At 62.2% G+C, this 54,966-nt stretch carries 56 protein-coding genes and 2 pseudogenes (1 of these 58 only partly in view); 34 read left to right on the forward strand and 24 right to left on the reverse strand.

Annotation, left to right across the window (positions count from 1 at the left end):
- The 3 genes and pseudogenes from ASD02_RS19370 to recQ form a co-directional block, all read right to left on the reverse strand.
- A partial coding sequence (locus ASD02_RS19370; RefSeq protein WP_244494243.1) for a glycine C-acetyltransferase occupies positions 1–1,012 on the reverse strand: 1,012 nt, incomplete at its 3' end.
- A 411-nt stretch (positions 1,013–1,423) separates the two neighbouring features.
- Positions 1,424–1,710 (reverse strand): annotated as a pseudogene (locus tag ASD02_RS19375) (GIY-YIG nuclease family protein).
- Positions 1,711–1,948: 238 nt separating this feature from the next.
- Entirely contained in the window at positions 1,949–3,826 is a 1,878-nt protein-coding gene (gene recQ, locus ASD02_RS19380) for a DNA helicase RecQ (RefSeq protein WP_025427887.1), read from the reverse strand.
- Positions 3,827–4,024: 198 nt separating this feature from the next.
- Here recQ and ASD02_RS19385 point away from each other — a divergent pair, with 198 nt between their 5' ends.
- Positions 4,025–4,864 (forward strand): hypothetical protein, encoded by an 840-nt coding sequence (locus tag ASD02_RS19385; RefSeq protein WP_025427888.1) that lies wholly within the window; start codon positions 4,025–4,027, stop codon positions 4,862–4,864.
- A 57-nt stretch (positions 4,865–4,921) separates the two neighbouring features.
- On the opposite strand, the gene dnaG is transcribed toward ASD02_RS19385, so the two are convergent.
- The gene (dnaG, locus tag ASD02_RS19390) at positions 4,922–6,940 is read right to left on the reverse strand and encodes a DNA primase (protein ID WP_025427889.1); all 2,019 of its coding nucleotides are present in this window, start codon (positions 6,938–6,940) and stop codon (positions 4,922–4,924) included.
- Between the two features lie 236 nt (positions 6,941–7,176).
- On the opposite strand from dnaG, the gene ASD02_RS19395 reads away from it, so the two are divergent.
- The gene (locus tag ASD02_RS19395; protein ID WP_025427890.1) at positions 7,177–7,434 is read left to right on the forward strand and encodes a hypothetical protein; all 258 of its coding nucleotides are present in this window, start codon (positions 7,177–7,179) and stop codon (positions 7,432–7,434) included.
- Here ASD02_RS19395 and ASD02_RS19400 read toward each other — a convergent pair.
- Entirely contained in the window at positions 7,415–7,864 is a 450-nt protein-coding gene (locus ASD02_RS19400) for a GatB/YqeY domain-containing protein (RefSeq protein WP_025427891.1), read from the reverse strand. The two genes, ASD02_RS19395 and ASD02_RS19400, sit on opposite strands and share 20 nt — an antisense overlap.
- 324 nt (positions 7,865–8,188) lie before the next feature.
- On the opposite strand from ASD02_RS19400, the gene carA reads away from it, so the two are divergent.
- Positions 8,189–9,394: a glutamine-hydrolyzing carbamoyl-phosphate synthase small subunit gene (gene carA, locus ASD02_RS19405; protein WP_025427892.1), complete on the forward strand. Its 1,206-nt coding sequence runs from the start codon at positions 8,189–8,191 to the stop codon at positions 9,392–9,394.
- Between the two features lie 74 nt (positions 9,395–9,468).
- Here the strand turns inward: carA and ASD02_RS19410 are convergent, their stop codons facing one another.
- The 3 genes from ASD02_RS19410 to ASD02_RS19420 form a co-directional block, all read right to left on the reverse strand.
- Entirely contained in the window at positions 9,469–10,230 is a 762-nt protein-coding gene (locus tag ASD02_RS19410) for a sulfite exporter TauE/SafE family protein (protein ID WP_025427893.1), read from the reverse strand.
- A 30-nt stretch (positions 10,231–10,260) separates the two neighbouring features.
- The gene (locus ASD02_RS19415) at positions 10,261–11,019 is read right to left on the reverse strand and encodes an AraC family transcriptional regulator (protein ID WP_025427894.1); all 759 of its coding nucleotides are present in this window, start codon (positions 11,017–11,019) and stop codon (positions 10,261–10,263) included.
- A gap of 93 nt (positions 11,020–11,112) precedes the next feature.
- Positions 11,113–12,018: a LysR substrate-binding domain-containing protein gene (locus ASD02_RS19420; RefSeq protein WP_057221058.1), complete on the reverse strand. Its 906-nt coding sequence runs from the start codon at positions 12,016–12,018 to the stop codon at positions 11,113–11,115.
- Between the two features lie 114 nt (positions 12,019–12,132).
- On the opposite strand from ASD02_RS19420, the gene ASD02_RS19425 reads away from it, so the two are divergent.
- The 3 genes from ASD02_RS19425 to ASD02_RS19435 all read left to right on the forward strand — a co-directional run bounded on the left by ASD02_RS19425 (position 12,133) and on the right by ASD02_RS19435 (position 14,266).
- The gene (locus tag ASD02_RS19425) at positions 12,133–12,894 is read left to right on the forward strand and encodes an SDR family oxidoreductase (RefSeq protein ID WP_025427896.1); all 762 of its coding nucleotides are present in this window, start codon (positions 12,133–12,135) and stop codon (positions 12,892–12,894) included.
- 23 nt (positions 12,895–12,917) lie between these two features.
- Entirely contained in the window at positions 12,918–13,784 is an 867-nt protein-coding gene (locus ASD02_RS19430) for an NAD(P)-binding domain-containing protein (RefSeq protein WP_057221059.1), read from the forward strand.
- A gap of 176 nt (positions 13,785–13,960) precedes the next feature.
- A complete protein-coding gene (locus tag ASD02_RS19435; protein ID WP_025427898.1) occupies positions 13,961–14,266 on the forward strand; it encodes a hypothetical protein in 306 nt (101 codons plus the stop codon).
- 135 nt (positions 14,267–14,401) lie between these two features.
- Here the strand turns inward: ASD02_RS19435 and ASD02_RS19440 are convergent, their stop codons facing one another.
- Positions 14,402–15,604: a pyridoxal phosphate-dependent aminotransferase gene (locus ASD02_RS19440; protein WP_025427899.1), complete on the reverse strand. Its 1,203-nt coding sequence runs from the start codon at positions 15,602–15,604 to the stop codon at positions 14,402–14,404.
- A 518-nt stretch (positions 15,605–16,122) separates the two neighbouring features.
- Between ASD02_RS19440 and ASD02_RS19445 the strand changes: the two genes are divergently transcribed.
- The 3 genes from ASD02_RS19445 to ASD02_RS19455 all read left to right on the forward strand — a co-directional run bounded on the left by ASD02_RS19445 (position 16,123) and on the right by ASD02_RS19455 (position 20,340).
- A complete protein-coding gene (locus tag ASD02_RS19445) occupies positions 16,123–18,408 on the forward strand; it encodes a marine proteobacterial sortase target protein (RefSeq protein ID WP_244494244.1) in 2,286 nt (761 codons plus the stop codon).
- Entirely contained in the window at positions 18,398–19,066 is a 669-nt protein-coding gene (locus ASD02_RS19450; protein WP_025427901.1) for a class GN sortase, read from the forward strand. Before ASD02_RS19445 ends, ASD02_RS19450 begins: the two co-directional genes overlap by 11 nt.
- Before the next feature lie 125 nt (positions 19,067–19,191).
- Positions 19,192–20,340, forward strand: a complete 1,149-nt coding sequence (locus ASD02_RS19455; RefSeq protein WP_051509213.1) for a PQQ-dependent sugar dehydrogenase — start codon at positions 19,192–19,194, stop codon at positions 20,338–20,340.
- A gap of 35 nt (positions 20,341–20,375) precedes the next feature.
- On the opposite strand, the gene ASD02_RS19460 is transcribed toward ASD02_RS19455, so the two are convergent.
- The gene (locus tag ASD02_RS19460; RefSeq protein WP_057221061.1) at positions 20,376–20,828 is read right to left on the reverse strand and encodes a hypothetical protein; all 453 of its coding nucleotides are present in this window, start codon (positions 20,826–20,828) and stop codon (positions 20,376–20,378) included.
- Positions 20,829–20,932: 104 nt separating this feature from the next.
- On the opposite strand from ASD02_RS19460, the gene ASD02_RS19465 reads away from it, so the two are divergent.
- Positions 20,933–21,829 (forward strand): DMT family transporter, encoded by an 897-nt coding sequence (locus ASD02_RS19465; protein WP_025427904.1) that lies wholly within the window; start codon positions 20,933–20,935, stop codon positions 21,827–21,829.
- A gap of 77 nt (positions 21,830–21,906) precedes the next feature.
- On the opposite strand, the gene ASD02_RS38330 is transcribed toward ASD02_RS19465, so the two are convergent.
- A complete protein-coding gene (locus ASD02_RS38330) occupies positions 21,907–22,314 on the reverse strand; it encodes a hypothetical protein (protein ID WP_156408422.1) in 408 nt (135 codons plus the stop codon).
- A gap of 219 nt (positions 22,315–22,533) precedes the next feature.
- Here ASD02_RS38330 and ASD02_RS19475 point away from each other — a divergent pair, with 219 nt between their 5' ends.
- Positions 22,534–22,749, forward strand: a complete 216-nt coding sequence (locus ASD02_RS19475; protein ID WP_025427905.1) for a cold-shock protein — start codon at positions 22,534–22,536, stop codon at positions 22,747–22,749.
- A 142-nt stretch (positions 22,750–22,891) separates the two neighbouring features.
- A complete protein-coding gene (locus tag ASD02_RS19480; RefSeq protein ID WP_025427906.1) occupies positions 22,892–23,344 on the forward strand; it encodes a BA14K family protein in 453 nt (150 codons plus the stop codon).
- Between the two features lie 106 nt (positions 23,345–23,450).
- Here ASD02_RS19480 and ASD02_RS19485 read toward each other — a convergent pair whose 3' ends face one another.
- Together ASD02_RS19485 and ASD02_RS39230 are read right to left on the reverse strand one after the other, a co-directional pair.
- The gene (locus ASD02_RS19485) at positions 23,451–24,092 is read right to left on the reverse strand and encodes an MBL fold metallo-hydrolase (RefSeq protein WP_025427907.1); all 642 of its coding nucleotides are present in this window, start codon (positions 24,090–24,092) and stop codon (positions 23,451–23,453) included.
- Between the two features lie 271 nt (positions 24,093–24,363).
- A complete protein-coding gene (locus tag ASD02_RS39230) occupies positions 24,364–24,528 on the reverse strand; it encodes a hypothetical protein (RefSeq protein ID WP_164474916.1) in 165 nt (54 codons plus the stop codon).
- 243 nt (positions 24,529–24,771) lie between these two features.
- Here ASD02_RS39230 and ASD02_RS19490 point away from each other — a divergent pair, with 243 nt between their 5' ends.
- Together ASD02_RS19490 and ASD02_RS19495 are read left to right on the forward strand one after the other, a co-directional pair.
- Positions 24,772–25,395: a DUF1236 domain-containing protein gene (locus ASD02_RS19490; RefSeq protein ID WP_025427908.1), complete on the forward strand. Its 624-nt coding sequence runs from the start codon at positions 24,772–24,774 to the stop codon at positions 25,393–25,395.
- Positions 25,396–25,733: 338 nt separating this feature from the next.
- Entirely contained in the window at positions 25,734–26,000 is a 267-nt protein-coding gene (locus tag ASD02_RS19495) for a hypothetical protein (protein WP_025427909.1), read from the forward strand.
- A gap of 75 nt (positions 26,001–26,075) precedes the next feature.
- Here the strand turns inward: ASD02_RS19495 and ASD02_RS19500 are convergent, their stop codons facing one another.
- On the reverse strand, positions 26,076–26,966 hold the full coding sequence (locus tag ASD02_RS19500) for a branched-chain amino acid aminotransferase (protein WP_025427910.1): 891 nt from the start codon (positions 26,964–26,966) through the stop codon (positions 26,076–26,078).
- Positions 26,967–27,237: 271 nt separating this feature from the next.
- Between ASD02_RS19500 and ASD02_RS19505 the strand changes: the two genes are divergently transcribed.
- From ASD02_RS19505 to ASD02_RS19520, 4 genes are all read left to right on the forward strand, one after another.
- Positions 27,238–27,720 (forward strand): MarR family transcriptional regulator, encoded by a 483-nt coding sequence (locus ASD02_RS19505; RefSeq protein WP_025427911.1) that lies wholly within the window; start codon positions 27,238–27,240, stop codon positions 27,718–27,720.
- 45 nt (positions 27,721–27,765) lie between these two features.
- Positions 27,766–28,467 carry a response regulator transcription factor gene (locus tag ASD02_RS19510; RefSeq protein WP_025427912.1) on the forward strand — a complete coding sequence of 234 codons (702 nt, stop codon included), beginning with the start codon at positions 27,766–27,768 and terminating at the stop codon, positions 28,465–28,467.
- Positions 28,468–28,599: 132 nt separating this feature from the next.
- Positions 28,600–29,982, forward strand: coding sequence for an ATP-binding protein (locus tag ASD02_RS19515; RefSeq protein ID WP_025427913.1), 1,383 nt, complete (start codon positions 28,600–28,602; stop codon positions 29,980–29,982).
- 43 nt (positions 29,983–30,025) lie between these two features.
- Entirely contained in the window at positions 30,026–30,529 is a 504-nt protein-coding gene (locus ASD02_RS19520; RefSeq protein WP_198956839.1) for a tetratricopeptide repeat protein, read from the forward strand.
- A gap of 158 nt (positions 30,530–30,687) precedes the next feature.
- Here the strand turns inward: ASD02_RS19520 and ASD02_RS19525 are convergent, their stop codons facing one another.
- From ASD02_RS19525 to ASD02_RS19545, 5 genes are all read right to left on the reverse strand, one after another.
- The gene (locus ASD02_RS19525) at positions 30,688–31,251 is read right to left on the reverse strand and encodes a protein-tyrosine phosphatase family protein (protein WP_025427915.1); all 564 of its coding nucleotides are present in this window, start codon (positions 31,249–31,251) and stop codon (positions 30,688–30,690) included.
- A 4-nt stretch (positions 31,252–31,255) separates the two neighbouring features.
- The gene (locus ASD02_RS19530; RefSeq protein WP_025427916.1) at positions 31,256–31,597 is read right to left on the reverse strand and encodes a tRNA-binding protein; all 342 of its coding nucleotides are present in this window, start codon (positions 31,595–31,597) and stop codon (positions 31,256–31,258) included.
- A 15-nt stretch (positions 31,598–31,612) separates the two neighbouring features.
- Positions 31,613–32,431, reverse strand: coding sequence for a pyrroline-5-carboxylate reductase (proC, locus tag ASD02_RS19535; RefSeq protein WP_025427917.1), 819 nt, complete (start codon positions 32,429–32,431; stop codon positions 31,613–31,615).
- Position 32,432: 1 nt separating this feature from the next.
- Positions 32,433–32,933, reverse strand: a complete 501-nt coding sequence (locus tag ASD02_RS19540; protein WP_025427918.1) for a YbjN domain-containing protein — start codon at positions 32,931–32,933, stop codon at positions 32,433–32,435.
- 447 nt (positions 32,934–33,380) lie between these two features.
- Positions 33,381–33,641 (reverse strand): accessory factor UbiK family protein, encoded by a 261-nt coding sequence (locus ASD02_RS19545; RefSeq protein ID WP_025427919.1) that lies wholly within the window; start codon positions 33,639–33,641, stop codon positions 33,381–33,383.
- 191 nt (positions 33,642–33,832) lie between these two features.
- Between ASD02_RS19545 and lgt the strand changes: the two genes are divergently transcribed.
- From lgt to ASD02_RS19585, 8 genes are all read left to right on the forward strand, one after another.
- Entirely contained in the window at positions 33,833–34,678 is an 846-nt protein-coding gene (lgt, locus tag ASD02_RS19550) for a prolipoprotein diacylglyceryl transferase (RefSeq protein ID WP_025427920.1), read from the forward strand.
- Positions 34,679–34,690: 12 nt separating this feature from the next.
- On the forward strand, positions 34,691–35,794 hold the full coding sequence (locus ASD02_RS19555; RefSeq protein ID WP_025427921.1) for a class I SAM-dependent methyltransferase: 1,104 nt from the start codon (positions 34,691–34,693) through the stop codon (positions 35,792–35,794).
- Between the two features lie 255 nt (positions 35,795–36,049).
- A complete protein-coding gene (pgeF, locus tag ASD02_RS19560) occupies positions 36,050–36,844 on the forward strand; it encodes a peptidoglycan editing factor PgeF (protein WP_025427922.1) in 795 nt (264 codons plus the stop codon).
- A 1-nt stretch (position 36,845) separates the two neighbouring features.
- Positions 36,846–37,997 (forward strand): Xaa-Pro peptidase family protein, encoded by a 1,152-nt coding sequence (locus ASD02_RS19565; protein WP_025427923.1) that lies wholly within the window; start codon positions 36,846–36,848, stop codon positions 37,995–37,997.
- An 89-nt stretch (positions 37,998–38,086) separates the two neighbouring features.
- Positions 38,087–38,902: a hypothetical protein gene (locus tag ASD02_RS19570; protein WP_057221063.1), complete on the forward strand. Its 816-nt coding sequence runs from the start codon at positions 38,087–38,089 to the stop codon at positions 38,900–38,902.
- A 208-nt stretch (positions 38,903–39,110) separates the two neighbouring features.
- Positions 39,111–40,043, forward strand: a complete 933-nt coding sequence (locus ASD02_RS19575) for a ribose-phosphate pyrophosphokinase (RefSeq protein ID WP_025427925.1) — start codon at positions 39,111–39,113, stop codon at positions 40,041–40,043.
- 516 nt (positions 40,044–40,559) lie between these two features.
- Positions 40,560–40,799 (forward strand): membrane protein, encoded by a 240-nt coding sequence (locus ASD02_RS19580; protein ID WP_025427926.1) that lies wholly within the window; start codon positions 40,560–40,562, stop codon positions 40,797–40,799.
- A 17-nt stretch (positions 40,800–40,816) separates the two neighbouring features.
- Positions 40,817–41,170: an EF-hand domain-containing protein gene (locus tag ASD02_RS19585; RefSeq protein WP_025427927.1), complete on the forward strand. Its 354-nt coding sequence runs from the start codon at positions 40,817–40,819 to the stop codon at positions 41,168–41,170.
- Positions 41,171–41,255: 85 nt separating this feature from the next.
- On the opposite strand, the gene ASD02_RS19590 is transcribed toward ASD02_RS19585, so the two are convergent.
- The 3 genes from ASD02_RS19590 to ASD02_RS19600 form a co-directional block, all read right to left on the reverse strand.
- Entirely contained in the window at positions 41,256–41,648 is a 393-nt protein-coding gene (locus tag ASD02_RS19590; RefSeq protein WP_025427928.1) for a DUF779 domain-containing protein, read from the reverse strand.
- Between the two features lie 199 nt (positions 41,649–41,847).
- Positions 41,848–43,356 carry an aldehyde dehydrogenase gene (gene adh, locus ASD02_RS19595; RefSeq protein ID WP_025427929.1) on the reverse strand — a complete coding sequence of 503 codons (1,509 nt, stop codon included), beginning with the start codon at positions 43,354–43,356 and terminating at the stop codon, positions 41,848–41,850.
- A 267-nt stretch (positions 43,357–43,623) separates the two neighbouring features.
- Positions 43,624–44,580, reverse strand: a complete 957-nt coding sequence (locus ASD02_RS19600; RefSeq protein ID WP_025427930.1) for a helix-turn-helix domain-containing protein — start codon at positions 44,578–44,580, stop codon at positions 43,624–43,626.
- A gap of 248 nt (positions 44,581–44,828) precedes the next feature.
- Between ASD02_RS19600 and ASD02_RS19605 the strand changes: the two genes are divergently transcribed.
- From ASD02_RS19605 to ASD02_RS19630, 6 genes and pseudogenes are all read left to right on the forward strand, one after another.
- The gene (locus tag ASD02_RS19605; RefSeq protein ID WP_025427931.1) at positions 44,829–46,010 is read left to right on the forward strand and encodes a benzoate/H(+) symporter BenE family transporter; all 1,182 of its coding nucleotides are present in this window, start codon (positions 44,829–44,831) and stop codon (positions 46,008–46,010) included.
- A gap of 233 nt (positions 46,011–46,243) precedes the next feature.
- On the forward strand, positions 46,244–46,852 hold the full coding sequence (locus ASD02_RS19610; protein WP_025427932.1) for a 50S ribosomal protein L25/general stress protein Ctc: 609 nt from the start codon (positions 46,244–46,246) through the stop codon (positions 46,850–46,852).
- 283 nt (positions 46,853–47,135) lie between these two features.
- Positions 47,136–49,508, forward strand: coding sequence for an EAL domain-containing protein (locus ASD02_RS19615; RefSeq protein WP_025427933.1), 2,373 nt, complete (start codon positions 47,136–47,138; stop codon positions 49,506–49,508).
- Positions 49,509–49,538: 30 nt separating this feature from the next.
- A complete protein-coding gene (locus ASD02_RS19620) occupies positions 49,539–50,273 on the forward strand; it encodes a transporter substrate-binding domain-containing protein (RefSeq protein ID WP_025427934.1) in 735 nt (244 codons plus the stop codon).
- Between the two features lie 62 nt (positions 50,274–50,335).
- A complete protein-coding gene (pth, locus tag ASD02_RS19625; RefSeq protein WP_025427935.1) occupies positions 50,336–51,055 on the forward strand; it encodes an aminoacyl-tRNA hydrolase in 720 nt (239 codons plus the stop codon).
- A 3-nt stretch (positions 51,056–51,058) separates the two neighbouring features.
- Positions 51,059–51,510: pseudogene (locus tag ASD02_RS19630) on the forward strand (GNAT family N-acetyltransferase).
- 3 nt (positions 51,511–51,513) lie between these two features.
- Here ASD02_RS19630 and clpS read toward each other — a convergent pair.
- Entirely contained in the window at positions 51,514–51,825 is a 312-nt protein-coding gene (clpS, locus tag ASD02_RS19635; protein ID WP_025427937.1) for an ATP-dependent Clp protease adapter ClpS, read from the reverse strand.
- A gap of 204 nt (positions 51,826–52,029) precedes the next feature.
- Between clpS and ychF the strand changes: the two genes are divergently transcribed.
- On the forward strand, positions 52,030–53,133 hold the full coding sequence (gene ychF, locus ASD02_RS19640; RefSeq protein ID WP_057208775.1) for a redox-regulated ATPase YchF: 1,104 nt from the start codon (positions 52,030–52,032) through the stop codon (positions 53,131–53,133).
- Between the two features lie 150 nt (positions 53,134–53,283).
- On the opposite strand, the gene ASD02_RS19645 is transcribed toward ychF, so the two are convergent.
- On the reverse strand, positions 53,284–54,390 hold the full coding sequence (locus ASD02_RS19645) for a hypothetical protein (RefSeq protein ID WP_063978380.1): 1,107 nt from the start codon (positions 54,388–54,390) through the stop codon (positions 53,284–53,286).
- Between the two features lie 252 nt (positions 54,391–54,642).
- Between ASD02_RS19645 and ASD02_RS19650 the strand changes: the two genes are divergently transcribed.
- A protein-coding gene (locus ASD02_RS19650) for a MaoC family dehydratase (RefSeq protein ID WP_025427940.1) crosses the window boundary here: on the forward strand, positions 54,643–54,966 show its 5' portion. It continues 129 nt past the right edge of the window; the window shows 324 of its 453 coding nt (coding positions 1–324); the start codon lies at positions 54,643–54,645; its stop codon lies beyond the right edge, outside the window.

The raw sequence follows: 54,966 nt of genomic DNA on the forward strand, positions 1-54,966 counted from the left end.
AACTGCAGGCCATTTCCTCCACCGAAACACTATTCGCGGCCCGACCATGAGCGAGGCGGCGGCAATCACCGGCGCCAGCGTGTTGGAAAACAGATAGGGCCGCGAGCGCTGGCGCAGCCAGTCGACAACCTCGGCCTTGGCCGACGTGTAACCGCCCGATGAGCGAGGCGGCGGCAATCACCGGCGCCAGCGTGTTGGAAAACAGATAGGGCCGCGAGCGCTGGCGCAGCCAGTCGACAACCTCGGCCTTGGCCGACGTGTAACCGCCCGAGGCGCCGCCGAGCGCCTTGCCGAGCGTGCCGGTGATGATGTCGACGCGGCCCTCGACACCGCAATGTTCGGCCGAGCCGCGACCGTTCCTGCCGACGAAGCCGACCGCATGGCTGTCATCGACCATGACCATGGCGCCATACTTCTCGGCGAGGTCACAGACGCCCCCGAGATTGGCGATGATGCCGTCCATCGAGAACACGCCGTCGGTGGCGATCAGCTTGAAGCGACTGCCTTCGGCCTTCTTCAGCTCTTCCTCCAGCGCCGCCATGTCGTTGTTGGCATAGCGGAAGCGCTTGGCCTTGGAGAGGCGCACGCCGTCGATGATCGAGGCGTGGTTCAAGGCGTCGGAGATGATCGCGTCCTCTTCGCCCAGCAGCGTCTCGAACAGGCCGCCATTGGCGTCGAAACAGGAGGAATAAAGGATCGTGTCTTCCAGGCCGAGGAAGGCGGAGATGCGCGCCTCCAACTGCTTGTGCTCTTCCTGCGTGCCGCAGATAAAGCGCACCGAGGCCATGCCGTAGCCGTAACGGTCGAGCGCCTTTTTGCCGGCCTCAGTCAGTTCCGCATTGTCGGCCAGGCCGAGATAGTTGTTGGCACAGAAGTTCAGCACCCGCTCGCCCGAGGCAACCTCGATCTCGCCCGCCTGTTTCGAGACGATCACCCGCTCCGACTTGTAGAGACCGGATGATTTCAAGCCATCGAGTTCGGAGCGGAGGTGGGAAAGAAAAGCATTGGTCATGGCGGGCCGCTTTCACTGTGAAAAGGACGTTTCGTGCCAGACGAGTACCACGACAGCTTTCCCGTTGCAGCAAATTCCAGCGGCCAGGCCATGCGCAGAGGCAGTAGTGAGGGAAAACGACAGGGCCTTTCGCAACAGACCCGCTGGTCTGAAATTTTATGTCGCGCCCTTGGCGGTGCGAGACATATTGCTTCGGCCACTCCAGCTTTTGAGCGGTCGAAGATCGAAGCTGGCACCCTTTGTCCCATCAAGCACCATCCATTCGCGCCGCCGACGCAGCGCGGCTGGATTCCTGTGACAAGCACAGGAATGAGGGAGGGGACGTAGTTGCAGCCAGCGTATTCAGAATCTGGTCCCCAACAATCGCGGCAATATTATCCCAAGCTCAGGACAATGAGACGGGATCATTGGTCAGAGGGCATGCAGATAGGGCGAGATATCCTCCCAATCCGGGTTCATGCGTTCGATCAGGTTCAACTTTCACTTTCGAGGCCATTTCTTGATCGTTTTCTCCCGAGTTATCGCCGCGGTCAGCAAATCAAACTCCTCAAACCAGACCAGCGTCTTGACGTATCTCGATGTGAAGCCGGGCGTCAGGTCGTTCTGATGTTCGTAAAGCCGGGTGGCGAGATCCTTCGTCACGCCAACATAAAGCGTGCCTTTCGCTTGGACGCGAGGATGTAGACATAGCCCCTCATGAAAGGGAAATTGGCGATATCGCGCTTATTGCACAAGTAAAAATTGTAGTTGGGTGAAAGAATTTCGACCGCCCGCCACGCCCTCATTCCTGTGCTTGTCACAGGAATCCAGCCGCGCCGCGTCGGCGGCGCGACTTAGCTGGTCTGAGGGCGGAACTCCCCCAACTTCGTACTGCACCAGTGCCGAAAAGATACGAGAATCGGGACAAACCCAACCGCGAGAGCTAATCGTCGGGCCTCACCCCTCCAAATACCCGTCGATCACGGCCAGAAATGCCTCGCCGTACCGCTCGCGTTTGCTTTCGCCGATGCCGGGGATGTCGAGCAGCTCGTCGAAGCCGCGCGGGCGCTCCTTGGCGAGCGCGATCAGCGTTGCATCCGGGAAGACGACGTAGGGCGGCACGTTCAGGTCCTTGGCGATGGTGAAGCGCTCGGCGCGCAGCAGTTCGAACAGTTCGAGGTCGGAACCGGCAAGGTCGGCGCGCTCGCGCTGGCTGCCCGATTTCGCCTGCCGCGCCGCCTTGCCCGTCTGCGGGCGGTCCTTGCGAAACAGCACCTGGCGCTCGCGCTTGAACACGGCGCGGGCCTCCGCTTCGAGCTTGACTGCGCCGAAGGCCGTGTGATCGACGCTGACGAGACCGGCGGCCAGCAATTGCCGAAACACCGATTGCCAGGTACGCGCCGGCAGATCCTTGCCGGCGCCGAAGACCGGGATGTCGACATGGCCGAAACGCTCGGTCTTTTCGTTGACGGTCCCCATCAGCACGTCGACGACATGGCCGGTGCCGAAGCGCTCGCCGGTGCGGTAGACGGCGGCGAGCGCCTTGATCGCGGCCTCGGTGCCGTCCCAGGTTTCCACGGGCTTCAGGCAGGTATCGCAATGACCGCAACGACCGGGATGCGCCTCGCCGAAATGCGCGAGGATCGCCTGTCGGCGGCAGCCAGCCGTCTCACAGATCGCCAAAAGCGCATTGAGCTTGCCGCGCTCGATGCGCTTGATTTCGTCCGCCACTGCGCCCTCGTCGATCATCCGGCGGCGCTGCAAGACGTCGGCCATGCCATAGGCCATCCAGACCTCGGACGGTTGGCCGTCACGTCCGGCGCGGCCGGTCTCCTGGTAATAGGCCTCGACCGAGCCCGGCAGATCGAGATGGGCGACATAGCGCACATCCGGCTTGTCGATGCCCATGCCGAAGGCGACGGTTGCGACCAGGCAGAGGCTCTCCTCCTTGAGGAACGCGTCCTGATGGGTGTCGCGCAGCGTCCGGTCCATGCCGGCGTGATAGGGCAGCGCTCGAATGCCCTGCCCGTTCAACCATTCCGCAGTGTCCTCGACCTTTGCCCGCGACAGGCAATAGACGATGCCGGACGATCCGCGGAAGCGGGAGACAAAGCGCAGCAACTGCTGGCGCGGCTGGTCGCGCTCGACAATTTCATAGGCGATGTTCGGTCGGTCGAAGCTGGTGGTAAAGACTTCGGCGCCCTGCAGCGACAAGCGCTCGATAATGTCTTCGCGGGTATGCGGATCGGCCGTCGCCGTCAGCGCGATGCGCGGAACGCCGGGATAGCGCTCGGCAAGCAGGCCGAGGGTGCGATATTCCGGCCGGAAATCATGACCCCACTGCGAAACGCAATGGGCCTCGTCGATGGCGAAAAGCGCAATGCGGGCATTGCCGATGAGATCGGCGAAACCATCGGTGACGATGCGCTCGGGCGTGACGTAGAGGAGGTCAAGCGTGCCATCGGCAATCTGCCGGCGCACGGCCACCGCTTCTTCGCGCGTCAGGGACGAATTGAGTGCCGCCGCATTGACGCCGAGCTGCTTCAACGCCTCGACCTGATCGCGCATCAGCGCGATCAGCGGCGAAACGACGACGCCGAGGCCGGGACGGCAGAGTGCAGGGATCTGGAAGCAGAGCGACTTGCCGGCGCCGGTCGGAAACAGAACGACTGCATCGCCTCCGGCGGCCACATGCTCGACCACCTCCTGCTGCCGGCCGCGAAAGGCGGAGTAGCCATAGACGCGTTTGAGCACATCCAAAGGTGCCGGCGCGGCTCCGTCGAAGAGATGGCCGGCGACGCCCTTGGCGCATTGCGCCCTTTGCCCAATCTCCATCATATCTCCTTTACGGGAATCACCTGATCATCATCGCCCCAAGCGACCGCAATGCCATAGCCTTCCGGTCAACGGAATAGAGCAAGGCAAATCGCGGCGGCTGGACGGGCGGCTTCGGACCTGTTAGCTGAACTCGCCGCCGATGCGACCCTTCCGGTCACCGGCAATCTCGTGGATTGAAAAAACTGGAAAGTAACGATGTCTAGCATTCTGGCGGCAAGCGGCGGCGTCAAGCAGTTAATCTGCATCAACTGGGGGACCAAATACGGCGCGCCCTTCATCAACCGCCTCTATGCCATGGCGGCGCGCAACATCACCCCGCCCTTCACCTTCACCTGCTTCACCGACAATCGCGAGGGTCTGCACCCGGAAATTCTCTGCGAGGATCTGCCGCCGCTGGACATTGGAAAAATGCCCGAGAAGACGCCGGGCATCTGGAACAAATCTCGGCTATGGGGCGCCAAGCTGGGCAACCTCAGCGGACCGGTGCTGTTTCTGGACCTCGATATCGTCATCGTCGGGTCGCTCGACGCCTTCTTCGAGGTCGGAGAACCCGACGATGTGATCCTGGCGCGCAACCAGACGACGCCGTTCGAACGGCTCGGCCAGACCTCGCTGTTTCGCTTCCCGGTCGGCAAGCTGGTGCCGCTGCAGCAGAAGTTCCTGGCCGATCCGCAAGCCGTTGCCAATGAATACCGCTTCGAGCAGCGTTTCGTGACGCGCAACGCGCCGGGCGGCGTAAAACTTTTCCCAAGGCGCTGGGTGCTGCATTTCCGGCAGGACTGCCACTGGCCGCTCCCCCTAAACTACTTCTTCGCGCCGCGCCTGCCGACCGATGCACGCGTGGTGCTTTTCCCCCGCAGCCTGCTGCCGCAGCATGCGATCGACGGACAGTATGGCTATCGCGGCCGCGTGGACACGCCGCTCGGGCATATCCGGCGCCTGTTTTCCGGTGACCGGCGTGAAAAGAATCCAATCCGCTACCTGCGCCACTATATCCGCCCAGCTCCCTGGGTGGCCGAACATTGGCGCGAATAGTCGGCATACTGTTGAGACCGGACCGGATTTCGGCGTGGGCGCGCGACTTTTCGGCGGTCACCGGGCCGCCGGTCCCTTCACGCGGCCGGAGAGCACACCGAAGCCTTCGATGATCGCTTCCTGGTTTTCAAGCCGCGTCACTTCGAACTGTACTTCCTGAAGTGTGCGCAGGAGCTGAGGCACGGCCTCGAGGTCTCCCTCCTCGGTCGCATGCGCCAGTTCCCGCTCCAGCTCGCGCCGCTGCCAATGCAACGCCTTGGAGCGCTGGTGCAGCGCCAGCGCCTGCAGGTAACCCTCGCGCGCATCCTCGGGTGCCGCAGCAGCTGTCGCCGTCCACAGCCGGGCATAGCGGATCTGCTGGTCGATGGCCGCGATCAAGGGCGCAAAGCCTTCGGCTTCCAGCTGTTCCACCAGCCCTTCACGCGTCAGGCGCGGGCCGTTGGCGGCAGCCGCATTGAGCACCGCCGCCCAGCAGCGTTGCAGATCGCGGTGGTCGAACTCGATGGTCGAGATCTCGTCGTATTCGTCAAACAGCAGTTGCGGGTGGTTGACGATGGTGAGCGCCAGCACGCTTTCGCGCAACGAGGGCACCGCCTGCTGGCCGCTGACCAGCGACGAGCGCGCCAGCCGGTCCGAGATTGCCGTCGGACCCGAGGTGTTGGGCTGGCGTCCACCCTGCCCGCCGCGTTGGCCGCCGCCCTGGCGGCCGCCGCGCTCGAATTGCCGCCGCTCGCCGCCGCGACCGGGGCTTGAGGCCTGCAGGAAGGCGTGCAGCCGGTCGCGCATGTCCTGGCCATAGTGGCGCCGCACACTTTCGTCGGCAATGACGGCGGTGACCTGCTTCAGCCTCGCTTCAAGTTCGGCGCGTTTTTCCGGCGTATCGAACGAGCCGCCCTGGATTTCACGTTGCCAGACCATCTCGGCCAGCGACCTTGCATTGGCCAGCACCTGGTCGAAGGGCGCCCGCCCCTCTTGCCGCACCAGATCGTCCGGGTCCTTGCCGTCAGGCAGCATGGCAAAGCGCACCGAGCGGCCGGGTTTCAGATGCGGCAGCGCCAGATCGACGCCGCGGTTGGCAGCGCGGATGCCGGCGCCGTCGCCATCGAAGCAGAGCACCGGCTGCGACGTCATCTTCCAGAGCAGATCGAGCTGGTTTTCGGTGAGTGCTGTTCCAAGCGGCGCAACGGCATTCTCGACGCCCGCCTGGTGGAGCGCGATCACGTCCATATAGCCCTCGACCGCGATGATCGTCGCCGTAGCACTTTCGTTTTGCCCGGCATCACCGGGGCGGCTGCCCCCGGACATTGCACGGCGTGCCCGGGCAAAGTTGTAGAGCACGTTGCCCTTGTGGAAGAGCTCGGTCTCATTCGAATTGAGATACTTCGCCGGCGCATCCGGCGACATGGCGCGGCCGCCGAAGGCGATGACCTTTTCGCGCGACGACAGGATCGGAAACATGATGCGGTCACGGAAGCGGTCGTAGGAAACCGGCACTTCGGGACCATGCACCACCAGGCCGCAGGCCTCTATCTGCTCCTTGCCGATGCCCTTGCCGGCCAAAAATTCCTTCAGCGCATTGCGGCTGTCGGGCGCAAAGCCGAGGCGAAAGGTCTCGATGGTGCGGCCGGTCAGCCCGCGCTCGCGCAGATAGGCGCGCGCCTTGGCGCCATTGGCCGTCTGTAGCTGGTCCTCGAAAAACTGGGTCGCCAGCTCCATCACATCGAGCAGGCTGGTGCGTTCCTTTTCGCGCTTCTCGGCCTGCGGGTCGGGCTGCGGCATGGCAACACCGGCCATGTCGGCGATCTGCTGCACCGCCTCGGGGAAGCTCAGGCCTTCGAGATCGGTGAGGAAGCGGAAGTGGTCGCCGGTAACGCCACAGCCGAAGCAATGGTAGCGGCCCTTGCGGTCCTCGCAGTGGAAGCTCGGAGATTTCTCGCCGTGGAACGGGCAGCAGGCCCAGTAGTCGCCGCGCGAGACATTGGTCTTGCGCCGATCCCAGGTGACGCGTTTGGCGATCACGTCCGAAATCGGCACGCGGTCGCGTATCTCGTCAAGAAAGGACTGTGAAAAGCGCATGGGTACCTCTGGTCAATCCTCCATATAGGCGGCGAAACCGCCGGACGCCACAGCGCTGACCGGCCTTGCCCGCAATTCACAGGCTGTAAAAAGGCAATTGCAAACCCCGCTTGCTGTAGGTCATCGGATGATGCGCGTCTAGCGCGAACATGTTTCTACACCCAGGCCGTGCATCGACCCTGACTCCGACCAAGCACAACAGGATGAATTCGCCTCCCGACCTCGGATCCCGCATCATGGCCATCACCGTCGAAGCACTTGCATCCAGCGCCGGCTTCTTCAACGCCGTGCCCAGCGGCATGGGATGGGATGGCCCGCCGGGTCGCAGCAGCCTCTGGCTGTCGCAGGGTTTCATCCGGGAATATTGGGATTATCAGGCGGAGAAGTTCGCGCTGATCGATCAGGCCCATGAAAGGCTCACCGGCAATTTCAATGCCGCAACGGCGCCCGCCGCAGACGAGCGGGCGCAGTCGGTTACTTCAGCAGGTCCTTGACCAGGCCGGAGGCCTTGGCGAAGTCCATCTGGCCGGGATACCGTTCCTTGAGCGCGTTCATGCACTTGCCCATGTCGCGAAGCCCGTGCGCGCCGGTTTCCTGGATCACCGAAGCACAGAGTTCCTTGACCTTATCCTCTGGCAACTGAGCCGGCAGGAACTGGTTGATGATGACGATTTCCTGCCGCTCCTGCTCGGCAAGCTCCGGCCGGCCGCCCTGGTCGTAGATGCGCGCCGATTCCTCGCGCTGCTTGATCATCTTGGCGAGGATCTGCAGGATCTCGTCGTCGCCGACCGGATCCTTGCCCAGGCCACGGTTGGCAATATCACGATCCTTGATCGCAGCCTGGATCAGCCGCACGGTTGAGGTGCGCCGCGTGTCCTTGGCCTTCAGGGCTTCTTTCAGTACCTCAGCGAACTGGTCGCGCATGTCTTTCTCCATGTCGAAGCCGGCCCGCGGTGCTCTTGCCCGGAACCGGTTCGATGCGTCAATGTTGTCGTCGTCTTAAACCAGTGTGGCAGGTGCAATCAAACGGATTACACAACCGCTTGAATTAAAAGGAATTTTATTTCCAGACAATTCACAGCGGCTGGTTGACCGGGCTTTGCGCTTTGGCTATTTTCCCGCACCTGCACGACATTGGCATGTGAGCACTTTTCGCGGGGATTCCGCGCGTCCATGCCTGAGCACATAAAATGGCGATCAGCCGTCGGGCTTTCAAGCCCCGCCTCGCGCCGCAACGGGATAGGAACGATGACCGCGACACCCGCATGGACCACTGAAAAACCCACCGCTTTGCTCGTTCTTGCCGATGGCACCGTCATCGAAGGCAAGGGCATCGGCGCAACCGGCAAGGTGCAGGCGGAAGTCTGCTTCAACACGGCACTGACCGGCTACCAGGAAATCCTGACGGATCCTTCCTACCTCAGCCAGATCGTCACCTTCACCTTCCCGCACATCGGCAATATCGGCGCCAATGACGAGGACATCGAAGACCTGACGCCGGCAGCCCGCCACGGCGCGGTCGGCGTGATCTTCAAGGCCGATATCACCGAGCCGTCGAACTACCGGTCCGTCAAGCACCTCGATGCCTGGCTGAAAGCCCGCGGCATCATCGGCCTCTGCGGCATCGACACCCGGGCACTCACCGCCTGGATCCGCGAAAACGGCATGCCCAACGCCGTCATCGCCCACGATCCCTCAGGCGTCTTCGACATCGAGACGCTGAAGAAGGAAGCCAAGGCTTGGAGCGGGCTTGAAGGCCTCGATCTTGCCAAGGTCGCGACCTCCGGCCAGTCCTCGCAGTGGACCGAGAAGCCCTGGGTCTGGGACGAAGGCTATTCGACGCTCGGCGATGCCGAGGCCGACTACCACGTCGTCGCCCTCGACTACGGCGTCAAGCGCAACATCCTGCGCCTCTTCACCGGCCTCAACGCCCGCGTCACCGTGATGCCGGCAACGACGAGCGCCGAAGAGGTGCTTGCCCAGAAGCCGGACGGCATCTTCCTCTCCAACGGCCCGGGCGACCCGGCGGCAACCGGCGAATACGCCGTGCCTGTCATCCAGGACCTGCTGAAGAGCGATATCCCGGTGTTCGGTATCTGCCTCGGTCACCAGATGCTGGCGCTGGCGCTTGGCGGCAAGACCGAAAAAATGCACCAGGGCCACCATGGCGCCAACCATCCGGTCAAGGATCACACCACGGGCAAGGTCGAGATCGTCTCGATGAACCACGGCTTCGCGGTCGATTCGAAGTCGCTGCCGGAAGGTGTTGAAGAGACTCACATTTCGCTGTTCGACGGCACCAATTGCGGCCTGCGCGTCGCCGGCAAGCCGGTGTTCTCGGTGCAGCATCACCCGGAAGCCTCGCCGGGCCCGCAGGACAGCCACTACCTCTTCCGCCGGTTCATGAACCTCGTGCGCGAGAAAAAGGGCGAACCGGCGCTTGCCGAGCGCTGAGCGCGCGACCGAGACAGCATAGAGGCCCGCTCCAAGCGGGCCTTTTTCATTTGAACCCTAACTTTCTGCCATCCTTAAAACCAGTAGCGGCCGGCATAGACGCAGGTCATGACCGCGCCGGAGAGGATCACGAACAGCCGCACGACTTGGGCCGGCAGCACCCGCACCAGATGACCGCCGGCATAGCCGCCGATCAGCGCGCCCGACAACATCGTCAGCGTCTCAGGCCATTGCACCATGCCCTTCGCGATGAAGATGACGATCGCCGCGAGGCTGACACAGCTGCCGAGCAGGTTCTTCATCACCTTGACCTTGCGGATGTCGCCCGGCTCTTGCAGCGAAAGCACCGCCGTCAGGAGGATGCCGAGCCCCGCACCAAAGAAACCGCCATAGATCGAAGTGGCAAACAGCGCGGCCATTCCTTCGGTCCTTGATGCTTGTCCCTTCCCGCGATGCGTTACGGTCCACTGGCCGATGCGCGGCGCAAACGCAAAGAGCAGCGTGGCAAGGCCGATGAGCCCGGGAACCGGCAGCACGAAGAGGCGATCGGGAAGCGCAAGCAGAACCAGTGCGCCGATGACGCCGCCAACGACGCAGAGGGCGTGCAGGACCAGCATGCGCCGATCGAAGGTCGGCAGCTTCTCGCGATCGGCAATCGCCGCCAGCAGGTGCCCAGGTGCGATGGCAATGGCATTCGAGGCATTGGCAACAACAGGCGGAAGACCCGCGGCAAGCATCGCCGGGAAGGTGATCAGCGTTGCGCCCCCTGCTAGCGCATTGATGATGCCGCCGGCTATGCCGGCGAGAAACAGAAGAGGCGCGATCAGTCCGTCCATGCCATGCCTTTCGCAATGATGCGAAGAGATCTAGCCTGTGGCCGTGACCACGTCTGGAACGTTTGTGACCGCCCGCATGTTTTCGCCATAGGCGCGTGGTGTGGCGCCGAAGACGCGGCGGAAATGACGGCCGAGATGGCTCTGGTCGGCAAAACCATATTTTGCTGCGATGTCGGCCACCGACGTTTCCGATCGCAGATCGCGCCGGGCCGCGTTCAGGCGGTGCATCAGCCGATAGGCGTGCGGCGACATACCGATCAGCCGCGTGAACCGACGACTGAAACCTTCGCGGCTCAGACCATGACGAACGGCGATCTTGCCGACCGTCATGCTGCTTACACCGATATCGCCAAGCCAGAGATCGTCGCTCGCATGTCCCGGCAACCTGCCACCCGCTTGCAATCGTTCCCCAACGCCGCGGAGCAGCGCGAGCGGATCGGCCTCCCCTTCGGAAAGCCCGAGTTCACGAAGCGAGTATACTGTGGGGCCACAGCCTGCATCCGGCAGGGCAGCGTAGAGGTTGAGGCATTGCGCGCCCTCGGGCTCGGCAGCAAGGCTTCGGTGCGGCATACCGGCGGGAATGTGCAGGCACTGCCCCGCCTCGACCCGGAGTATCACGCTTCCCACCTGAAAGGCGCGACAGCCGGAATGCACCGTCGTCAGCTGGCTTTCGGGGTGGAAATGCATGCCAAGTGCCGGTGCAGGCCCGCCAGCCCAGAAGGCGTACTCGACTTCAGGCGACGCCCGGCCCAGCCAATAAGTCCATTGATGGTTCTCGTGCGGGATCATTCGACAACTCGGGCATCCGTTCGGGCGAAGGATAGGTTGGGGCCGCCCGACGCGCAACGGCAGTGATGCACGCCATCTGGCCAATCATTGCAGCTATGCGGCCGACCCGTGCGCGCCGGGCAGATGCTCGGCGATGAAGTCGACCACCGCGCGCACCGACGGCAGTTGCCCCCGCCGATGCGGCATCAGCAGGGTCGTGGTGACGCTGCCCGCTTCCCAATCGGGCAGGACACGAACGAGGCTGCCCTCCTCGATTTCCGCCCGGCAGAGTTTGCGCGGCAGCGCGGTGATGCCGAGGCCGGAAACGGCGGCCGCACGGAGCACATTGGATTCGTCCGCAAGGAAACGCGGCTCCGGACGGACCCGGACGACCACACCCGCATCATTGCGCATCGTCCATCCCTCGGCGGTCAACGACGCCAGAAGTCCGTCATGACGCGAAAGCTCGCTCGGTTCGCGCGGGGCCCCGCGGCTTTCGAGATAGGCCGGTGCCGCCACCAGCCAGATGGCGTCCGTTGCCACCCGCCGCTGCACAAGACCCGAATCGGGCAAGGGCGCGAAGTGATCGCGCACGGCGATGTCGAAGCCTTCCTGGACGACGTCGACGAAACGGTCGGTCGCGTGCACCATCACGCGCATCTTAGGGTATGCGAGCGCCAACGGCGGTAGAAGGCCTGCCAGCGTCATCTGCGCCGTCGGCACTGAGGCGGTGATCCTGACCGTGCCGCTCGGCTCAGCGAGCCGGCCCTTGACGATGGCTTCGGCCGCATCCGCCTCGATCAGCATCGCCGCGGCATGTCGATAGAAGTCCTCGCCGATCTCGGTCACGGTGAAGCGGCGCGACGTGCGGTTGATCAGCCTGACGCCGAGTGTCTTTTCCAGTTCGGCCACGCGCTTGCTCAGCGTCGATTTCGGCATGTTGAGCGCGCGCGCGGCCGGCGCGAACCCCTTGTGATCGACCACATGGGCAAAGACGATGAAGTCGTTGAGATTGCGCATGGCCATTTTCCGATGTCTACAAATGTGGACGATACATCCACATTTGCCCGTCTTCCGCAATATCGTCCATGAATTTATCTCTTCTCCATCGAACTCACATCGAAGGAAAAGATCATGGGTAGCTATCAGGACAAGAAAGCCGTCGTCATCGGCGGCACGCATGGCATGGGCCTGGCGACAGTCGAACGGCTCGTCAACGGCGGCGCGGAAGTACTCTTGACCGGCAACAATGCGGCCAACCTCGCCAAGATCCAGGAGCGCTTCGGGGCGCGTGTCCATGCGGTAAAATCCGACATCTCCGACCTCGGCGAGATCGCCGTGCTCGGGGCGACCGTCGGCCAAAAGCTGGGGTCGATCGATCTGTTGCACGTCAACGCCGGCACGTCGCTGCTCGAACCGTTCGACCAGGTGACGGAGGCCTCCTACGACCGACAGTTCACCATCAACACCAAGGGCGCCTTCTTCACCGTGCAGCGGCTGGCGCCGCTCATCCGCGACGGCGGCTCCATCGTCTTCACCTCTTCTGTCGCCGATGTCGGCGGTCATGCGGGCATGGCTGTCTATAGCGGCAGCAAGGCGGCACTGATCTCGTTTGCCTCCGTCTTTGCCGCCGAACTGTTGCCACGCGGCATCCGCGTCAACTCGGTCAGCCCCGGCTTCATCGACACGCCGACCAAGGGCGTTGCCGGCATCACCGATGCCGAGCGTGCAGAGTTCAAGGCGCTGGGGGACGCGATCACGCCCATGGGCCGCAACGGCACCGCCGACGAAGTGGCCCGCGCCGTGCTGTTCCTCGCCTTCGACGCGACGTTTACCACTGGCGCGAGGCTGACGGTCGATGGCGGTCTCGGCCAGCAATTGTCGCCGGCTGCCTGAAACAAGCCAGAACGGAGAATCGGATGTCCAATTGCATCACCATCATCGGCCTCGGCGCCATGGGCACGGCCCTCGCAAACGCCCTCATCGAAGCAGGCAACGTAACGACGGTCTGGAACCGCACCCAGGCGCGGGCTGACACACTTGTTGCCCGCGGCGCGCGCCGAGCCGAAACGGTGCAGGAAGCCATCGACGTCAGCGACGTGATCGTGCTGTGCCTCACCGATTATACCGCCGCCGAAGCCACGCTTGCCGACGCCGCTCCCTTGCTGGCCGGCAAGACCGTCGTCAACCTCACCGATGGTCGCCCGGACGAGGTCCGGGCGATCGCCGGCCGTCTTGGCGGATACGGTGCGCTCTATCTCGACGGCGGCATCATGGCGACGCCGCCGATGATCGGCTCGTCGCACGCCTTCATTCTCTACAGCGGCAGCGCCGATGCGTTTGAGGGCGCAAAGGAGCAACTGGCTGCCTTTGGCCAGAGCCACTATCTCGGCGAAGATCCTGTTCTCGCCGCGGTCAACGACCTCGCATTGCTGTCGGCGATGTACGGCCTCTTCGGCGGCTATCTGCACGCAACGGCGCTTGCCGGCAGCGTTGGCGTCACGGCAATACAGTTCCTAGCCTTCGTCGAGCCCTGGCTGGCAGCGATGATGACGGCTCTGCCCGACCTTGCCGAGCGGATCGACAGCGGCGACCACGCCCGCGACGTGATGTCGAACCTTGCGATGCAATCGGTGGCGATCACCAATATCGTCGCCGCAAGCCGCAGCCAGGGCATCGATCCGGCGTTCATGGATCCGATCGAAAGACTGGCGCAAAAGCGCCTCGCCGGCGGCTTCGGTGCCGACGAGATCTCCGGCATCATCGAGGGAATGCGGGCAAAATAGGGTTCTGTCGTCCACGGGTGGCAGGCGCCGGCGAAAGCAGCGTCCGCCGCTCGCCTAAACATCGTCATAACCAACCGGCTCGAGCAAAACGGTCCGCGGTCGAAAGGTCGCGGGCCCTCGCTTGCTGTTGACCCGCCGCCGGGCTTCACGCATCCTCGCCGCAACTGGAGGTGACGATGATTACAGGTCCACAGTGCCGCGCCGCCCGGGCTCTGATCGAAATTTCGCGCGAGATGCTGGCGAGCTTTTCAGGCGTCGACGAAGACACGATCCTGAAGTTCGAGCGCAAGCTGGAAAAGCCCGCCGACGCGGTGATCGTGTCGCTGACGCATGCACTCGAAAATGCCGGCGCCATTTTTCTGCCGGAAGGCGAACGCGGCATCGGCGTCTGCCTGAAGTTTACCCGTTCCGAGGCACGTCGCCTCTCCATTCTCGAAAGCGAGGGCGGCGTCGTCGGCGATGACGAGGTTCCGGGGGCTTGAACGAAGGGCAGTTCGACTCTGATTTCAACGCCTTAGCCGCCGCGCTTGAATCAAATTGACCGCCCGTTGAATCCGTTTACGAACAAAAAAGCCCGCCGTTGCCGGCGGGCTTTTCATGAGATGGAATGCCTGAGCTTACTTGCAGGCGCCGCAAAAGCGCTGGATGCGGCGGCATGCTTCTTCCAGCTGCGCTTCCGACGTCGCGTAGGAGATGCGGAAGTTCGGGCCGAGGCCAAAGGCCGAGCCATGCACGACGGCAACGCCTTCGGCTTCGAGCAGCTCGGAGACGAAGTCTTCATCAGTCTCGATGACCTTGCCCGACGGTGCGGTCTTGCCGATCAGGCCGGCGCAGGACGGGTAGACGTAGAAGGCGCCTTCCGGCGTCGGGCACGCAATGCCCTTGGCCTGATTCAGCATCGACACCACGAGATCACGGCGACCTTCGAAGATCTTCTTGTTCTCGGGGATGAAGTCCTGTGTGCCGTTGAGCGCCTCGACGGCAGCCCACTGCGCGATCGAGGTTGCGCCCGAGGTCTGCTGGCCCTGGATCATGTCCATGGCCTTGATCAGCTGCAGCGGGCCGGCGGCGTAGCCGATGCGCCAGCCGGTCATGGCATAGGCCTTGGAGACGCCGTTCATGGTCAGCGTGCGGTCGTAGAGGCCGGGCTCGACTTCGACAGGGGTCGCGAACTTGAAGTCGCCATAGGTCAGGTGCTCGTACATGTCGTCGGTCAGCACCCAGACATGCGGGTGCTTCATCAGGACGTCGGTCAGCGCCTTGAGTTCTGCGTGGCTGTAGGCAGCGCCCGACGGGTTGGACGGCGAGTTGAAGATGAACCACTTGGTCTTCGGCGTGATCGCCTTGTCCAAGTCGGCAGGCTGGAGCTTGAAGTTGTTTTCCTGCGTCGCCGAAACAGTCACCGGCGTGCCGCCGCACAGCGCCACCATCTCCGGGTAGGAAACCCAGTAGGGCGCCGGGATGACGACTTCATCGCCCGCGTTCAGGGTCGCCATGAAGGCGTTGAAAAGAATCTGCTTTCCACCGGTGCCGACGATCGTCTGGGCGGCGGTGTAGTCGAGGTTGTTCTCGCGCTTGAACTTCTTGGCGATCGCTTCGCGCAGTTCCGGAATGCCGGATACCGGCGTGTACTTCGTCTCGCCGCGGTTGATCGCGTCGATCGCAGCCTTCTTGATATTATCAGGCGTGTCGAAATCCGGCTCCCCTGCACCAAGGCCGATCACGTCGCGTCCCTTCGCTTTCAGCTCGCGGGCTTTCTGCGAAACGGCGATGGTGGCGGAAGGCTTTACACGGGAAAGGGCATCGGCAAGGAAGGCCATGATGAAAGGTCCTGATCGTTTCGAGACGCGGTGAGCGCTACGGAACGAAAAAGTCAGGCTCCATAGCGGTTAGGTCTATGTCGAAAGACGCCCGGTCTTGCAAGCGCCAGAGCCTGAAAAACCGCCGGAATGCGGGCAAAATGCGTCACCATGACAAAGTTTCATGAGTGTGATCAGCAATCACGATCGACGCGCTCCGCCTGAGGTGATGGCAGCCCCGGCCAGAACGGTCCGCATACCGACAAGAAACCGGGGCTTCCATCCGATGAAGGCGCGGTCAGTCAGACACGTGCCACGGTCCCGATTTATTCAGAAAAAACAGCGGATTTCGACTTTTTTCGAAAAGCCATATTTTGGCCACAACAACTGTCGCGGAACGCCGCAATTCCGTCCCGCAACAGCCGATTTCCGGGCCTTTCCTTCCATGATCCGAACGCATGGCATGACGGGGGTATGCAATGTTTCTCGACGACGAAATCGCTGAATCACGGACACGGCAAAACGAAGCGCGCTGGGGCATGTATCTGGCGCTCGCAGCGCTCGCCGCCTGCATCGTGATGATCCTCGGCCTGATGACCCAGGCCTCGGCCCAGACAGCAAACGCCAGGCCCGAGCAGATGGCCGGCTATGTCAGGCCCAACGACATGGGCACCGGCGCCCTGCTCTTCCCCTCCAAGGAGCCCGGCTATTTCGTCGAGGCGCCGCGACTGGCGACCGACGTTCAGATCGACGTCAACGGCCCGATCATGCGCACCCGGGTGACGCAACGGTTCCAGAACCCGAGCAAGGGATGGGTCGAAGGCACCTATGTCTTCCCGCTTCCCGATGATTCCGCCGTCGACACGCTGAAGATGCAGATCGGCGACCGCTTCATCGAGGGTCAGATCAAGCCGCGCCAGGCGGCCAAGGAGATCTACGAGCAGGCAAAGGCCGAGGGCAAGAAGGCGGCGCTGCTCGAGCAGCAACGCCCCAACCTCTTCACCAATCAGGTCGCCAATATCGGCCCTGGCGAAACGGTGGTGGTGCAGATCGAATATCAAAGCGGTGTGCGCCAGTCGAACGACGCCTTCACCTTCCGCTTCCCGATGGTGGTCGCCCCTCGCTACAATCCGCAGCCGGTCGTCCAGACCGTCGATCTCGACAGCCGCTCCGGTTATGCCGTCAGCGATCCGGTCCCCGATCGCCAAAAGATCGAGCCGCCGGTGCTTGATCCGCGCGAGAACGCCAGGATCAACCCGGTGACGTTGACGATCAACCTGAAGGCGGGCTTCCCGATCGGCGAAGTGACATCGGCCTTTCACGAGATCGAAACGACCACCCTCGACCAGCTTACTCGCAAGATCACGTTGAAAGCAGGAAGCGTTCCGGCCGACAGGGATTTCGAACTCAGCTGGAAGGCTGTCGCAGGCAAGAGCCCCTATGCTGGCCTCTTCCGCGAGACCGTCGACGGCAAGACCTATCTCCTGTCTTTCGTCACCCCGCCGGTCACTGCGACCGCGACTGACAAACCACTCCGGCGCGAGGTGGTCTTCGTCATCGACAATTCCGGCTCGATGGCCGGCCCGTCGATGGAGCAGGCAAAGGAAAGCCTGGCGCTGGCGATCTCGCGGCTGAAGCCGGAAGACCGGTTCAACGTCATCCGCTTCGACGACACGATGACTGTGCATTTCCCTGGGCTCGTCGAGGCGACACCTGACAAGCGCGAGGACGCGATCTCCTTCGTGCGCGGCCTGACCGCCGACGGCGGCACCGAAATGCTGCCGGCGCTGGAAGCGGCCCTGCGCACGCAGGGACCGGTTGCCGCTGGCGCCCTTCGCCAGGTGGTCTTCCTCACCGATGGCGCCATCGGCAATGAAGGCCAGCTTTTCCAGGAAATCCAGAACAACCGCGGCGACGCGCGCGTCTTCACCGTCGGCATCGGGTCCGCGCCCAACAGCCATTTCATGACCAAGGCGGCTGAGTACGGCCGCGGCACCTTCACGCTGATCGGTTCCGAGAGCCAGGTGGCCGCCCGTATGGGCGAGCTTTTCACCAAGCTCGAGAGCCCTGTTATGATCGACATCTCCGCCACTTTCGAGGGTGCGGCCACGGGCGACATCACCCCGAACCCGATGCCCGATCTCTATCGCGGCGAGCCGGTCGTGCTGACGGCCGAACTCGACGGCGCCGCGCCGGAAGGCAAGCTTCGCATCGTCGGCAAGGCCGGCGACCAGCCCTGGCGCGTCGAGATGGACATCGCCAAGGCGGCAACCGGCGAAGGCGTCGCCAAGCTCTGGGCCCGCCGTAAGATCGACGATCTCGAGGCAAGCGCGGCGACGATCGCCGACCCGGCAACGCTCGACAGGCAGATCGAAACCGTCGCGCTCGCCCATCACCTGGTCTCGCGCGTCACCAGCCTTGTCGCCGTCGATGCGACACCGTCGCGGCCCGCCGGCGAAAACCTGACGGAAACCGCTGTGCCGCTCAACCTGCCGGCCGGCTGGGACTTCGGCAAGGTTTTCGGCGAGAAGTCCGATGCGACAGAAAAGGTCGACGAGCGCGAGGCTTCGGCCGAAAGCCAGACGAAGCTCGCAATGCTGACCGCCGACCGCATGCTGGCGGCACCGACGGCGCGCGCCGCCGGCCTGATTGCCGAAGCCAACAACCAGGTGAACCTGCCGCAGACGGCAACCGAAGCAGACAAGCAGATCCTCATCGGGCTGATGCTGCTCGCCTTTGCCCTTGCTGCCGGCAGCACCTTCGTCTTCTGGCGTGGGCAGATCGCCGCCCTCGTCACATCAGGGGTTCGACGCCATGGCCGCTGACGACGACCTGCCCGGGCCACGCCCGGGCTTCCTCGCCCGTCTTTCGGCGATCGAGACGATCGTGGTCGCGCTCATTGCCCTGTTCGCCCTTGCCGGCCTGATGCTGGTCGGCAAGGGATTTTACATGAAGGCCAAGGCCGAGGTCTCTCAAGTCCTCTTGAAAAAGAGCTTCGAGGCGCAATTGCACGGCGAGGCCAATGGCAGGCCCTGGCCCTGGGCCGACTTCGAAACGACAGCGGAAATCATGGCGCCGCGCATCAACCGCTCGGCGATCGTGCTCAAGGGCGCAAGCGGCCAGGCGCTTGCCTTCGGACCTGCCTGGCTCACAAACACCCCCCTTCCCGGCGACGAAGGCACCTCGGTCATCGCCGCCCACCGCGACACGCATTTCCGCTGGCTGAAGGATGTGTCCGCGGGCGACCTGCTGGTGCTGACCCGCAAGGACGGGCGGCGCTTTCTCTTCCGCGCCGGCGAAGGCCGGGTCGCGCGCTGGGACGAGAGCGGCATCAACGCCTCGGCCAGTGGCCACAAGCTGGCGCTTGCCACCTGCTTCCCTTTCGATGCGATCGAGCCGGGACCGATGCGCTACATCGTGACCGCCGAACTGGTCGGCGAGCAGCATCCGGTGCCGCTGACGACAGGCTCGGTTTCGAAATAAAGCCATTTTGATCCGATTTGACTTGAACGAACCGGGTGACCACTCCAGCTTGGCGTGTGGCGGCATGAACTGATCGGAGATATCGAATGTGGCAGGCGCAGGCATCAAGGCTGGAAACGACCCGGATGGCGGGAACAATTCGCGCGCTGCCGCTCCTCGCCGGCCTTGTTTCGTTTGCCGCCCCGTTTGCTGCCGCAGCACAGGAAACGCGTGAGTTTCCCTCCCAGCATGGCGACGTTCTCGTCGAAACGCTGGCGAGCGGGCTCGAACATCCCTGGTCCGTCGAGGTGCTGCCGGACGGCAGTTACATCGTCAGCGAGCGCGCCGGTCGGCTGCGCATCATCCGCGACGGCAAGGCCTCGGCGCCGCTTTCCGGCGTGCCTGAGGTGGCCGAGCAGGGCCAGGGTGGCCTGCTCGACATCGCCCTTGCCCCCGATTTTGCCACCAGCCGCACGCTCTACCTGACGCTCGCGGCCAGTGGAGACGGCGGTTTCGGAACGGTCCTGGTGCGGGCGGCATTGTCGGCGGATAATTCGGACCTGACCGACGTCAAGGAACTGTTCCGGATGAACAAGCTGACCCGCAACGGCCAGCATTTCGGCTCGCGCATCGCATTCGCGCCTGATGGCAGCCTGTTCTTCGGCATCGGCGACCGCGGCGAGCGCGAGCGCGCCCAGGATCTGCACGATCATGCCGGCGCCATCCTGCACATCAACGCCGACGGCAGCATTCCCGCCGACAACCCCTATCGCGGGGGCACCGAGGGCCTGCCGGAAATCTGGTCCAAGGGGCATCGCAATCCGCAGGGCATCGCCATTGATCCGAAGGACGGCACGCTTCTGACGGCAGAGCACGGCGCGCGCGGCGGCGACGAGGTCAACAACCCGCAATCCGGCCATAACTACGGCTGGCCGGTGATCACCTACGGCAAGGACTATTCCGGCGCCGAGATTGGCGAAGGCACGGCCAAGGACGGCTTCGACCAGCCGATCTACTACTGGGATCCCTCGATTGCGCCAGGCGCGCTCGCGGTCTATCGCGGCAAGATGTTTCCGGAGTGGGATGGCAACCTGCTGGTGGCGGCGCTGAAGTATCAGCTCCTCGCCCGGCTGGAGCGGGACGACACCGGCGCTGTGACCTCCGAGGAACGGCTGTTCGACGGCGAGTTCGGCCGTATCCGCGACATCGTGGTGGCGCCGGACGGCGCACTGCTGATGGTGACGGACGAAGAGGATGGCGCCTTGCTCAGGGTCTCCAAGGCACCGACGCAGTAATACCAACCGGCGCTCGTATAAATCCAAATTCGGGATCAGAGATCGGCGCGAACGTCCTTGCGGAACATAAACTTCAATCCGGACCAGACCGCATCGACGGCGCAGACCTTGGTGTCGACGAGCCCGAGCGCCAGAAAGATCTCGCGCAAGACGTCCTCCGTCAGCGTCGTCGGAACCTTCGATGCGCGCTTCGGCCACGAGATCCACATCATGCCGTCGGCCTTGAGGCTCGCCGCAAGCGGTAGTGCCAGCGCTTCAAGCTTTGCCCTCTCCACGGCGAAGACGTGGATGTAGTCGTGCCGACGTGACGCCGGGCCGTCGACGGCGGTTTCGCACCTGGAGAACCCTGGAAAGCCGGCAATATCGGTCAGATCGTCAGGGACGCCAAGCAACAGCGCTGACTGCCCGCCCCTCATGCCCAGCTTGCGGACAAGCGGCGTTCCCGAATAACCGCTCTCGCCCATCTCCACCGTCCCCATCTCCACCATGCAACCGTCGCCGGCACGCCGCGCAGATCAGCCGGCCGCCGACGATGAGCCTTGCCCGGAAAAATCGCAACTGATAGACGGCGAAGCATCTGAGGAGAGCAATGATGACCCGCGTCCAGGCCAATCTATTCCTGCTGTTTTCCGGCGCCATCTGGGGTGCCGGCTTCGTCGCCCAGTCGACGGCGATGCAGGCGATCGGACCGCTCTGGTTCATCACGCTTCGTTTTGCCATCGCAACCCTGGTCGCGCTGCCGCTCGCCGTCGTTGAAACCAGGCGGGCGCCGCAGCCGTTGACCGGCAGGACCCTTCGCAACTTCGTGTTTGTCGGGCTCGCGCTTTTTGCAGGCGCCGTTACGCAGCAATACGGGTTGCTCACCACCAGCGTCACCAACTCCGGCTTTCTAACCGGGCTTTACGTCGTCTTCGTCCCGGTGCTGACCATCATCTTCCTCCGCCGCAGGCCGCACTGGATCATCTGGCCCGGCGCGCTGATGGCCCTGCTCGGTATCTTCCTTTTGAGTGGTGGCGCTCTGTCGAGCCTGACCGGTGGTGATTATCTGACTGTTGTCTGCGCCCTGTTCTGGGCACTGCAGCTGATGCTTGTCGGCATCTTCGCACCGAGCAGCGGCCGGCCGATGCTGCTGTCGATGACGCAGTTTGCCGTTTGCGCCGTACTCGGCTGCGTCGTCGCTTTGGCGATCGAGCCCCTGAGCATGGAGGCGGTTAAGGGCGCGCTGCCGGAAATCCTCTATGCGGGCATCTTCTCCAGTGGTGTCGCCTTCATCTGCCAGGTCGTCGGCCAGCGCTACACCACGGCACCGCAGGCAGCGATCTTCCTGTCGAGCGAGGCGCTGTTTGCAGCCCTCTTCGGGGTGCTGCTGCTCGGGGAGATCATCACGCCCATCGGCTATGTCGGTTGCGCCATCATCTTTGCCGCCATGCTGGTCGTCGAGATCGTGCCCGAGATCACGAAAGGTGGCCGGAAGGAAGCCGCAGCCTGAGACGAGATAGGCATGCGCGGGGACCTGCAGAACTATAACCCTTGATTTTGGCGGGTACTGAACTGCTGCGTTACTTGTTATTGCCCCGCCCCGCAAAGCTGTTGCTTCACTTTAAAGCGCCGCGATGCAACCTGCCGATTCCCGGTTATTACTTGCAGGATTTCTGCAAAGCGAACCGCCACGGTGCCCGACAGCATCACTTTGGCAAGAAGCTTCAACCATATCAGTCGCTTGACAAATGAATGGACCTGTTTGGCAGCCATCGCGGGGTCGCCGATTGCGGCGAAAAACGGCGCAAAGCACTCAACTTCTCGGCACATTCGTTCAAAAAGCTGTGATTTCAACAGCTTGCGATGCACCTTCAATATCACCTGAAAAATCGGCGACTGACCGAATTTTGAGCAATGGCAAGACGCAATACCACTTCTAAAAAGTTTTGCTTGCCAATTCAAAATAAACCCATCAATCTTACTCTGTTCGGGCAATCTACGAGCATGGGAAGATCTTGAAATAAAAGCGGGCCGGAGACGCAAAAACTCCGGGTGGCCAGACTGGGGGGGACGCGAGTTTGCAACCTTTCCGATGGCTGGCTGCGGTAACAGGAACCTTTCCTCAAATATCGAGAACTGCCTGCCCAACGCCCAATCGGGCAAACTGCAATGCTACCCGTCCGTCAAACGGGTGGAGAGAAAAGGACCTGACGCATGGCCGAAACTGGCACTGTTAAATTCTTCAACACCGACAAGGGCTTTGGTTTCATCAAGCCTGACAACGGTGGTGCAGATATCTTCGTACACATCTCCGCTGTCCAGGCTTCCGGCCTGAACGGCCTGTCGGAAAATCAGAAGGTAAGCTTCGACACCGAACCGGATCGCCGCGGCAAAGGCCCGAAGGCGGTCAACCTGCAGATCTCCGGCTAACACCGGTTCTGCTGAAAGATTCAAGTTGAAGCCCGGCAGCGATGCCGGGTTTTTTTGTTCAGGCCCCGTTCAGTTTGGCGTGGTTAACACTCTTTCATCATGAAGGCCGGAAACGCTCCGGACCATGCACAGGATTGAAGCCATGAACAAGTTCATCAAAGCGACGGTTCTCTCGGTCATCGCCGCCGCCTCGGTTCTCCCGACCCTCAGCACGGCTGAGGCTGGTGATTGGAACCGCCGCAGGCACTATGACAACGGTGACGCCGTTGCACTCGGCGCTCTTGGCCTGGCGACCGGCGTGATCATCGGCGGCGCGATTGCTTCGCAGCCGCGTTACAGCGAGCGCGTCTATGTCGACCCGGAGCCCGATTATTACGAGCCGCGCCCGGTCTATCGTCCGCGCCCTGTCTATCGCGCGCGTCCGGTTGTCGTCGACAACTATGGCGGCGGCTACGGCGGCGGCGGCTACGGTTCGCTCGAGCCCTGGACCCCGTCCTGGTATCGTTATTGCTCGCAGCGCTACCGCTCGTTCAACCCGGACAACGGTACGTTCCGCGGCTACGACGGCCGCAGCTACTTCTGCGACGCAGGCTGATTGAAAAGCCGCGATGCGATAAACAAAAAGCGCATGCCTTTTCCCGGGGCATGCGCTTTTTCATTACGGCCTATATTCCCGAACCGGGGCCCGCGTCTTTTCGGGGTCAGAGACCACGCAGATAGGGGTTGGTGCGCCGCTCTTCACCAATCTGTCCACCGGGGCCATGGCCGCAAATGAAGCCGACCTGATCGCCGAGCGGCAGGATCTTGTCGCGGATGGAATCGAGCAATTGCTGATGATTGCCGCCGGGAAGATCGGTGCGACCGATCGAGCCGTGGAACAGCACGTCGCCGACATGGGCAAAATTCTGCACCCGGTTGAAATAGACCACGTGGCCAGGCGCATGGCCGGGGCAATGCAGCACTTCAAACACATGATTGCCGAAGGAGACGGTATCGCCGTCCTCCAGCCATTGGTCGGGTACGACGTTCTCGACCTTCATCGCCAGGCCGAATTTCTCGGCCTGCTCTTCCAGCCGCGACAACAGCGGCAGATCGTCCTTGTGCGGGCCGATGATCGAAAGCCCGAGCGCTTCCTTCAGTTCCTTGGCACCGCCGGCATGGTCGATGTGGCCGTGCGTCAGCCAGATCGCCTTCAGCGTGATGCCGTTCTCCTGGATCGTCTGGAGGATCACATCGACGTCGCCGCCGGGATCGACGATCACGCCTTCCTTGGTTTCAGCATCGAAGAGAACCGTGCAGTTCTGCTGGAAATGAGTAACCGGGATGATGCCCGCCTGTAGCATGCCGTCTGCGCCTCACTTAGATGTCGTTGGCACACCTATAGCGCCAAACGGCATCAGACACAGCGCGAATTAAAGCATGTCGCACAAAAGTGTTCAGCAGTTTTGCGATGACGACATGCGCAAAAACAAGAGCTTAAAGCGCAGCAAGCGAATCCTTGAGCGCCGCGCGTCATATTAGATGCGCAAAGGTCGCGGTAGCACTTAAATGACTGCATGCTGCCTTAAATCGAATACGATCTAAGGAAACATGCAGTGGAGATCGCGACGCGCTTTAACGCAGGCTGGCAATTTCCGCTGATGGAGACTGAGGTGCGGGGAGCTGCACGGTGGTAAGCAGCAAGGCCGAGACAAGCAGTTCGGCCGCAACGACGATTGCCACCACCGGGCGCAAGCCGTTGATGGCAGGATTTACCGGATTAACAGCTGAATTCGACATTGAACCTCCCTCTCCTGCCCGTGCTCACCTTCTTTGCGCGGGCATATCGCTGATCGTTCCCTCGGGCGCCTGCCCGACATCGACAGGAAAAATACTTTGATCGCGAAACAGTTCCCTCGGCGTAACGCCGGGTTGAACTGCGACAGGGTTAGTATGTCGCATCTTCACATTTCGTGACGTTACCGCGGGAACATCCCCACCATCGCTGCGTTTGCTCATCAGGGATAACGAAGGAGCATGATGATGAAGAACCTTACCAGCACCCTGTTGCGAACTGCCGCGGCTGCGGGTTTCGTACTCGTAGCTGGCACCTCGGCAGCCTTCGCAGCCATGACCGCCACAACCGTCACTGACCTCAATGTCCGCGCTGGCCCGGGCCCGCAATATCCCACCGTTGGCCTGGCAACACGCGGCAGCACCGCAGTCCTTGATGGCTGCATCGAAGGCAGCAAGTGGTGCCGTGTCGACGTCAACGGCCTTCGTGGCTGGGTCTATGCCCAATATCTGACCACCGATCTCGGCGGCGCTGCTGTCGTCGTTCAGGATCGACGCGCCGACCTGGCGGTTCCCGTCGTGACCTATGAGGCGCAGGCCGGCGATCCGCCAATGCCTGCACCCGGTGACGAGTTGCTCGGCCCTGTCGAAGAGGTCGATCCGATCGCGCCGCCGGATACGGTGCGCACCTATATCACCACCAACCCGGGCGAAACCGTCTATCTCGACGGCGAAGTCGTGGTCGGCGCCGAGCTGCCGCAGACAGTCGAAGTGCGCCGCGTGCCGGACTATAGCTACGACTATGTCAGCATCAACGGCCAGCCGGTTCTGGTCGAGCCGACAACACGCCGCATCGTCTACGTCTATCGCTAAACGAAACACGCCTCCACGTGGGCGAATACACAACCAACTCCAGCGGCTTGGCCGCTGGAGTTTTCGTTTGCACTGCAGCGAATCACCAGTCTTTTTTAGCCACGGGCGGCTGAAACGATCCTCGAACACTGCAGTAATTCTGTCATTTTTCGGCTTTCGAAGCTCGAAAAGCGCGGTTTCCGGCATGAAACAGCAACATTTTAGCGAGTAACGCCTTCACAGAAGGCAGCCGTGACTTCCCCAAATTGACAAGAGTCTAAATTCGGCCTCAACCTGTCCTTGCCGGATCATCGGCATTTGGCGGCTCGTCTTCGACGGGCCTGGATACGGAGGGATCAATGGAAGCATTAATGCCAATCATTACCCAATTGATCGCGGGGGCGGCCGGCGGCAACGCGGCCAGCGCAGTGTTGAAGCAAGGGGCATTCAGTGTCGTCGCACGCACGATCGTCGGCGCTATCGGCGGCCTCGGCGGGGGGTTCCTGATCCAGATGCTCGGTGGCGAAGCGGCCGCAACTGGTCTTGCGATGCAGGCACTCGGCGGCCTCGTCGGCGGCGGTGTGTTGAGCGGCATCGTCGGGCAATTCCTCGGAAAACAAGCCTGACGCCTTCCGAACGATATCCGTAGCAAGACAAAAGGCGGCCCTGGGCCGCCTTTTCTGCATTCAGGGATAATCCGGTTACTCGGCTGCCGCTGCAACCGGATAGACTTCCTTCATGTAGTCGTTCATCAGCGTTTCGCAGATGGTTGCCGGCGTGAAGCGATGGGGGCCGATCTCGGAAACAGGCGTGACCTCGGCGGCAGAGCCGGTCAGGAAGCACTCGCTGAAACCGGACAGTTCTTCCGGCATGATCGCCCGTTCGACCACTTGGTAGCCGCGGCGCTTCGCCAGCTCGATCACCGTGCGGCGGGTGATGCCGTCGAGGAAGCAATCCGGCACCGGCGTATGGATGACGCCATCCCTAACGAAGAAGATGTTGGCGCCGGTCGCTTCAGCCACCTGGCCGCGGTAGTCGAGCATCATCGCGTCGGCATAGCCCTTGGCTTCCGCCGCATGCTTGGAGATCGTACAGATCATGTAGAGGCCGGCAGCTTTCGATTTCGACGGCGCCGTCTTCGGATCCGGGCGGCGCCATTCGGCGATATCGAGACGAATGCCCTTCAGCTTTTCGGCCGGGTTGAAATAGCTGCCCCACTGCCAGATGGCGATCGCCACGTTGATGCGGTTGCTCTGGGCCGAAACGCCCATCATCTCGCTGCCGCGCCAGGCGATCGGCCGGACATAGGCTTCGGAGAAGCCCTGACGTTTCAGAAGTTCGACGCTCGCCGCGTCCAGTTCTTCGACGGAATAGGGAATCTTGAAGCCGAGGATTTCGGCGGAGTTGTGAAGGCGCTGGTTGTGTTCGGTCAGCTTGAAAATGCGGCCGCCATAGGCGCGCTCACCCTCGAATACGGCACTTGCATAGTGCAGGCCGTGGGTCAGCACGTGGATCTTGGCGTCCTTCCACGCGACGAACTCGCCGTTGAACCAGATTTCGCCGTCCAACTGATCAAAAGGAACCGCTGCCATGATGTCGTCCTCTGGCGCTTGTGCGCCATTCTTGCTGTTGATTATCTTCCCGCTTTCAGTTTATCGGCAAACTGATTGTGGGAAAATTCAATTTCGAGATTTTGGATTTGCGATCAGTGCGGCGCGGCATATCCTCCTGAGGTATTACCGCCGCCAAATGTCTCGCTTACCGAGCATGGACGCTACCAACGCGGTAAAAATATGTCAATAAAGCTGACATATTTTTCCGATTGTTTCGTAAGTTGCAACTTGGCTGAAAGGAAATGACCGCGTGGCCGGCCAATCCAAAGAAAACACCCGATATGTGGGCGACACGGTCGCGCACGACGATGATACGATCGACTTCGAAATCATCGAGCTGCTTTTCTTCGCCTATCGCGACTTCACCTCCGATCCGGATGCGATCCTGGAAAAGAGCGGCTTCGGCCGCGCCCATCACCGCGTCGTGCACTTTGTCGACCGCGAGCCGGGCATGACCGTGGCAGACCTGCTCGATACGCTGAAGATCACCAAGCAGAGCCTGGCCCGCGTGCTCAAGCAGCTGATCGATTCCGGCTATATCCGGCAGGTCACGGGGCCAGAGGACCGGCGCCAGCGCATGCTCTATACCACCGAGGAAGGCCAGGCGCTTGCCCGTGCGCTTGCCGAGCCACAGTCCCGCCGCATAGCCGATGCATTGGCAAAGACGGGTCCCGGCGCGCGCGAAACCGTCAAGCGCTTCCTTGCCTGCATGAAGAACGGCGCCGGGGACTGAAATGTCGAAAGCCCGCTATCGGCGGGCGACGGGGGAAAGCTAGGCATGACAACAAAAGCGACAGTCTCCGACGATGCAGCCCATCTACTGATCGTCGACGATGACAGGCGTATCCGCGATCTGCTCAACCGCTATCTGGTCGAACAGGGTTTTCGCGTCACGACCGCCGCCGACGCCGATGAAGCGCGACGCAAGCTGGTCGGTCTCGATTTCGACCTGTTGATCGTCGACGTGATGATGCCCGGCGAAAGCGGCATTTCCCTGACGCAGAGCCTGCGCCAGATCAAGACCGTGCCGATCCTGATGCTGACGGCGCTGGCGGAATCGAATTCTCGCATCGAGGGCCTCGAAGCCGGCGCCGACGATTATCTCTCCAAGCCGTTCGAGCCGCGCGAACTGGTGCTGCGCATCAGCAATATCCTGCGGCGCAACCAGCCGGCCCAGGCGCCCAAGATCGATCAGGTGATCTTCGGTCCCTACACCTTCTCCGTGGTACGCAAGGAGCTTCGACGCGGCGCCGATCACATCCGCCTTACCGACCGCGAGCAGGAAATCATGACGCTGTTCTCCCAACGCGCCGGCGAGACGATCCCGCGCCACGAGCTGATCGGCGACGATGCCGAGGTCGGCGAGCGCACCATCGATGTCCAGATCAATCGCCTGAGGCGCAAGATCGAGGACGATCCCTCCAATCCCGTTTGGCTACAGACGGTCCGCGGCATCGGCTATAGATTGAGCGTGGACTAAAGCATGTCGCGCAAAAGTGCGCAGCGGTTTTGCGCGACATGCGCAGAAACAAGAAATTAAAGCGCAAGAAGCGAATCCCGGAGATCGCGACGCGCTTTAGAGTGGCGACCCCGATGAGGGCAGCGGAAACCGATGGCAAGCTTTGACAGTATGCGGCGCGAGGCGGCAAACCCGAGCGACAATCCGTGGAAGCGCGTCACCCGCTGGCTGCGCCGGCGGTTGCCGATGGGCCTCTATGCCCGCTCGCTGCTCATCGTCATCATCCCGATGGTGCTGCTGCAATCGGTGGTCGCCTTCATCTTCATGGAGCGGCACTGGCAACTGGTGACACAGCGCCTCTCGGCAGCCGTGACCGGAGATATCGCGGCAATCGTCGATCTGATCGCCACTTTCCCCGCCGATCGCGACATTTCGGAAATCGTCCGCATCGCCCGCGACCAGCTCAATCTCAGCATTTCCGTCGAACCGGGCGGCGAACTGCCGCCGCCGCGGCCCAAGCCCTTCTTCGAGATCCTCGATCAAATCTTGAGCGAGGAGATCTCCGACCAGGTCCGCCGCCCCTTCTGGATCGACACGGTCGGCAATTCCAACCTTGTCGAAATCCGCATCAAGCTCGACGACGGCCGCATGCTCCGGGTCTATGCCCGCCGCAACCGGGCCTACGCCTCCAACACCCATATCTTCATCGTCTGGATGGTTGCCGCCTCGCTGGTGTTGCTGTCGATCGCCATCCTGTTCCTGCGCGGGCAGATCCGGCCGATCCTGGCGCTGACCAAGGCAGCGGAAAGTTTCGGCAAGGGCCAGAAGATCGACGACTTCGCACCGCGTGGCGCTGATGAAATTCGCCGCGCCGGCCTTGCCTTCATCCAGATGCGCGAGCGCATCGAGCGCCAGATCGAGCAGCGCACGGCCATGCTCACCGGCGTCAGTCATGACCTTCGAACCATCCTGACCCGCTTCCGGCTGCAGCTGGCGCTCGCCGGCAACAACCCCGACCTCGAAAGCCTCAATCAGGATGTCGACGACATGCAGAACATGCTCGAAGGTTACCTCGCCTTTGCCCGTGGGGAGGCTGAGGAAGACGTCGGGCAATTGAAGCTCAGCGACCTGATGACGCGTCTTGCCGCCGAAGCAGAACTGCACGGCAAGACGCTGACGACCTCCGTCGAGGGGGAGGACCAGGTCCGTGTTCGCCCGAACGCCTTCACCCGCCTTATCGCCAACCTGGCATCCAACGCCTATCGCTACGCCAACCGGGTCAATATCGAGGCACGCCACAGCGCCAAATGGGTGACGATCACGGTCGACGACGACGGGCCCGGCATTCCCGAGCGCTCGCGCGAGGACGTGTTCAAGCCGTTCTTCCGCCTCGACGAGGCGCGCAATCTCGACAGTTCGGGAACCGGCCTCGGCCTCGCGATCGCCCGCGACATCGCCCGCAGCCACGGCGGCAACGTCACGCTTGGCGACAGCCCGCTTGGCGGCCTGCGGGCAACCGTGCGTTTGCCGGCGTGAGCGGGGCGATCTGGTCAGCGCTGCAAATATGGAGGCTCCGGACTTGTCCGACACGCTAGACTGGGACGATTGGGAACAGCGGCTGGCGCTGCACTGGGCGGATTTCGGCCATATGGACGCGGACGCGTTTATCGCACGGCTCGATGTGCTGGCCGCCGAACTTCCGGACGGCGATCCGATCGGCCTCTTCGAGCGTGCATCAGCCCAGGATTCCCTCGGCAACGAAGCAAATGCAGCACCTCTGTATCGGCAGGCGCTTGCCGGTGGCCTCTCCGGCATTCGCCGCCGCCGCGCCACCATCCAGCTTGCAAGCACGCTGCGCAATCTCGGGCAGATCGAAGAGAGCATTGCCTTGCTGGAGGCCGAACGGACAATGCCATCCGACGAACTCGACGATGCGGTCTTAGGCTTTCTGGCGCTCTCGCTCGTCGATGCCGGACGAGCGCAGGAGGCGGCGGGCCTGGCGCTCGGCCGTCTGGCGCGCCATCTGCCCCGCTACAATCGCTCGCTCAAGCGCTACGCCGACGCGTTGCTGTCGGACGCGTGAGCATCCCCAAGCAAGTCGTTTTCCCCGAAAGCGCTGCCCACCTTCGGCCGGTTTATTCTTGAGCGTTTCCGATTTAGACGGAACCGCACAAACGCTCTATCTCTTTGTTTTTACGCATTTCTTGACGGAAAACCGCTTCGCACTTTTCCTGGAATGCTCTAGCGCGAATATATGGAAATCAGGCCGCGCCGCTCGTTGAAGCGGTGCCAGGCATCGATGCGACGCGGATGGCGCGCGCGCATGGCGTCGAGCGGTGCAAGCAACCGGCCCTCACGACCAAGCGACGCATCGAGGATCTCGATGATCCGGCGGTTCGGCCAGGGCTTTCTGGTGATCATCAAAAGCGCCCGAAAAGCCTCGTCCTCGCGGCCGGCGCCGAGCTGGTGGGCGATCAAACCATAGGCAAAAGCGGTCGAACGGCTGACGCCGGCATGGCAATGCACCAGAATGCGGCTCGACCTGTCGTCGGCAGCCGGCCGCATCGCTTCGAACACTTCAAGGACCAGATCCGGGAAATGCTGCGTCGCACCGGCGTTTTCCTGATCGCGCATGCGCACGACGCGGTGGCTCGCCTCGGCGATAACAGGCACGTCGGTATCGGGCAATTCCGGATCGAGCAGCGAGAGAACATGGCTGGCGCGCCAGTCGCGCGCAGCATCAGCCGCGCGCCAAAGGCAGGAGACCTTGACGCGCTCGGGTATCAGATCAACATGGATTGTCATCGGATCACATCAGTTTGCGGCCGTTGGGAATCGCCTTGTCGATGGCGGCCAGCACGATTGCGCCAGCCTCGTCTTCAAAGCCCAGCGTAAGAACCTCGGAACGGACAGGACCGATCTGGCGTGGCGGAAAATTGACCACTGCCATGATCTGCCGGCCGATGAGATCCTCAGGCTGGTAGTGCACCGTGATCTGCGCCGATGACTTTTTTATGCCGATTTCAGGGCCGAAATCGATCTGCAGCTTGTAGGCCGGCTTGCGCGCCTCGGGGAAAACCTCGGCTTCGATGATGGTGCCGACACGAATATCGACGCGTTCGAAATCTGCGAAAGTAATCGTTTCCGACATGACAATGCTCTTGAATTAACCGGCCAGTTCCTCGGCGCGCTGGCGGGCAGCGGCAATGGCCTTGTCGAAAAGTGGCTGCATCCCGTCATCGGCCATCAGCACCGCGAGTGCTGCGGCGGTCGTGCCACCCGGCGAGGTTACGTTCTGGCGCAGCCGCGAAGCGTCGTCGGGGGACTGATAAAGGAGTTCACCAGCCCCCGCGACGGTTTCCCGCGCGAGCCGCATGGCGAGGTCCGCCTTGAGACCGGCCTTGCGCCCGGCCTCCGCCATGCACTCGACGAGGTAGAAGACATAGGCCGGACCGCTTCCGGAAACGGCGGTGACGGCATCGATATCGGCTTCAGTCTCGACCCATTCGACCGGGCCGCTGACCTTCAGGAGATCATGTACCTGGCCGCGCTGCGCGTCGCTGACGCGGGCATTGGCAAAGGCGCCGGTAACACCGCGCCCGATCATCGCCGGCGTGTTGGGCATGGCGCGCACGGTGGCGGTAGCACCCAGATGGCTTTCGATGAAGGCAAGCGTCTTGCCGGCAGCGACTGAAACTATCACCGTGCTTGCACCGACGAGTGTCTTCAGCGGCGGCAGCACCGCCTCCATCACCTGCGGCTTGACGGCGATGAAAATCACCGCAGCCTCGACGCCAGCGGGAGCCGAGGTCGCGTGACTGACGCCATTGTCGGCGATCAGCTTTGCCATCGCCGGCGGCGGGCCGGGATCGATGACGAGAATGTCGGCGCCCTTGACGCCGCTCTTCAGCCAACCGCTGAGCATGGCGCCGCCCATGTTGCCGGCGCCGATGAGAACGATGGGACCGGAAGCGACGGCTGCCATCTCAAGCCTCCCCGACCGTTTCGAACAGCACCGCATCAACGGCGCGCTGCGCATCCATGCCCGACCAGACGACGAACTGGAACGCCTGGAAATAGGACTCGCAGGCATCAAGCGCGCTCGAAAGCAGAACTTCGACCTGCTGATTGGTGGGCTCGGCGCCGCCGGCGAGCAGCAGCGACTGCCGGAAGATCACCACCTCTTCCTGCCGCCACAGATCGAAATGCCCCATGAGCACCTGACCGTTGATGTGCGACAGAAGACGGATGACTTCGTTGACGCGGCTGTCGGGAACCTTGATGTCGAAGGCACAGGCAAGATGCAGCGCCTCGAACTCTTCCATCCACGAGAAGGAAACGTGGTAGTCCGCCCACTTGCCCTCCACGGTCATGGCGATCTCGTCCTCGCCCGACCGTTCGAATGACCAGTCATTGGTGGCGGCCACAAACTCGATCATATCGACCGGGTTGGACTGACGCTCGATTTCCATTTCCAAAAGGCTCATGCATCACCCTAGTAGGCGCGACACAGGCGCGCGTTATCACGTTTACAAGACGCAACTCTGCAAACCTGGCACTGAATAAGAACACACTATGATTGCTGAACTCACATCCATCCTGGCTGACTTACCCTGCCTGGAGCTTGCGTGGTCCGTTTCGAATCATCATTTAAAATCAGTGTATAATGGCGGAGTCAGGCTGCCAGCCCCCCGGCCGAAAAATAGCCGGGTACAACCACTTGCGTGTTGCCATTTCGATTCAGCGCGGGTGGTTAAGCGACTCTGGCATAAGGGTTTTTTGCCAGTGTCCACAGGTGGAAAACTTTTCAGGTTTTATTAACCTCCCTGTGCGGCGTTTCACACCGCCAAGGAATAACGACAGCAAAACGCCCGCAGAATCGATCCGCGGGCGAAGTAGAAACGTTGAAAAGCCGTTATTTCGCAAGAATCGCGTTACTTGCCACTTTCGGCGAGACGCGCTTCCAGAGCCTCGATACGCGCCAGAAGCGCATCGTTTTCGTCGCGCGCCTTGATCGCCATTTCCTTCACGGCTTCGAACTCCTCGCGCTTGACGACATCGAGCGAATTCATCGCGCGCTCGGCCTGGGCGCGAAACGCGGTCTCGACCTCGCGACGCACACCCTGGGCCGCCCCTGCGGCATCGGTCATCAACTTGGCAAAATCATCCATGATGCGGTTGGCGCCTGTGCTCATCGTTCTGATCTCCATATTCAGCCGCCGCCTCGCACTGCGATGCGGTCCTGGTTTTCAGGTAGGGTCAGGCGCGAACGGATGCAAGAAAAATCACCAAACTGTGGCTGGCCGTCGGCCGCAAGCGGCCTTGACCCCGCCGGATTCGATCGCCATGTTCCGGCAAAACAACCGGTCCGGAACGAGAAGACATTTTGGAAACCATCGCGACCCGCCTCGCCATTCTCCCCTTCCCTCAAATCGATCCCGTGATCTTCCAGATCGGTCCGCTCGCTGTCCACTGGTACGGACTGGCCTATGTCGCCGGTATCCTCATCGGCTGGTACTACGCGCGCCGCCTCGTGCAGAACACGTCGCTCTGGCGCAATGGCGAACCCGCGGCAACCCTGGCGCAGCTCGACGACTTCCTGCTCTGGGCCGCCGGCGGCATCGTGCTTGGCGGCCGCATCGGCTACATCCTCTTCTATGATCTGGGCTCCGTTCTCGAAAACCCGATCCGCGCGCTCGAGATCTGGAATGGCGGCATGTCGTTCCACGGCGGCTTCCTCGGCACGACCATCGCCATGATCGTCTTTGCGCGCAGGAACGGCATCGCCATCTGGAGCATGTTCGATATCGTCGCGACCGTGGTGCCAATCGGCCTGTTCTTCGGCCGCATCGCCAACTTCATCAATGGCGAACTCTGGGGCCGGCTGTCGTCCATGCCCTGGGCAATGGTGTTTCCGACCGGCGGCCCCTTTGCCCGCCACCCGAGCCAACTCTATGAGGCGGCACTCGAGGGTCTCGTGCTGCTCACCGTCATCGCCTGGTTCATTTATCGCCGCCATGCGCTGAAATCGCCGGGTCTTGTCACCGGCATCTTTGTGCTCGGTTATGCCGCAAGCCGCATTTTCGTCGAATTCTTCCGCGAACCGGACGCGCAGATCGGCTATCTCGCCGGCGGTTGGTTGACCATGGGCATGCTGCTTTCGCTGCCGATGGCGCTTGCCGGCATCTGGGCCATCGCCCGGGCGTGCCGGGCCGCCGTCGCTGCTGCATAATTGGACGGGCGCATGACGACACCACTCGCGGACAAGATAAAGACGCTGATCAGGACCAACGGACCGATCAGCGTCACCGACTATTTCTCGCTCTGCCTCGCGGATCCGGAGCACGGATACTATCGCGTTCGCGAACCCTTCGGCAAAGCGGGCGACTTCACCACGGCGCCTGAAATCAGCCAGCTCTTCGGCGAGATGATCGGCATCTTCCTGGTTCATGCCTGGCAGCAGCATGGCGCGCCGGAGCAGCCCGTGATCGTCGAGATCGGCCCCGGCCGCGGCACGATGATGTCCGACGTCCTACGGGTCGTCAGGCGCCTGTCCCCCGAACTCTATGCCACCGCCAGCGTCCATCTCGTCGAAACGAGTGATCGCCTGCGCAAGATCCAGGCGGAAACACTGGCCGCCCATGGCGAGAAGGTGGAATGGCACACCAGTTTCGAAACGCTGCCGGAGGGTTTTGTGCTCCTGGCGGCCAACGAGCTTTTCGATGCCATCCCGATCCGCCAGTTCGTGCGAACGCCGCAAGGGTTTCGCGAACGCATGGTCGGCCTCGACGCTGAGGACGAGCTGACATTTGCCGCGGGGATTGCCGGCATCGACCCGACACTGTTGCCGACGCCCGCACAAGCAGTTGCCGAAGGCACGATCTTCGAGATCGCGCCTGCCCGCGACGCAGTCATGGCCGCCCTTTGCGAACGGCTGAAGATCGGCGGCGGCACCGCCGTCATCATCGACTACGGGCACCTGGCGACGAACTACGGCGACACGCTGCAAGCGCTGCTCGACCATCAGTACGATCCGCCACTTGCCAACCCTGGACGCGCCGACCTGACCAGCCATGTCGACTTCGAGCAACTGGCGCGGCGCGCGCAGAACGACGGCGTGCAGATCAATGGGCTTGCTCACCAGGGCGATTTCCTGATCGGCCTTGGTCTTCTGGAGCGCGCCGCGGCGCTGGGCCGCGAGAAGGATGCAATGATCCAGGAAGGCATCCGCCAGGACGTCGAAAGGCTTGCCGGATCCGGCGAAGGCAAGATGGGCGAACTTTTCAAGGTGCTCGCCGTCAGCAGCCCGCCAATCGCGCTTCCGCCGTTTCGCAAACCCAAGGCATGATTGCTTCGGGCGTGGCCGGCCAAGGGTGAAAATCATATAGAGGGCCTGGGGTGTTCCTGCGCCCCTTGAGCCTTGGGATTGGCGCCTTGCGCCATCGGCCCTAAGCCCGCGCCGAACGGCACCCCTGTCGTTCGGCAATTGACAGCCCCGCCATCGCGGGTCAACATCGCGCTGGCAAATCAGCCGCCAGCCACCGGGCCACACGTGCCCCCAACCCCATTGAAACTCACGTCAAAGCAAAGGGCGAAAACACCGATGCAGCATGATGCCGCGCTTTCCCCCGTGCAAAGCTCGCTCTTTAGCGACAAGGCCGGTCCGGCGATCGCACATGGTTATTTCACCCGCCAAGGCGGCGTTTCCGAAGGCATCTATCGCGGACTGAATGTTGGTCTCGGCTCGAATGACGACAAGGAGCGGGTCGGTGAGAACCGCGCTCGTGTCAGCCGCTGGTTCGGCGCCGCTCCGGAACAGCTTGCCACCGTCCATCAGGTCCATTCCCCCGACGCCATCGTCGTGGACGCAAGCTACGACGGCAGCCGACCTACGGCCGACGCCCTGGTGACGGCGACGCCCGGCATCGTGCTTGGCGTTCTGTCGGCCGATTGCGGACCTATTCTGTTTGCCGATGCCGACGCCGGTGTCATCGGCGCGACCCATGCCGGTTGGAAGGGCGCGCTCGGCGGCGTGCTCGAAAGCACGATCGAGGCGATGCTGACGCTCGGCGCCAGCCGCGAACGCATCGTCGCCTGTCTCGGACCTTCGATCAGCCGGCGCAACTACGAAGTCGGCGCCGAGTTCGTCGATCGGTTCCTGGCGACCGATGGCAGCTATGCGCAATTCTTCAACCCATCCGAACGCGACGGCCACGCCATGTTCGATCTGCCGGGCCTGACCATCGCACGCCTTACCGCAGCCGGCGTTACCGCCGAAAACCTCGACATCTGCACCTATGCAGACGAGGATCGCTTCTTCTCCTACCGCCGCACCACGCATCGGCAGGAGCCGGACTACGGCCGGCAGATATCCGCAATTTGCATACGGGAGACCTGACATGGCGCTTCAATTTGCCCAGGAGGAATATGCCGCCCGCCTTGAGCGGCTGACCGCGAAGATGCGCGAAGACAAGCTCGACGCGGTTCTGCTCTTTGCCCAGGAAAGCATGTACTGGCTGACCGGCTACGACACCTTCGGCTACTGCTTCTTCCAGACGCTGGTGGTCAAGAAGGACGGTTCAATGGTGCTTTTGACGCGCTCGGCCGACCTGCGCCAGGCCCGTCACACCTCCAATATCGAGCGCATCGAGATCTGGGTCGACCGTGTCAACGCCGACCCGACGATGGACCTGAAGAACCTCTTGAGCGAAATGGACCTGCTCGGCAGCCGCATCGGCGTCGAATACGACACCCATGGCATGACCGGCCGCACCGCACGCCTTGTCGACAACCAGCTTTCGACCTTCGGCGAGCTCGTCGATGCCTCGCTGCTCGTCAGCCGGCTGCGCCTGATCAAGAGCCCGGCCGAAATCGCCCATGTGGAAAAGGCCGCAAGCCTTGCCGATGACGCGCTCGACGCCGCGCTGCCGCTGATCGGCCCCGGCGGCAACGAAGCTGACATCCTTGCCGCGATGCAGGGAGCGATCCTTGCCGGCGGCGGCGACTACCCCGCCAACGAGTTCATCATCGGGTCGGGCGCCGACGCGCTGCTCTGCCGCTACAAGGCCGGCCGCCGGTTGCTCGACAGCCAGGATCAGCTGACGCTGGAATGGGCGGGCGTCAGCGCCCATTATCACGCCGCCATGATGCGCACCGTCGTGATCGGCGAACCGACCAACCGCCACCGCGAGCTTTACAGCGCCTGCCGTGAGACCATCCAGGCGATCGAGATGGTGCTGCGCCCCGGCAACACCTTCGGCACGGTCTTCGACGTGCACGCCAAGATCATGGACGAGCGCGGCCTGGCCCGGCACCGCTTGAACACCTGCGGTTATTCGCTGGGCGCGCGCTTCTCGCCGTCCTGGATGGAGCACCAGATGTTCCATGTCGGCAACCCGCAGGAGATCGAGCCTGACATGTCGCTGTTCGTGCACATGATCATCATGGATTCCGACAGCGGCACGGCCATGACGCTCGGCCAGACCTACATCACAACCACCGATACGCCGCGTGCTCTTTCCCGTTATGGGCTGGACTTCATTTCTGCTTAGGGAAATCCGCCTACACTCGCGCTGAAATGGCAGACAACAGGAGATGACTTCACAGAACTGCCGCGAAGGAAAGACGGACGGTTTGAACGATGCGAAAGCTTATCACGCCCATCGCAAGCCTTGGCCTTGTAGCGGCCCTGGCAAGTTGTAACAGCACGGACGCGCTGATACCGCAGGTCGATGTCGGCGGCGGAACGTTCCGCTCGCCGCCGGTGACGCAGTCCGACCTCGAATCGATGTCGACGCAGACCGCCGTCGTTCCGGTGCAAAGCTCGCCGGTGCAGCGGACCCGGGCCTTCGCCTCCCAGCCGGCACCTGCCAGCATGCCGACGGAATATGCGACCGGCGACAGCACCTACACCGATCCCGCCGGCTCGCTTGAGGCGCAGGCAAGTCGCCTGGCTTCCGGTGTGGAACCGGTGCAGAACACGACGATGCTCGCCGAGCCGGCGCCTGTGGAAACATCCGAACCTGTTGCCGAAGAGGTTCAGCAGCAGCAGCCGGCCGTTGCCTCCGTGCCTTCCGCAAGCACGGCGACGAGCGGGACGATCCGCTTCCTGCCGATCATCGGCGCGCCTGTCGCCGCCGTCACGCCGCTGTCGAAACAGCTCGGCGCCGAGGCGCGCAGCCATGGCCTGACGATCAAGGGTTCGGCCGATGCCAGCAGCGAACATATCCTCAAGGGCTACTTCTCGGCCCTGAAGGACAATGGCAAGACCACGATCGTCTACGTCTGGGATGTGCTCGACGGCAGCGGCAATCGGCTGCACCGCATTCAGGGGCAGGACTCAGTTGCCACTGTCGGTGCCGATCTCTGGGAGGGCATTCCGGCCGAAACCATGCAGGCAATCGCCACCAAAACCATCAGCGCCTACCTCGAATGGCGGCAATCCAGACCCCGTTGATACAAAGTTTTTAGGATAATGCGCTTCGCGGCGCAGCATTCCCCTTGCATTCAAGTTCAGTGTCGCTAAAAAGCGGCCGATCAGCTCTGAACGGCGGCCATCCGCAATGAATGTCCGCGATTGGAATGGCTCTCGGAATCTGCGCGGAAAATGCCGCTCCCGGAAATGAACCCGGACGGTAGCCGCGCCAGCTCAAGGCGGTCCGTCAATGAAGGTTTTCGCAGGCAATTCGAACCGGCTGCTGGCCGAAGCGATCTGCAACTATCTCAACCTGCCTCTTGGAAAAGCGACCGTAAGGCGGTTTGCCGATCAGGAGATTTTCGTCGAGATCGGCGAAAACGTGCGCGGCGAGGATGTCTTCATCATCCAGTCGACCTCGTTCCCCACCAACGATCACCTGATGGAACTGCTCATCATGATCGACGCGGTGCGCCGCTCCTCGGCCCGCCGCATCACCGCGGTGCTGCCCTATTTCGGCTACGCCCGCCAGGACCGTAAGCCCGGTCCGCGCACGCCGATCTCGGCCAAGCTGGTTTCCAACCTGATCACCGAGGCCGGCGCCGATCGCGTGCTGACCCTCGATCTTCACGCCGGCCAGATCCAGGGCTTCTTCGACATTCCGACCGACAACCTCTATGCGATCCCGATCCTCGCCCGCGACGTCAAGGAAAACTACGACCTGAAGAACGTCATGGTCGTTTCGCCCGACGTCGGCGGCGTGGTACGCGCCCGTGCGCTCGCCAAGCGTCTCGACTGTCTGCTTGCCATCGTCGACAAGCGCCGCGACCGCCCGGGTGAATCCGAAGTGATGAACGTCATCGGTGACGTGAAGGGCAAGGACTGCCTGCTGATCGACGACATCGTCGATTCCGGCGGCACGCTCTGCAACGCGGCCGAAGCGCTGTTGAAGAACGGCGCAACGAGCGTTACCGCCTATATCACCCACGGCGTGCTTTCCGGCGGCGCGGTTGCCCGCGTCACCTCGTCGATGCTTAAGGAACTTGTCATCACCGACTCGATCCAGCCGACGACGGCGGTTCAGTCGGCGCACAACATCCGCGTCATCACCACGGCAACTCTGCTCGGCGAGGCGATCAACCGCACCAGCCAGGAAGAATCGGTTTCGAGCCTCTTCGACTGAGAGAGGCTCGGCCGCCCGCAAAAGCATCCGTCTTCGTCAAGCGGGATTTGGCGCCCATTTTCTGTCGTTCCTGAAAAGCGCGTTGCGTTTAGGCAGCCCTATGCAACGCGCTTCCAAGGCTCGATTTCACGCATGTCGTTGTCGCAAGACGGCTGTGCACTCTTGTGCGACATGCCTTAGCGCATAATTCTTTCGTTAAATCGAAAACGGTCTAGCGAAAGAATTATGCAGTAAATCAAAGCGCTACAGCAATCTTTGCGCGTCTAGTTGGAGGCGCGGCGCTGTAGCAACGGCCCCCGAGAGTTGTCATCTTCCATCCCAAGGGGTAACATCTGCCCGCTGTTGCTGACACCTTTCTCTGCAGACAGCATTGTTCATCAATGACGTGCTTCTGATCGAACAGAAGCCTTTTTGATTCTTAGAAGAACATAATCGGAACGTTACTTCCATGCAGCGCCACGCAAATGGCGGCTCCCCGATCTATCCCGATCACCCCGGATAATTTTGGAGGAAAAGATGAGTAACTGTACGCTAACCCTCATTCTTGCAGGCGGCCTCGCCTTGTCTGGTTGCCAATCTGCTACGTACTCTCGGACGAGCACCGGCGATTTCGGCTGCCTTGCCGGGACCGTCAGCGGCGCAATCCTTGGCGGGTTCGCCGGCTCGGCCATCGGCGCAGGCACCGGTCAGCTCTGGGCTGTCGGCGGCGGCGCCACCCTTGGCGGTGCGGTTGGTAATGCCTTGACTTGCCGCTGATTGCGAAAGGCTACGAGATGCGAAAAGTGACTCTCCTTATGGCATCCGTGCTTTGCCAGTTCGCTCCGGTCGCCGCACAGGATAAGCCTGCGGCGATGTATCAGGGGCAAATGGATCGGCTCGACCGCGACGGCGACGGCGTGATCAGCCGGTCCGAATATCAGGCCTTCATGACAACGGCTTTCGCAAATCTGGACAAGAACAAGGACGGCACTCTAAGCGCCGACGAGGTAGCGCCTGTCCTTAACGCCCAACAGTTTGCCGCCATCAACGTGAACCGCGACGGCAAGATCACCCAAAGCGAGTTCCTGAACAGCGTGATGGCCGATTTCAAGGCGGCCGACCGCGGCGGCGACGGCAGTCTGCAGTAGAACGCGCGCGGATCGGACGAAAAACGGTCGCGAAGGCAGCGCAACAGAGGACACGGCTGTCAGCTCACGCTGGCGGAAGTAGCGGTCATGCGCCGGCGCTTGTCGCCGTGGCTGTGGCCGCCAGCGGGCAGGCCTCGCCACCACCGAAGAGGCGCGAACGCGTCAGGAAGCGTCGCTCGCGACCATTGTCGAGCGAGAACATCCCGCCCCTGCCCGGCACCACGTCGATGATCAACTGCGTATGCTTCCAGACTTCGAACTGGCTGGCGCTGATATAGACGGGAACGCCGCCAATCTCGCCGAGCTTCACGTCATTGTCGCCGACGATGTAGTCGTCGGCGGGATAACACATCGGCGACGAGCCGTCGCAGCAGCCACCCGATTGATGGAACAGGATGTCGGGATGATCGCGCCTGATCTCGGCGATGAACTCGAGCGCCGCGTCGGTCGCCAGCACGCGCGGTTCGGTGGTGGTCATGTTGAGCCTCCTTGCGCATGTCGCGCAAAAGTGTGCAGCGGTTTTGCGATGACGATATGCGCGAATCAAGCGCCTTGAAACAAGCGCCGCGCCTTGCGTTTTCAAAGTCGGGGTGGACCGAGGGCGAGAGCTGGAGAAGAGCCCTCGGCCACACCTGGGAGGCCCTCTCCCATAGGGGAGAGGGAACGATGGCGAAGCCTCAGAAGAAGCCGAGCGCCTTCGGGCTGTAGCTCACCAGCATGTTCTTGGTCTGCTGGTAATGGTCGAGCATCATCTTGTGGGTCTCGCGACCGATGCCCGATTGCTTGTAGCCGCCGAAGGCCGCATGGGCCGGATAGGCATGGTAGCAATTGGTCCACACCCGGCCCGCCTGGATCTCGCGGCCGAAGCGGTAGCAACGGTTGGCGTCACGGCTCCAGACCCCGGCGCCAAGGCCGTAGAGCGTATCGTTGGCGATCTCCAGCGCTTCGGCTTCGGTCTTGAAGGTGGTGACGGACACCACCGGCCCGAAGATCTCTTCCTGGAACACCCGCATCTTGTTGTGCCCGCGGAAGACGGTCGGCTTGACGTAGAAGCCTTCCGCCAGCTCGCCTTCGAGCACGTTGCGGCCGCCGCCGGTCAACACCTCAGCGCCCTCCTGCCTGCCGATGTCGATATAGGAGAGGATCTTTTCGAGCTGCTCGCTCGACGCCTGCGCGCCGATCATCGTGGCGCTGTCGAGCGGGTTGCCCTGTCGGATCGCCTCGACACGCTTCAACGCCCGCTCCATGAAGCGATCATAGATGCTTTCCTGGACCAGGGCGCGGCTCGGGCAGGTGCAGACTTCGCCCTGGTTGAGCGCGAACATCGCGAAACCTTCGAGCGCCTTGTCGAAATAGTCGTCGTCCTCGGCCAGCACGTCGGCGAAGAAGATGTTCGGCGACTTGCCGCCAAGCTCGAGCGTGACCGGAATGAGGTTCTGGCTGGCATATTGCATGATCAGCCGCCCGGTTGTCGTCTCGCCGGTAAAGGCGATCTTGGCGATGCGCGGGCTGGTGGCCAGCGGCTTGCCGGCTTCAAGACCGAAACCGTTGACGATGTTGAGCACGCCGGCCGGCAACAGGTCGCCGACGAGGTCTGCCCAGACCAGGATCGAGGCCGGCGTCTGCTCGGCCGGCTTCAGCACCACGCAATTGCCAGCGGCCAGCGCCGGCGCGAGTTTCCATGCGGCCATCAGGATCGGGAAGTTCCAGGGGATGATCTGGCCGACGACGCCGAGCGGCTCGTGAAAATGATAGGCAACCGTGTCGTGGTCGATCTCGCCGATAGAACCTTCCTGGGCGCGGATGCAGGCGGCGAAATAGCGGAAATGATCGATCGCCAGCGGAATGTCGGCGGCCATGGTTTCGCGGATCGGCTTGCCGTTGTCGAAGGTCTCGGCGCGCGCCAGAAGCTCCAGATTGTCTTCCATGCGGCTGGCGATCTTCATCAGGATGTTCGACCGCTCCGCAGCCGACGTGCGCGCCCACTTCTCGCGGACGGCATGGGCAGCGTCGAGCGCAAGCTCGATGTCGGCCGCATCCGAGCGCGCGACCTGGCACAGCACGCCGCCGGTCACCGGCGTCGTATTGTCGAAATAGCGCCCGGCCACCGGCTCGCGCCATTCACCGCCGATGAAGTTGCCGTATTTCTGCTTGAACGGGCTCTCGACGATCTTCTGATGCAACATGTTCATTCCTCCCTGTGAACAGCAACCAAAGCTGTGAGAGGAAGGTGAAGCCGAACGTGCGTGTTCGATAGTGAGGCACGATCGCCAGCGACGCGATCTGTTTCAGATGTGAGACACCTGGGCTGAGGTCAGCGTGCTGCAGCGCAATAAGCGGCGCGTTGATGAGTGATTCGAGCCGCTTCCGCCCCTCATCCCCCTGCCGGGACCTTCTCCCCGCCAGCGGGGAGAGGGTTAGGATGAGGGGGCAGCCTCATTTGAGGTAAAAGTTCAGTTAACCGAAAGCCGTTTCATCTTGCGATAAAGCGTGGCGCGGCTGATGCCGAGCAGTTCGGCTGCCATCGACACATTGCCATTGGCGCGCGACAGCACGCGCCGAAGCGCGGCCCGCTCGGCATCGGGAAGCTCGCTCCCGTCGCCGGACGGATCCTCCTTGAGAAGATCGGATGCCGGAATGCCCGAGGCGATGCGTTTGTCGTCGAGTCCGAGCCATTGCCGCGCCGCGCGTGTCGCGCCCTTGACGAGGTCGTCGCGATCGACAGCCAGAAGTGCCGGCCCTGCCCGGTCGATCGGCACGAGCACGATCCGCGATCCGGCAAAGGCTCGACGGAAGAGCCCCGCCTCGATACGCGCGGCCGCATCGCGCACGGCCTGTGACAAAAGCGAGACGGTGATCTCCGACGCATCATCGCGGCAGGTGGAGATGTCGATCGCCGCCGCCAGCCGGCCGAGGTGATCGCGGATCGGCGCGGTCGTGCAGCTAAGCCCGATATTGCTGCTGAGGAAATGCTGATCACGCTGGATAATGACGGCGCGCTCGTCGGCGATCGCCGTGCCGATGCCGTTGGTGCCGACGCTGGCCTCGCTCCAGATAGTTCCTGACCACAGTCCGACATCGCGGAAATCCGCATCGTCACCGACCGCACCACGCCGCTCCAGCGCCACGCCCTTGTCGTCGGTCAGAAGCAGGCAGCAGCCGGCCTTGCCGACCGTCGCAAACAGCCGGTCGAGTTCGCCGCCCGCCTCGGCGATCAGTTCGGCCGATCGCTGCCGCGCCAATCGGAACTCGCTATCGGAAAGTCGAACCGGTGTGCGCCGATCCTCAGGTGCCAGGCCATGGAGCGTCATGCAGCGGCGCCAGGATGCGGCCACCGGCGAGCTTGCAGCCGCCGAGGACCGGTGCGCAACCTGATAGACGTATTCCGTATGATCCCTGACGGCAGGCATCGGTTTCCTCCCTGCAAGCCACGTCCGGCAACGCAAGTCCCACCCGATCTCCCAAACGGCTGAGCCTGCTTTGGCCATACTATAGGCATCGATTGGATGAGAGGTCCAGCAAGACGAAGGTCCACCTTCATGCCCGCATCAGCGCGTTTGATGCGTTCATCACGCCGGCGGTATCGACACGCCGGCGGAATATGATACGCGAGTTCGAGCATCATCCGACACTCATTCACAACAACCGGTTGCCAGCCATGCTTCGTGACTTCTCGCTCCAGAGCCTCTTCATGGGTCTCTTGATCGCCTTTGTCGGCTTCGCCAGCTCCTTCGCCGTCGTCCTTCACGGCCTTGGCGGCGTCGGTGCGACAGAAGCACAGGCCGCATCCGGGCTGATGGCGCTGTCGATCTCGATGGGCGTATGCGCCGTCATCCTCAGTGCCGTGACCCGGCTGCCGGTCAGCGTCGCCTGGTCGACGCCTGGTGCCGCGCTGCTCGCCAGTTCCGGCATGGTCGAGGGCGGCTTCAACGCCGCGGTCGGTGCCTTCCTCGTCTGCGGCCTGCTCATCGTTATTGCCGGCCTCTGGAAGCCGCTCGGCCGCATGGTCTCGTCCATTCCGGCGACACTGGCAAATGCCATGCTGGCCGGCGTCCTGCTCAGCCTTTGCTTTGCCCCGGTCAAGGCGATCGGCTTCAATCCGCTGTTCGGCCTGCCGATCCTCTTGGCCTGGGCGATCGTCGGCAGCGTCAACAAGCTCTATGCGGTGCCGGCCGCCCTGCTCGCCTTCGTGCTGGTGATCGCCTTTGGCGTCGAAATGCCTGCTGATGCCCTGGCCGAGCTGTCTTCGGCTCTGGTGCCGCGGCCGGAATTCGTGATGCCCGCCTTCACGACGCCTGCGATGATCAGCATCGCGCTGCCGCTGTTCATCGTTACAATGGCGTCGCAGAACATTCCCGGCATCGCCGTCATGAAGGTCAATGACTATAACCCCACCCCCGGCCCGCTGTTCGCGACGACCGGCCTGTTTTCGATGCTGAGCGCGCCCTTCGGCGGCCATGCGGTCAACCTTGCGGCGATCACGGCGGCCATGGGTGCCGGCGCCGACAGCCATCCGGATCCGGCGCGACGCTACTGGTCGACGATCAATGCCGGCATCTTCTATGTCATCTTCGGCCTGCTCGCCGGCGCGGTCACCACCTTCGTCAGCCTCGCACCATCGGTGCTGATCGAGGCAGTCGCCGGTCTTGCGCTTGTCGGCGCCTTTGCCGGCTCCGCCATGGCGGCCTTCACCGACGCCAGGACACGCGAGGCGGCCGCAATCACCTTCCTGGTCACCGCCTCCGGCGTCAGCTTCGGCGGCGTTTCGGGCGCCTTCTGGGGGCTGATCGCCGGTGGCCTGATGCTGGCGCTGGCGCGCTTCACGCGCAAAAAGGCCTGAGCGCGACGCGCCTTCGCACTTTGATTTCACGCAAGTCGTTATCGCAAAACCGCTGTGCACTCTGCGCCACATGCTTTAAAACCGCGGCAAAGCTTGCATTTGCGGGTGATCTCGTCTATGCACCGCCCGTCCGCGTAGACACCCTTGGAGGCAACGCGGATGAAGCCCATGCGGCTTCGGTTTTTCCGCATTGCGGATGAACTCTCCAGAATTAGACATAGAAAGGTCTACCTATGAGCCACGCAACTTATGAGCTCAAGGCCGAGACGCGCGAACGGGTTGGTAAGGGGTCCTCCCGTGAACTCCGTCGCAACGGTCTTATCCCAGCTGTCATCTACGGTGACAAGCAGGCCCCCATTTCGATCGCGCTGTCCACCAAGGACGTGACGATGAAGATCCACGCCGGCGGTTTCATGACCACCGTTGCGGTCATCGACGTCAACGGCGAAAAGATCCGCGTCCTGCCGAAGGACTACCAGCTGGATCCGGTCCGCGACTTCACCATGCACGTTGACTTCCTGCGCGTCTCCAAGGACAGCAAGGTCACCGTTCAGGTTCCGGTTCACTTCGTCAACGAAGAGAAGTCCCCGGGCCTCAAGGCCGGCGGCGTTCTCAACATCGTTCGCCACGAAGTCGAACTGGCCGTTGCTGCCGACGACATTCCGGAATTCCTGACCGTTGACCTGTCGGGTCACAAGGTCGGCGACGCGATCCACATCTCCAACATCAAGCTGCCGAAGGGCGCGACCCCGGTTATCACCGACCGCGACTTCACGGTTGCCACGATCGCTGCTCCGGCTGGCGGTCTGAAGGAAGAAGAAGAAGGCGAAGCAGAAGCCTGATTCACCTTGAGGTGAAGCGGCGATCCGGCATCGGCCGGATACCCTGCGGTACCCATTGAAAGGCCCGCCCCGTCAAACGAGGCGGGCCTTTTGCGTTGAACGCACCGGTTGCCGCCGTGCTGTCCCTGTCCTGCAATCGAGCAGGCTTCCTCACGAATTGTCACGTAGCAATTTCAGCAACATTTAAGGTTTTGATGATGTTCTTGCGCCGGGGAAATTTGTAAGCAAGCGTCTAAAGAGAATCCGAAATGACACGAGTGGCAACGCCTGGGGGATGCGTCCAGTGATGCATTCCGTCGAGAACCGATTTATTGCGATTGTCTGCGGTGCAATGCTGGTTTTCGTTGCCCCACTCTTCGTGCTCTTCCTCAGCATCTCCAGCGAACGCGCCGCCCGTGAGCGCCTGCACAACATCGAGCTTCTGATGGGCGCAAGCGCCGAAGCGTTGGGCAAGCCGATCTGGGATTTCGACAGCGACGGCATCAAGCGCATCGCCCGCTCGCTGATGAACGACACCGATATCGTCGCTGTCACCATCCGCGACACCTCCGGCTCGATCCTCGCGCAGATGCCCTCCGGCGGCCTCGGCATCGACAGCGACAGCCGCAGCCTGAAAACACCCATTTCCTACGACTCGATCGACGGCATCAAGGAAATCGGCAGCATCGAAGTGCGCGCGCCGACACCCGGCCTGCTATCGCAGTTCAGCAAGGACGAGCTGGCTATCCTCGCCATCCTGCTGATTGCCGTAGCCACCGTCTTTGCCGCCGCGCTCATCGGCAACCGCTTCACCGTCATTCGCCCACTGATGCGCTTGACGTCCGCCATAGAGGCGACCCGGCGCCTGGGCTCGCGCCACCGGGTCGATTGGACCTCGGACGACGAAATGGGCGCGCTGGCTGCCAATTTCAACGAGATGCAGGACCGGCTCGAGCGTGAGTCGATGGAGCTGAAGAGCGCGCATGAGCGCGCCACCGACATCTACAACCTGACCCCGGCGATGCTGTTCTCGCTCGACACCGACAACCGCCTCTGCGCCGTCAGCGATTACTGGCTGCTGGCAACCGGCTATCACCGCGAACAGGTGATCGGCGAGGATTTCACCGATTTCATCGACCCGCACTGGCACGAGACCTACCGCAGCCACGCCAAGGCGATTGCCGTCGGCGACCACGACATCTGCGAGGTCACAGTCCCCTTCCGCAAAGCAGACGGCGCGTTCATGACCGTGCTGATCCTGGAGACGGAAACGGCCGGCGATGGCGACCTGTCGCTATCCGTCATGACCGACGTCACCGCGTTGAAGCAGGCCGAAAGCCGCAACCATGCCCAGGCGATCACCGATCACCTCACCGGCCTTCTCAACCGCCAGGGCTTCGAGGCGGCACTCGACGAGGCGATCGTCACCGCCGATGCCTGCGGCATCCAGGTCGGCTGCCTGTTCATCGACCTCGACCGCTTCAAGTGGATCAACGACAATTTCGGCCATGCCGCCGGCGACGAGGTTCTGCGCCACACGGTCGAGCTGATCCGCGCAACCCTGCGCCCTGACGATGTCATGTCACGCCTCGGCGGTGACGAGTTCGCGATCCTGGTATCGGATAAGGACGTCGCCACTCTTGCGTCTGAAATCGGCGAGCGCATCGTCAGTGCCCTGCGCGAGCCGATGCCGATTGCCGGCAACGAACTTTTCGTCAGCGCCAGCGTCGGCATCTCCGTTTATCCCGAGCACGCCGAGAATGCTTCGGACCTGCTGCTCAACGCCGACATGGCGATGTATGCGCGCAAACGCGACGGCAAGAACGGTCTGCAGGTCTTCGACGCCAGCATGCTCGATGCCGCGCGCGAGCGCCACGAGATCGAACAGTGCATCGAAGCGGCCCTCAAGGACGATCACTTCGAGGCGTGGCTGCAGCCGATCGTCAGCCTCAGCGACGGCCAGATCGCCGGCTTCGAGGCCTTGATGCGCCTCAACCACCCGGAAAAGGGCGTGATGCCGCCGGGCAAGATCATCGGCATTGCCGAGGAAACGGGAACGATCGCCCGCATCGGCGATTGCATTCTCGAAAAGGCTATCCGGCATCTGGCTGATATCTCCGCCCTCGACGGCACGCAGAACACCTATCTCGCGGTAAACTTCTCGCCGCTGCAGTTCGAGCTTACGCTGCCGCACAAGCTCGCGGCCCTGCTCCTCAAGCACCATATTTCGCCGAACCGGATCGTCATCGAAATCACCGAGGCGGTGCTGATGCTCGACAATCCGGAAGTGCACGCGGTGCTGAAGCAGCTCAACGAGTTCGGCTGCCGGATCGCGCTCGACGATTTCGGAACGGGCTACTCGTCGCTGAGCTACCTCAACCGCTTCCCGGTCGACATCGTCAAGGTCGACCAGTCCTTCACCCGTTCGCTCAGCTCCGGCACCGCCGATATCCGCCGCAAGAGCCGGATGCTGATCAAGGGCATCCGCACGATCTCGCACCAGATGGGCTGCACCGTGGTCGCGGAAGGCATCGAGACCAAGGAGCAGTGGCAACTCCTGCGCAAGCTTGGTGTGGATTGTGGGCAGGGTTATCTTTTCAGCCGCCCCATGCCGATCGGCAAGATGCTGGCCATGCTGGAGAGCGATTCCGAAGTCAAGGCCAACATCCAGGCATAACGGCCAGACACTGGCGCGAAGGAGCAAGGCGTGAAAGAGCTGATCCTGGCATTGTTCCTCGGCCTTTCCACCGCCGCCGAAGCACAGACGATCAAATTCGTCACCGAGGACTACCCGCCCTACAACTTCTCGACTTCGAGCGGCGCAAGCGGCGCCTCGGTCGAGCAGGTAACCGCGATCATGGAGGGGCTGAAGCTTCCCTATACGATCGAAGTCCTGCCCTGGGCGCGGGCCTACATGCTGGCAGAAACCGATGCGTCCTATTGCGTCTTCACCACCGGCCGCAACACCGAGCGCGAAAAGCTGTTCCAGTGGGTGCAGCCGCTGCTCGTCGACCACATGATCATGGTCCGGCGCAAGGGATCTGACACCGCCCCCGGTTCGATCGATGCGGCAAAGCGGTTCACCATCGGCACCCAGCGGGAAGATTTTTCCGCCACCTACCTCACGGAACACGGCTTCGAGAAGATCGACTATGCGACCAATCTCGATTCGACGCTGAAGAAACTGATCGGCGGCCGCATCGACCTGATGATGACATCGGAGAAGACCTTCGAAAGCATGCGTGCCGAGGGCAAGCCCGTCGAGGCGGCATTGATGCTGGAAGGAGAATATTACGGCATCGCCTGCCATCGCGACATGGACAAGGAAACGGTCGAGAAGATGCAGCGCGAACTCGACCGCCTGATCGGCAACGGCACCCAGGATGCGATCTTCGATCGTTACGGCGTTCGGCCGAGCGGAAGCGAACAGGCAACGAAATAAGGATTGACTCTGATGGCGTTTCGCGCTCGTGAAGCGGGGAAAGCCCGACGGAGCGTAACGACATGCTGATCATTGCAGGACTTGGCAATCCAGGTTCGAAATATGCCTCAAACCGCCACAATATCGGTTTCATGGCTGTCGACGTCATCCATCGCCGCCATAACTTTTCCTCCTGGTCGAAGAAATTCAAGTCCGAGATCGCCGAGGGTGAAATCGGCGGCGAACGGGTTCTGCTGATGAAGCCGCAGACCTTCATGAACCTCTCCGGCGAGGCGGTCGGCGAAGCCATGCGCTTCCACAAGCTGCATCCGAAGGATATCACCGTCATCTATGACGAGCTGGATCTGCCGGCGGCAAAAGCCCGCATCAAGGTCGGCGGCGGCCACGGCGGCCACAACGGCATCAAATCGATCGACGCCCATTGCGGCAAGGAGTATCGCCGTCTGCGGCTCGGCATCGGCCATCCTGGCGTCAAGGACCTCGTCCACGCCCATGTGCTCGGCGATTTCGCCAAGGTCGACCAGACCTGGCTGGTGCCGCTGCTCGACGCCATCGCCGACAATGCCGACATGCTGGTGCGCGGTGAGGACTCGCAGCTTCTGAACAAGATCGCGCTTGCGACCGGCGGCAAGCCGGACGAGGACAAGCCGCAGGCGCAAAAGAAGCAGGGCGCGCAATCCCATATCCATCAGGCGCGCAATTCGGCTCAGCCGAAGAAGCTGCCTACGAGCGGTCCGATGGCCGACATGCTGAAGAAGCTGTTCGGCCCCAAGGGCGACTGACAGGTGTCGCCCCTGCCCTTCGCGATCCGTGCGGCATCGGCAGACGATCTGCCGGGACTTCTTGCGCTTTATGGCGAACTGAACCCGGACGACCCTTCGCTCGACACAACCCTCGCCACCGATCGCTTTCAGGCAATCCTTGCACAACCCGGCATGACGGTCTTCATCGGGTTTGCCGGCGATGTCGCCGCCGCATCGGTCACGTCGGTCGTCGTGCCGAACCTGACGCGGGGCGGCGCACCCTACGCTCTCATCGAAAACGTCGTCACTTCGGCCGCCTTTCGCAAGCGCGGCTTTGCCCGCGCTTTGATCCTGCATGCCATCGGCGATGCGTGGGCGCCGGCTGCTACAAAGTCATGCTGCTGACGGGGTCGAAGGATCCCGCGACGCTGCGTTTCTACGAAAATTGTGGCTTCCGGCAGGACAAGACCGGCTATCAGATCCGCCGCCCCTGACCGTCACTCCTCCGGCTCGGTCATGAACATCAGCGGGAAGCCGGCATCCTTGGCGAGGTCGGTCGCCTCCTTTGCCTTGGTCTCGGCGATATCGCGCACGCAGACGACAACGACGGAAACCCCCATTTTGTGCGCCGTCATCATCACCCGGTAGCCCGCCTCCTCGCTCATATGGAACACGGCCTTCAGTACCATGACGACGAAGTCGCGCGGCGTGTAGTCGTCATTGACGAGAATGACCTTGTAGAGCTTCGGCCGCTCCAGCTTCGGTTTCGGCTTCAGCTTCGGTTTTGCGGCAAGATCGTCGTCACTCATCGGAAATCCACCCGTTGATGACAGGAAGGCGGTCGCGGTTGGCCATCCGGCCCCAGGACGCTGCCACTCAATATCGTACGCCAGACACCGCCAATCAAGCAAAAGCCCGCTCCTTCACCGCGCCGAAACGCGCGAAGGCTTGACCGTTCGGCTCCTTTATCCCATAGCCACGCCCAACGAATTCGAGAACGACAGGTTTTAGCCATGGGCTTTAAATGCGGTATTGTCGGGCTGCCGAACGTCGGCAAGTCCACCCTCTTCAACGCACTCACCAAGACGGCGGCGGCTCAGGCTGCCAACTATCCGTTCTGCACGATCGAGCCGAACACCGGCGAAGTCGCGGTTCCCGATCCGCGCATGCGCAAGCTGGCCGACATTGCCAAGTCGAAGGAAATCATCCCGACGCGCATCTCCTTCGTCGACATCGCCGGCCTGGTGCGCGGCGCGTCGAAGGGTGAAGGCCTCGGCAACCAGTTCCTCGCCAACATCCGCGAAGTGGATGCGGTGGTGCACGTGCTGCGCTGCTTCGAAGATGACGACATCACCCACGTCGAAGGCCGCATCAACCCGGTCGCCGATGCCGAGACGATCGAGACCGAGCTGATGCTCGCCGACCTCGACAGCCTGGAGCGCCGCACCGAGCAGACCCGCAAGCGCGCCGGCGGCAAGGACAAGGATTCGGTGGCACAGCTGCCGATCATGGACGCGTCGCTGAAGCTGCTGCAGGACGGCAAGCCGGTGCGCACGCTGCTTGCCAAGCTTGATGCCGAAGAACTGCGCATTCTGCAGGGCCTCAATCTCCTGACCGCCCATCCCGTGCTTTACGTCTGCAACGTCGCGGAAAGCGATGCCGTCGACGGCAACGAGCACACCCGCGCGGTTGCCGAAATGGCAAAGACCCAAGGCGCTGAAAGCGTCGTGATTTCGGCGGCGATCGAATCCGAAGTGGCGCAGCTGCCGGAAGAGGAAGCCAAGGAGTTCCTGAGCGCGCTCGGTCTCGAGGAGGCTGGTCTCGACCGCCTGATCCGCGCCGGCTACAAGCTGCTCGATCTCATCACCTATTTCACGGTCGGTCCGAAGGAAACGCGCGCCTGGACGATCCCGCGCGGCACCAAGGCACCGCAGGCCGCCGGCGTCATCCACACCGACTTCGAGCGCGGCTTCATCCGTGCCAACACCATCGCCTTCGACGATTACATTGCGCTCGGCGGCGAAGTCGGCGCCAAGGAAGCCGGCAAGGCCCGCGACGAAGGCAAGGAATATGTCGTCCAGGACGGCGACGTCATCCACTTCCGCTTCAACACGTAAGACAATGAGATGAGGCGCGCTTCACGCGCGCAGCCATTGAAGCATGTCGCGCAAAAGTGTGCTGCGGTTTTGCGATAACGACATGCGCAAAGAACAAGAGCTTAAAGCGCAGAAAGCGATCTGAAAGATCGCAACGCGCGTTACCCGATATTACGGCGCGGCATGCAACCGCGCCGTAATCATTTCCGGCAACAGGTTCATGACAATGCGCCGCAGCTTCTGCCAGAAAATGCCGATGAAAAGCACGGTGACGCCGACCTCCGCGAAGGCAACGAAGACGTAGTTGTCAAGCGACGCGCCGGTCTGGTTGAGCATCGTCCAGATCGCGCCTCCGAGCGACAACAGCCCTGAAGTGACGAAGGCGCGGCGGTCGATGACCAATCCGACCAGCATGAACAGGGCAACGATCAGAATGGCGGCAATCGCCTGGCCAAGCCCGGCCTGCCCGTCCCACCACGTGCCGCGGCCGTTCGACACGAAGACCAGACCGATCAGCGAGTAGAGCAATGCGGGCGCGGCGGCCAGATGCAGCCAGAACGCCGTATCGGAGCGCGCCGTCACACGCTGTGGATCGGAAACGTCGTAGCGCATGGCGGTCGCAAAGAGACCCAGGGCTCCGACAAGAACGGTGAGCGCGAGAAGCATGAAATGGTCGTCGTTGGCGAGGTCGATCCCCAAGCTCCTCTCGAAGGCAAGAAGGATCGCGACCACGCAGATGAGTGCGACCGACACCATCAGACCGGCCAGCGCCAGCGGAACGCGATAGCGCCAGTAGAACAGACCAAGCGGGATCGGGAACGCTGATAGATAGGCGAGTGCAAAGACCATCGGCTTCCAGGCATCATCATGCTCGCTCACGAACAACAGTGACGTCGTCCCGACCCAATGCACGAGAGCAACCGTCAGCGCCACCGACGGCAGCGCCAGCCGCTGGCGCCGCACCAGGATTTCCGCGAGCCCAAGAATGACCGGCAGCGTTACGAATGGGCCGCCCAAGCCCCAGAGGCCGATCAGCACGACAACGACGCCGATCGTGATCAGGATATCGTGAAATCCCCTGACGAACCGCGGCTGTTCGCTGTCTTCGGCGGCGCGGGCATCGAACGCCGCATCGTCCCGGTCGGCGGCAGCATCCGGTGCCACCGGCCCGAAGCTGATGCCACGGTCAGCGAGATAGGCTTCGAGATCGCTCACCTGACGGGCAGAGATGATCCCTTTTTCGGCAGCGCCTGCGAGCGCCCTGTTCAGTTCGGTCACGAGCATTCCTCAATCAAAAGCCGGTCGATACACCCATAAATCAGGTGGTTGCATGAACAATCGGCATGCGCAACCTGGAAATTCCACGATACGGTGGCATCAACCGACACGAGAGCGCCACAGGTCAGAGATGACGAATGAGGCACGCTCTAACGTTTGAAAGCCACTGCTTAATTTCCCGCTTAAATCGATTCCGGTTTGAGAAATTATGCAGTACGTAAAGCGTCAGCAAATCAGACGGGACAACTCAGCATGCTGTATTTCGAGGATTTTTCCGAAGGGCGACGCTTCGACTACAAGCCGGTCGAAATGAAGCCTGCGGACATGATCGCCTTTGCCCGTGAATTCGACCCGCAGCCGATGCATCTCGACGAGGAAGCTGGCAAACTCAGCATCCTTGGCGGCCTCTCTGCCTCCGGCTGGCACACCAGCGCCGTCGGCATGCGCATGATGCTCGACGCCTTCATGGGCCATTCTTCGTCTCAAGGCTCTCCCGGCATCGATTTCATGGACTGGAAGAAGCCGGTGATAGCAGGCGACGTGCTCACCGGTTTCAGCCAGGTGCTCGAAGCGCGC

Source organism: Ensifer sp. Root1252 (genome assembly GCF_001425885.1).
Taxonomy (GTDB): Bacteria; Pseudomonadota; Alphaproteobacteria; order Rhizobiales; family Rhizobiaceae; genus Ensifer; species Ensifer canadensis.

Bases quoted from the DNA above. Each gene is read 5' to 3' on its own strand.
- recQ (WP_025427887.1), bottom strand. From the start codon at position 3,826: ATGGAGATTGGGCAAAGGGCGCAATGCGCCAAGGGCGTCGCCGGCCAT.
- ASD02_RS19385 (WP_025427888.1), top strand. From the start codon at position 4,025: ATGTCTAGCATTCTGGCGGCAAGCGGCGGCGTCAAGCAGTTAATCTGC.
- dnaG (WP_025427889.1), bottom strand. From the start codon at position 6,940: ATGCGCTTTTCACAGTCCTTTCTTGACGAGATACGCGACCGCGTGCCG.
- ASD02_RS19395 (WP_025427890.1), top strand. From the start codon at position 7,177: ATGGCCATCACCGTCGAAGCACTTGCATCCAGCGCCGGCTTCTTCAAC.
- ASD02_RS19400 (WP_025427891.1), bottom strand. From the start codon at position 7,864: ATGCGCGACCAGTTCGCTGAGGTACTGAAAGAAGCCCTGAAGGCCAAG.
- carA (WP_025427892.1), top strand. From the start codon at position 8,189: ATGACCGCGACACCCGCATGGACCACTGAAAAACCCACCGCTTTGCTC.
- ASD02_RS19410 (WP_025427893.1), bottom strand. From the start codon at position 10,230: ATGGACGGACTGATCGCGCCTCTTCTGTTTCTCGCCGGCATAGCCGGC.
- ASD02_RS19415 (WP_025427894.1), bottom strand. From the start codon at position 11,019: ATGATCCCGCACGAGAACCATCAATGGACTTATTGGCTGGGCCGGGCG.
- ASD02_RS19420 (WP_057221058.1), bottom strand. From the start codon at position 12,018: ATGCGCAATCTCAACGACTTCATCGTCTTTGCCCATGTGGTCGATCAC.
- ASD02_RS19425 (WP_025427896.1), top strand. From the start codon at position 12,133: ATGGGTAGCTATCAGGACAAGAAAGCCGTCGTCATCGGCGGCACGCAT.
- ASD02_RS19430 (WP_057221059.1), top strand. From the start codon at position 12,918: ATGTCCAATTGCATCACCATCATCGGCCTCGGCGCCATGGGCACGGCC.
- ASD02_RS19435 (WP_025427898.1), top strand. From the start codon at position 13,961: ATGATTACAGGTCCACAGTGCCGCGCCGCCCGGGCTCTGATCGAAATT.
- ASD02_RS19440 (WP_025427899.1), bottom strand. From the start codon at position 15,604: ATGGCCTTCCTTGCCGATGCCCTTTCCCGTGTAAAGCCTTCCGCCACC.
- ASD02_RS19445 (WP_244494244.1), top strand. From the start codon at position 16,123: ATGTATCTGGCGCTCGCAGCGCTCGCCGCCTGCATCGTGATGATCCTC.
- ASD02_RS19450 (WP_025427901.1), top strand. From the start codon at position 18,398: ATGGCCGCTGACGACGACCTGCCCGGGCCACGCCCGGGCTTCCTCGCC.
- ASD02_RS19455 (WP_051509213.1), top strand. From the start codon at position 19,192: ATGGCGGGAACAATTCGCGCGCTGCCGCTCCTCGCCGGCCTTGTTTCG.
- ASD02_RS19460 (WP_057221061.1), bottom strand. From the start codon at position 20,828: ATGGTGGAGATGGGGACGGTGGAGATGGGCGAGAGCGGTTATTCGGGA.
- ASD02_RS19465 (WP_025427904.1), top strand. From the start codon at position 20,933: ATGACCCGCGTCCAGGCCAATCTATTCCTGCTGTTTTCCGGCGCCATC.
- ASD02_RS19475 (WP_025427905.1), top strand. From the start codon at position 22,534: ATGGCCGAAACTGGCACTGTTAAATTCTTCAACACCGACAAGGGCTTT.
- ASD02_RS19480 (WP_025427906.1), top strand. From the start codon at position 22,892: ATGAACAAGTTCATCAAAGCGACGGTTCTCTCGGTCATCGCCGCCGCC.
- ASD02_RS19485 (WP_025427907.1), bottom strand. From the start codon at position 24,092: ATGCTACAGGCGGGCATCATCCCGGTTACTCATTTCCAGCAGAACTGC.
- ASD02_RS39230 (WP_164474916.1), bottom strand. From the start codon at position 24,528: ATGTCGAATTCAGCTGTTAATCCGGTAAATCCTGCCATCAACGGCTTG.
- ASD02_RS19490 (WP_025427908.1), top strand. From the start codon at position 24,772: ATGAAGAACCTTACCAGCACCCTGTTGCGAACTGCCGCGGCTGCGGGT.
- ASD02_RS19495 (WP_025427909.1), top strand. From the start codon at position 25,734: ATGGAAGCATTAATGCCAATCATTACCCAATTGATCGCGGGGGCGGCC.
- ASD02_RS19500 (WP_025427910.1), bottom strand. From the start codon at position 26,966: ATGGCAGCGGTTCCTTTTGATCAGTTGGACGGCGAAATCTGGTTCAAC.
- ASD02_RS19510 (WP_025427912.1), top strand. From the start codon at position 27,766: ATGACAACAAAAGCGACAGTCTCCGACGATGCAGCCCATCTACTGATC.
- ASD02_RS19515 (WP_025427913.1), top strand. From the start codon at position 28,600: ATGGCAAGCTTTGACAGTATGCGGCGCGAGGCGGCAAACCCGAGCGAC.
- ASD02_RS19525 (WP_025427915.1), bottom strand. From the start codon at position 31,251: ATGACAATCCATGTTGATCTGATACCCGAGCGCGTCAAGGTCTCCTGC.
- ASD02_RS19530 (WP_025427916.1), bottom strand. From the start codon at position 31,597: ATGTCGGAAACGATTACTTTCGCAGATTTCGAACGCGTCGATATTCGT.
- proC (WP_025427917.1), bottom strand. From the start codon at position 32,431: ATGGCAGCCGTCGCTTCCGGTCCCATCGTTCTCATCGGCGCCGGCAAC.
- ASD02_RS19540 (WP_025427918.1), bottom strand. From the start codon at position 32,933: ATGAGCCTTTTGGAAATGGAAATCGAGCGTCAGTCCAACCCGGTCGAT.
- ASD02_RS19545 (WP_025427919.1), bottom strand. From the start codon at position 33,641: ATGAGCACAGGCGCCAACCGCATCATGGATGATTTTGCCAAGTTGATG.
- ASD02_RS19555 (WP_025427921.1), top strand. From the start codon at position 34,691: ATGACGACACCACTCGCGGACAAGATAAAGACGCTGATCAGGACCAAC.
- pgeF (WP_025427922.1), top strand. From the start codon at position 36,050: ATGCAGCATGATGCCGCGCTTTCCCCCGTGCAAAGCTCGCTCTTTAGC.
- ASD02_RS19565 (WP_025427923.1), top strand. From the start codon at position 36,846: ATGGCGCTTCAATTTGCCCAGGAGGAATATGCCGCCCGCCTTGAGCGG.
- ASD02_RS19570 (WP_057221063.1), top strand. From the start codon at position 38,087: ATGCGAAAGCTTATCACGCCCATCGCAAGCCTTGGCCTTGTAGCGGCC.
- ASD02_RS19575 (WP_025427925.1), top strand. From the start codon at position 39,111: ATGAAGGTTTTCGCAGGCAATTCGAACCGGCTGCTGGCCGAAGCGATC.
- ASD02_RS19580 (WP_025427926.1), top strand. From the start codon at position 40,560: ATGAGTAACTGTACGCTAACCCTCATTCTTGCAGGCGGCCTCGCCTTG.
- ASD02_RS19585 (WP_025427927.1), top strand. From the start codon at position 40,817: ATGCGAAAAGTGACTCTCCTTATGGCATCCGTGCTTTGCCAGTTCGCT.
- ASD02_RS19590 (WP_025427928.1), bottom strand. From the start codon at position 41,648: ATGACCACCACCGAACCGCGCGTGCTGGCGACCGACGCGGCGCTCGAG.
- adh (WP_025427929.1), bottom strand. From the start codon at position 43,356: ATGTTGCATCAGAAGATCGTCGAGAGCCCGTTCAAGCAGAAATACGGC.
- ASD02_RS19600 (WP_025427930.1), bottom strand. From the start codon at position 44,580: ATGCCTGCCGTCAGGGATCATACGGAATACGTCTATCAGGTTGCGCAC.
- ASD02_RS19605 (WP_025427931.1), top strand. From the start codon at position 44,829: ATGCTTCGTGACTTCTCGCTCCAGAGCCTCTTCATGGGTCTCTTGATC.
- ASD02_RS19610 (WP_025427932.1), top strand. From the start codon at position 46,244: ATGAGCCACGCAACTTATGAGCTCAAGGCCGAGACGCGCGAACGGGTT.
- pth (WP_025427935.1), top strand. From the start codon at position 50,336: ATGCTGATCATTGCAGGACTTGGCAATCCAGGTTCGAAATATGCCTCA.
- clpS (WP_025427937.1), bottom strand. From the start codon at position 51,825: ATGAGTGACGACGATCTTGCCGCAAAACCGAAGCTGAAGCCGAAACCG.
- ychF (WP_057208775.1), top strand. From the start codon at position 52,030: ATGGGCTTTAAATGCGGTATTGTCGGGCTGCCGAACGTCGGCAAGTCC.